We start from the raw sequence: 57,671 nt of genomic DNA, 5'->3' as shown, positions 1-57,671 counted from the left end.
CCGTCGCCCACGCGGAACAGGTAACGCCGGTGACATGGGAGAACTTCGTAGTACCGCTGGACGATGCCACCGAGCGGTTGTATCGCGCGTGGGGCCAGGTGGCGCATTTGGAGGCGGTGGTCAACACGCCGGCGCTGCGTGAGGCGTATAACGTCACTCTGCCGAAAGTCACTCGATTCAGCAGTACGCTCGGACAGAACCTGGCGCTGTATGCGCAGTACAAAGCATTAGCGTGTGCGCCGGAATGGGACCGTGATAATGCGGTACGGTGCAAGGTTGTTGATAACGCTTTGCGTGATTTCCGTCTCGGCGGTGCCGAGCTGGATGCCGCCGGGAAAGCTCGTCTGGCAGAGATCAAGCAGGAGCTGTCGGCATTGTCTGCAACGTTTTCGCAAAATGTGCTTGATGCAACAGAGGCATGGTCCTACACCACCGAAGACGCCGCTTTGTTATCCGGTCTGCCGACAGAGACTGTCGCTACCGCGCGGGCGGCCGCAGAAAAGAAGGGGGTATCAGGCTGGACGTTCACGTTACAGATGCCCTGCTATCTGTCGGTCCAAAGCGATGCTGACAACCGCGCGTTACGAGAGCGCTCATATCATGCTAGTGCGATACGCGCTTCGGAATTTGGCGATGCCGCTTTGGATAATAGTCCGCACATTCATCAGATTCTCACGCTGCGTTCCGAATTGGCAGCGCTGCTTGGTTTCTCCTGTTACGCGGCATACTCGGTCGCAACCAAGATGGCAGAGGATCCAGCTGAGGTACTCAGCTTCCTGCATGACTTGGCAGGACGTGCCAAGCCGCATGCTCAACGTGATCGCCGTGAACTGGAAACGTTCGCACGCGAGGCGCTGGGGCTTGAGACGCTGGAAGCCTGGGACATTGCATATGCCAGTGAGAAGCTGAAACAAGCCCGTTACAATTTCTCCGAGCAGGAAGTAAAGCAGTATTTCACCGAACCCAAGGTCCTGGCTGGGTTGTTCGAGGTGATCCGCTCCCTGTATGGACTGCGAATCGAAGAAGACGCCGCGCCGGTCTGGCATCCAGATGTTCGCTTCTACCGTCTCATTGATACGAATGGGCAACGCGTCGGCCAGTTTTATCTGGATCTGTATGCACGGGAGGGCAAGCGCGGCGGGGCATGGATGGATGATTGCCGTAACCGCCGTGACAAAGGCGATGGGGTGCAAACTCCGGTGGTCTATTTGGTGTGCAATTTCGGTCGTGGTAACGACGGTGTGCTGCCTACGTTCCGTCATCAGGAGGTCATTACTTTATTTCACGAAATGGGCCATGGGCTGCATCAGTTACTGACCCGGATTGGGGAACTGGGCGTGGCTGGTATTAATGGTGTGGAATGGGATGCGGTGGAGTTGCCCAGTCAGTTCATGGAAAACTTTTGCTGGGAGTGGGAACGCGTTCAAGCCATGACGGCACACGTGGAGACCGGTGCACCGCTGCCACGCAGTCTGTTCGATCGGATGGTCTGCGCGCGCAATTTTCAGAGCGGAATGTTCACCGTGCGCCAACTTGAGTTCGCGCTATTCGACATGCTGCTACATAGTGACTTCGATCCAGCACAGGACAGCGTACTGGGACTGTTAGAACGCGTCCGTGATGAAGTGGCCGTCAACCGGTTACCGGACTGGAATCGTTTTCCGCACCAGTTCAGACATATTTTTGCTGGTGGTTATGCAGCGGGATATTACAGTTACAAATGGGCCGAAGTCCTCAGCGCAGACGCTTATGCTGCATTTGAAGAGGCTCCGGATCAATTTGCCGAAATAGGGGCGCGCTTTCTCGACGAAATCCTAAGTCGTGGCGGCAGTCGCAGCGCAGCAGAGAATTTCCAAGCCTTCCGCAAACGCGCGCCTCGCATTGATGCCTTGCTGAAGCGCAACGGGATGACAGAATAGGTGTTGAACAACCACGCACCGTTTTTTCAGAGCCGCAGCCCTATGTGCTGCGGCATAACGCGTTAAAAGCATTAATACTTCGTTTTCATGTATACACCGGCGCCTGCAACAAAATTAGGGACACTGTACGTCCCTTCATGGTCTATTTGAAATCGGCACAGGCAGCACCATCAAGACAATGTGCCACTTGTATTCGGACTACTCCGGCTACCTGTAAGAACGCCACACATCCGCGTGACGCACTTAAAACCCAATGATGACAACATGCATTGTATTTTTAAATGCAAAAGTAGGAAAAGAACAAACAATCACAGGGACTGCCAAGTTATTTTTTGAAGATTTCAAATTAAAGCATAAGGCATTTCAAAAAATTCTTTCTGCTGGCTGTTTGTTAGCAACATAGATTAGATACAAAAAATAAACCGCATCAAAATAACCAACATCTCCAATGCGAATTTAAATATTCAATAAAATACCAACTCACTCGCATATGCTTAATCATAGAGAACACGGAACCAAAGAAGCATCACGCAATACTCACGTATAAACGAGAAATGATGTTGGTTGCTCTATGCTCTATCTGAGTAAACCAATTCAACCACAACACCGCTTTGAGATTCCATCAAGTCAGCCTACGAAACTGTATTTCAAGAGCGCTGATAGAAACAATGCCCAATCAGGAGTCACTTCAGAAAACCTCACTGACCACAGGGTATAGAAGCAACGACACCATCTAAAGAACTGCTTTAGGCCACTATTGAACAGAACTCTAAAATACTAGATAGAAATGAATCGACGGAATCTATGAATATCGCCATAGCAAAGAGGATTTACAAAAGCTTCCACATACAAAGCACTTAAAGAGGCACCCCAAATATAAACATAAGGAATTTGAACACCACCCAATCTAAGGGTATTGAGCACAAAGCACTTGCCAGTAGGTGGCGGAGTGAGAGGGATTCGAACCCTCGATAGAGTTTTTGACCCTATACTCCCTTAGCAGGGGAGCCCCTTCGGCCTCTCGGGCATCACTCCGGGGTACTAACCACCTCTTTAGGCGGATAGGCTTGTGAAGGATACCTGCCAACCCAAAACGACGCAAACACCATTTTAATTATATGGAAGAGCCGCTATCTCCCCGCGTTCCAGAAGAACACGCAAGCTCGTCACCACGCTGAATACGATGATAGATCTCTTCACGATGCACTGCCACATGCTTAGGAGCATTGATACCAACACGCACTTGGTTACCCTTTACACCAAGCACCGTTACGGTGACCTGATCACCTATCATCAACGTTTCACCAGAACGACGAGTCAGGATCAACATTTTAATAATCTCCAAAGGGCCGAAATCTTATCAGCCAGAATGAACGGTCCACAACAGAACCGACCTACACTAATCTTGATCAAGGGAAGATGGTAACGGGTCCCTCCTCCGTCAATCAAGGTGCAACAAAAGCAACATTCAGTTCAGATGCTGCTTGACCCACGTAGCAACACCGTCAAGAGCGGAACGAAGAGAAGGTCCATCCTCACCGCCGCCCTGAGCAAAATCAACACGGCCACCTCCCCTGCCGTTGATTTGAGTAGCAACGTGCGAAAGTAATGTATCGGCCTTCACCTTACCCATTGCGCGAGGACCATTGACAGCAGTCACCAAAGCCACCTTGCCGCCGGTCACCCCCGCAAGGACTATTACGGCATCACTCAGCTGCAATTTAAGTCGATCAAGCGCCTCACGTAGTGCCTTCCCATCCAAACCATCAAGACGCGCGGCGACTACTTTTACATCGGCCACATTGACCGCCATGCTGAGCAAATCGGTAATCGTTCCGGAGATCAGCTTTCCTTTGAGCTTCTCGAGTTCACGCTCCAATGTCTTCTGACGATCAGTGAGTTGGCGAATATGATTGACCACATTGTTCGCGTTACTACCAATAAGGCCAGCCACTTCGTACAAACGATGCTCTTCGGCCAAGACATGATTTAACGCGCTTTCGCCCGTCACAGCCTCAATACGACGCACTCCAGAGGACACGCCACACTCGGAAATGATCTTAAACAAACCAATGTCACCCGTACGGGTGATATGGGTACCACCGCAGAGTTCGACCGAAGTGCCCATCGTTACTACGCGCACATGCTCTCCATATTTCTCTCCAAATAGCGCCATCGCACCAGCATCCAACGCAGCCTGCATCCCCATTTGCTCGATCATCACCAGATGATTAGCACGCACCTCATCGTTGACCATCCGTTCAATTAATGTCATTTGTGCAGCCGAGATAGGCTCAAAATGTGAAAAGTCGAAACGCAGGCGATCCGGCGCAACCAAAGAACCTTTTTGCACCACGTGAGTACCAAACACGCTGCGCAGCGCGCAGTGCAACAGGTGAGTGGCTGAATGGTTAAGAGCAACCATTTTTCGTCTGGCAACAGCAACGCTACCGGACAACACATCGCCGACCTTCACCCCACCTTGCACAATACGAGCAACATGTCCGTGGAACTGACCCATTAACTTTTGCGTATCAGTCACCTCCAGACGAACTCCATCGGATGCCATCAACGTTCCAATATCACCCACTTGACCACCAGACTCAGCGTAAAAAGGTGTACGGTCGGTCAACACAATCACCTCATCACCGACCGACGCCGAATCAGTTAGCCCGCCATCAGACAACAACGCAACCACTCTCAGGTCATCGGCCTGAAGCTGCTCATAGCCCAGGAACACCGTGGGTGACAACGTCGCGGCCCGTTCAGCAGACAATTGCACACCACGCCCAAACTTACCCGCAGCGCGCGCAGTCTTGCGCTGTTGCGTCATTGCAGCTTCGAAACCGGCCATGTCCACCCTCATACCACGCTCACGCGCAATATCAGCGGTCAAATCAACAGGAAAACCATAGGTATCGTATAAACGGAACGCATCGCTACCCGGGATCACACCATTGGCAACCTTGGCAGCCACCTCGTTAAAGATCTTCATCCCAACATCCAAAGTCTCGGCAAAACGCTCTTCCTCAGCCAGGAGAGTACGCATCACCGATTCAGCTGCAGCCTGTAGCTTGGGATAAGCATCGCCCATCACCGCAATCAAGGTTGGCACCATGTTGTTGAAGAACGGTTGACGTACCCCCAACATCCAACCATGACGCAGCGCACGGCGGATGATCCGACGTAAGACATAACCACGGCCTTCATTGGACGGAAGCACCCCATCGACGATCAAAAACGCACACGCACGACTATGGTCAGCAATCACGCACAACGATTTGTTCTGCACGTCCGCAACAGCAGTTAATTCGGCGGCCTTGAGGATCAGGGTCTGAAATAAATCAATCTCATAGTTAGTGTGTACATGCTGCAGGATCGCCGCCAAACGCTCCAAGCCCATTCCTGTATCCACACAGGGCGTCGGCAGAGGCACTAACGTACCGTCAGACTGACGATCAAACTGCATGAACACCAAATTCCATATTTCAATGAAACGATCTCCATCTTCACCCGGGGAACCAGGAGGCCCCCCTGGAATGTGCTCCCCATGATCGTAGAAGATCTCGGTGCATGGACCACACGGGCCGGTATCGGCCATTTGCCAGAAATTATCCGAGGCAAACGGCGCACCTTTGTTATCGCCAATACGGACGATTCGATCTTCCGGCACACCCACCATGTCACGCCACAATGCGTAGGACTCATCGTCAGTGTGGTACACCGTCACCAACAGACGTTCGGGGGGCAACTCCCAAACCTGGGTCAGCAACTCCCAGGCCCACATGATCGCTTCCTTCTTAAAATAATCACCAAACGACCAATTACCGAGCATCTCAAAGAAAGTGTGATGACGTGCTGTGTAACCAACCGAATCCAGGTCATTGTGCTTACCACCGGCACGTAAGCAGCATTGCACATCAGCCACACGGACCTCACTGCGCTTCTCTGCCCCTAGAAACACGTCCTTGAACTGGACCATCCCGGAATTAGTGAACAGCAAGGTCGGATCGTTGCTTGGAACCAACGGCGCGGAAGGCACGATTTTGTGGCCTTTATTCTTGAAAAATTCTAGAAAATCGCTACGAATCTTTGAAGTGGTAAATTTGGTAGGTATGTTCATGGAGTTAACAGTAGGCTGGCGCTGTAAACGCGCCAACCTCACGGAATGAGGATATGGTCTTAGATCAATTAAGGGTAACAGGCATTAGACATTCAATCCTCTGCGTTATGGGCAACAACGCAGCAAATCGCCGAAATCCCGAAACCAGACCTGAGCAACAAAGCGAACGAAAGTGTGCCTTATCACAGAGATATCACTCAGTCATGACGGAAACGGGACCACATCAGATACACAGCATGTTGCAATTCGTCTCCTTATAGCACCACCCCCAGGAGAGAAAAGAGAGGAATCATGCGTCACAGCGTGGCGCGGATAGACAACGGTTTGCAGCAGCGCCTTCAAACACGACACGGAATAACCGAATCGTCATCCTCTCTCATGCACGATACGAATGCGTCCGTCATGCTCCGCGCCGTCGCATCTTGCACTGACATCGGAGCATCACCACGAGAAACAGCAACACAACTCGCTCTGTCATCGGCAATGATTACATTGCATCTTCGAGCGTATCTTCATCGCCCTCTTCTCGAGAAAGCTCGGTCGGCTCAAATTTCTCACGCAAATCAGCCTCAAGCTTGGCCGCAAAATGCGGGTTTTCGCGTAGATAGCCACGCGCATTATCTTTTCCTTGCCCGATCCGCTCACCACCATAGCTATACCAAGCGCCGGCTTTCTCAACCAACTTGGCCTCCACGCCCATTTCAATCAATTCCCCTTCACGACTGATGCCTTCACCATAGAGAATCTCAGTCACGACTTGTTTGAAGGGAGGCGCCAACTTGTTTTTAACAACCTTGATTTTGGTTTGATTCCCGATAATTTCGTCACCTTTCTTGATCGCGCCAATACGGCGAATATCCAAACGCACAGAAGCATAGAACTTCAGCGCATTACCCCCTGTCGTAGTTTCAGGGCTTTGACCCGGCATCATGATCCCAATTTTCATACGCAACTGGTTGATAAAAATCACCAGCGTATTAGAGCGCTTGATATTGCCGGTCAATTTACGCAGCGCCTGGCTCATCAATCGCGCCTGAAGACCGGGCAACTGATCTCCCATCTCACCCTCAATCTCCGCCCTTGGCGTGAGTGCCGCAACCGAATCAATAACCATGATATCGATCGACCCCGAGCGCACCAGCATGTCAGCGATTTCCAGAGCCTGCTCCCCAGTATCTGGCTGAGACAACAACAAATCATCAACATTGACGCCTAACTTGCCCGCATAAATCGGATCCAAGGCATGCTCAGCATCAATGAACGCTGCTGTACCTCCCCTCTTCTGGCATTGAGCGATCGCCTGCAAAGTCAATGTGGTCTTCCCAGAAGATTCCGGCCCATAGATTTCCACGACACGTCCCTTTGGCAAACCACCTATCCCCAGGGCCAGATCCAACATGAGCGAACCTGTCGGGATCGCCTCTACGGCTTCGATCACGCGATCGCCCATCCGCATCACGGACCCCTTGCCGAACTGTTTTTCAATCTGGCTTAAAGCGACAGAAAGGGCGCGTTTCTTGTTCTCATCCATCCAAGCGATCCTCTTATTAGTATTAATAGAAACATGATGTGGAAGGTCCAACGATCACGCATTACGTATGATGAAAAATTGATGGCCTCATCAGCTTAAACTGCCAAGGCAGGCCAGGTATCACGACATCACCCGTGTGACAACCTCAGAAAAAGACACCGCGTGGATTAAGAACATCGCGTCACCGGTTGGGGCGCAGCAAACCGCAATACAATCCCTCAATGGCGAAATCCTGATCTGACCTCACCTCAATCGGTGCAAAGTCAGGATTACGCGGTAGCAAACGAATCCGGTCTTTACTGATCTTCAACAATTTGACGGTAATCTCATCATCAATGCGCGCCACCACAATTTGCCCAGAATGCGCATCCTGCGTACGATGTACGCCGATCAAATCACCATCGAAAATTCCTTCATCGCGCATCGAATCACCTTGCACCCTCAACAGATAATCCGGTGCTGGGGAGAAGAACACACGATCCAACAACACCACGTGATCCTCACCGATATCAGCACCGATCGGCTGACCAGCCGCAACGCGGCCGAGCACTGGCAAGCGCAACACATCCTTACTCTGCAAAGCTAACGCAACCTCATCCACCTCAGTAAGATGCTTCAACCGGATGCCACGCGCCTGTCCAGGGATGCGGCGAATCATCCCCTGTTGCTCCAATACATCAAGGTGATGCTGCACCGCGCGAACCCCTTTGAAGCCAAATGCACGCGCGATCTCCGTCTGCGAAGGAGAAACGCCATCAGCGTTGATGTTGTTGGTAATCAATGACAGGATTGCCTGCTGAATATCGCTCAAACTCATAATTAGTATTATTACTAATAAGTACAAGAGACACAAGCAACCTCCCTAGCAAGCGGAACATTTAAGACCATACAGCCAGATCCAGCACAGCATTCAAGTACTGCTGCACATCGTGCTGACGATACATAAACATCCCCCATCACAACTCTATGCCAGCGATGGGAGCAACCCTCTGATATGACAGCAGCACCAACAACGCAGCCTTTGGCAATAGCAGCCCGTGACGCCTCTTCATCACAAACCTGGAATATCAATGGATGCATCACACTGAGCACCATGATCAATAGCAAGCCTAGTCATACACGCAGTGAGTAAAAGCATCGTTATCAATCTAAGCTTCATCACGCAGGATCAGCAGAAAAACGCCGATAACGTGGCACATCAGCGAATGCCTCCGTCATACGATCAATTGATAAACGCATCGCGATGTTTGCCCTGCTTGTTGGGAACATCATTCATCCATGCTTACTGCTCACAATCCAGCAGCCAAATATTGAATCACGTCAACCGCGGAACCATCCATGGCTTGGCGGTATCCAGTTCCAGCCCAAAGATGCAACACATCGGCATCTCCCGCACTCGCCGCCGCCTGTCGTAGCGGACGGGTCAGATGATGTATCGCCGGATATCCCAACGGAGCCGACGCATGATAGCGATTAACAAACCCATTACGCAGCGTTCGGGCAGGACGACCAGTAAACGCGTGAGTGATTACTGTCTCCGTATACGCAGGGTTCGCCAAAGCGTCCTTATGCACCTGCGTCGCCCCTGACTCCTTGGTACGCAGCAGCAGCGTGCCGATCGCAACCGCAGCAGCACCTGCTTGCAACAACGCGCGGACCATCACGGGGCCATCCACACCACCTGCCGCAATCACCGGCAAGCTGCTCACAGCACACACGCGACGTACTAAGCTGACCGTCTTCAATGGGGTGAATGGACGCCCAGGATCATACGTCGCGCTGTGCCCTCCAGCATCGGGGCCCTGCACAACCAATCCATCAACACCCGCTTCCATCGCTGCCTGCGCCTCCGCAGGTAAGGTGACACTTGCCAGCACCCGGCTTCCAGCACATCGGAGCGCGGCAATGTCCCGCACTGCGGGCAATCCAAAAGTAAACGACACAACCGGCACCGGATCGTTCAGTAACAACGCCAGCTTATCCGGCCAGCCATCATCATCACCCATCACCGGTAGCGGATCGAGACGAAGCCCATACGGCAGAGCTTCAGACTGTAGTTTGGCTGCGTAGATTCTGAATGCCTCCGCATCCACCATGTCCGGCGAGGGAACGAACAGATTGACCCCAAAATTACCGCCACTCGCTCGTAACACAGCGATCTCAGTCGCAAGCGCCTCGACGGATTTATACCCGCCGGCAAGGAATGGGAAGCCTCCGACACCACTCACGGCCTGCGCCAGAGCAACAGTGGTTGGCCCACCGGCCATCGGTGCAGCAACAATCGGCAACAAACAATCAAAAAGGTTGGAATTGATCTTCACGCCTGCATCTCAATCTATTAAAAGCATTGTCCCAATGTCCGAAGACATGACTCTACGATATTAGAAATATGCACTTTAGAATTCACCTGCCCAGCAATAGCCCTATCCCCCATATCATGACTGGATGACTATCAATAGCTGCTGCGGGTGAATCGCAATGCAGCGTATGACACAGGCAACATTGCAATGATGGGTGTCCTGGAGCAGTGCCCAACTCATACCTCATTGTGTTTTTCCACGAGGCATCTTCTGGAAAATAATCGCACACACGTCTTACACGGCGTTTATAACAAGGTGATGTGAAATATTTGCACCATCCGCGCCGAAAGTTTCAACGCACGTTTACATGTCCGCCGATGACAAAAACACATCAGTCAGTGAAGCAAACACGACATAAGCACTGGAAAACGTATTTTTACCTGTGGAGATTGAACACACATGCTTCAAACAGTCTCACACGTCGTGAACTGTATGGCATTTGCGGCACAGCTTATGATTATCTCAACGTGTTGAGCAGCGCTGTGAACTCGGTGTAATGACACCCTTAGTAGCAATGGAGCAATGGAGCAATGGAGCAATGGAGCAATGGTTCCAACACCCTATATGCATGCATCACGCTGCTACACCCATGCTAACAATGATCATGTTGTACCCAGATTAAAAAGGTTCAAGCGCTTACATTGCGCTATGTGCGACGCAGCATCAGGCACTGTCTGAGTAATTAGACACTGTATAAGGATGGTATTCACATTAAAGCACCTGGATAGACGGCCATCCCAAACGATTATGTTTGAGTTATTTGATCCATAGCTCTGATTATCGGAGGAGTAGTCCCGAGGCTTTCAACTACAACACATGACCTATGGATGACATCCGTTATTTTTGGCTATGAAAAAATTTAAATTTCACAAGGACCTTACATCAATGAATCTCCGTCAAACTATGTCTCCCATGATAGGGTTTATCATTTGATCGCTGGGCGACACTAAGGTTTCTAAAACCAGCCGCACTTATGCGCGCCGTTTCTCAACTTAAATTTGCTTAGGAGCCGACATGTCTCAGCGCATCCTCTCCATTTGTACTCTCATCCTGGCGCTATTACTCATTGCCACTCATGCCAAAGCAAACATGCAACCGACCTGTAGTGCATGGGTTGCACCTGGCCAAGATCTACAGCAAGCCATTGATACGTTACGCAGCGATGCGCATCCAGCGGTACTGTGTCTAAATAAGGGCGAGTACCGGGTAGACAAGTTACTGCATATTGGCCGCGATGGAGTACACATACGTGGCAGTGGTCCAAATACGGTGATTCGTCTCAATAAAGATGTACAACAACCATTGATCGTGATTGGTGACTATCAGAATCAGCAACCTGCGAAACAGATTGGCGATGTAGTGATCGAACGTATGCACTTGATCGGCACGACCAATGTCGAACACGAATTCATGCCAGAAAGGCCATATTTGAGTAACAGCGTTGTGGTATTACGTGCTGCACACAATGTCAGTCTTTTAGATCTCAAAGTCAGCCAGTGCCGCAGTGCCTGTCTGCTCAGTGAGTACGACAGCCACAGGCTGAATATCGAACGTAACGATGTGTCCGGCGCAACCTGGGATGGAGTGTCATTCAATCGCAGTACTCATGTCCGTTTGGTCAATAACGTGATTCACGACAACGTTGCTGCTGGGATCACCACGGAGCATCTGGAAGACAGTGAGATCCGCGGAAATCGCTTGGAACGCAACGGCAGTCAAGGGTTATACCTGGCAGACGCACGCCGCAATGTATTCAAACACAACCAGTTCATCAGCAATAAAAAATCCGGTGTGTTGCTCACCTGCTCAATCCGCTACCGCACCCCGGAGGTGTTGTGCTGGGATAACAGTATGAGTCAGGCGAATGTGTTCGAGTACAACATATTTCAGAAAAGCCCTTATATTTACACGATTGGGGTAGACCGCGCCGCCAACTGCAAAGGATCGGATTTTGAGCCGAATATGTGGCGCAATAACAAGGCCGATACATCCGGCTTCAACCCGCCACCCGATGTTTACGGCACCTGTGTACAGACGCAATAGAAGCAGCGTGACCCCAAGGCTGGGTGAGGTACTACAGGCTCCAATCTACCGCGTTCACTACAGCAGTGCTTGTTGATGAACCCCGCTGACTGCACGACCGGATGGGTCAGCCATTGTGGCAAAGCTGGCATCCCAGGCAATCGCCGCCGGTGAAGAACAGGCGATTGATTTACCGCCCGGTACCGTCTCAGCCGCCGCCGGGCTTGGGAAGAAGCGCTCAAATATGCTGCGGTAGTAATAGGCTTCTTTGGTCTGGGGAGGATTCACCTGGAAACGTGTCTCGGCAGTTGCCAGCGCATGGTCAGACACTTGCGTTTCAGCGTGTGCTTTCAGTCCGTCGATCCAACCGTAGCCAACACCATCACTGAACTGCTCCTTCTGTCGCCACAGGATTGATGGCGGCAAATAGCCGTCAAACGCTGCACGCAGGATGCCTTTCTCCATCCGTTGTGGGCCGTTGCTGGTCTTGTCGACCATCTTATGCTGCGCATCCATCCGCATAGCCACATCGAGAAATTCACGGTCCAAAAACGGCACGCGCGGCTCGACACCCCACGCCATCATCGCTTTGTTGGCGCGCAAGCAGTCGTAGTAATACAGGGCGTTGAGCTTACGGACCAATTCTTCGTGGAACTCGCGTGCGTTCGGCGCTTTGTGGAAGTACAGGTAACCGCCAAAAATTTCATCGCTGCCTTCACCTGACAACACCATCTTCACTCCCATCGCCTTAATGCGACGTGCCAGCAGGAACATTGGTGTGGATGCGCGAATCGTCGTGACATCGTAAGTTTCAATGTGACGAATCACTTCAGGTAAAACATCCAGCCCCTCCTGGAAGGTGTACTCGAAACCATGGTGGACGGTATTCAACGCCTCAGCAGCCACGTTCGCCGCACTCAAATCTGGCGAGTCTTTCAGTCCAATCGCAAATGAGTGCAGACGTGGCCACCATGCTTCGCTCTGATCATTGGTTTCGATGCGATGGCGTGCGTAGCGTGCGGCCACCGCAGCCACCAGGGAAGAATCCAATCCACCAGACAGCAGTACACCGTATGGAACATCGGTCATGAGTTGACGATGGACGGCCCGCTCGAAGGCTTCACGCAGTTCCTGTAGTGAGACCTGCACTCCTTCCACTGCAGAATAGTTTTTCCAGGGGCGTTCGTAATACTTCACCAGCGTGCCCGTTGTGGTGTCGTACCAATGGCCGGGTGGGAATTGTGCAACATCGGGGCAATGCTCAACCAATGCTTTCATCTCTGACGCGACGCGTAAGCGACCATCCTGATCGTGCCCCCAGTACAGCGGCACCACGCCCATTGGATCGCGTGCGATGAGGCCACGTCCGGTGGTCTTGTCCCATAATGCGAATGCAAAAATTCCATTTAAGCGATTCAGAAACGAGGTTGGAGTTTCTTCGCGGTAAAGCGCATTAATCACTTCGCAATCAGAATGAGTTTGGAACGCATAGGGCTGCTGCAATGTTCCTTTGAGTACAGCGTGGTTATAGATTTCGCCGTTGACCGCCAACGCCAGGGTGCCATCCTCGGAGAACAGTGGCTGGGCACCGCCGGCTGGATCGACGATAGCAAGACGTTCGTGCACCAGAATCGCACCCACATCAACGTAAACGCCGCTCCAATCGGGTCCGCGATGCCGTTGCCGTTGCGAGCACTCCAATGCTTGGTGACGCAGTATCTGTAGGTTGTCACTGGGTTGCAGGTTGAAGATTCCAAAAATGGAACACATCGAAAGCACTCCTGAATATGCGTTTGTTTGGCGATTTGCAATGATGAATCGCCAAGTGCGAGGTGGTGGAACTGAGAAACTCTAGATCACAAAAACAACATCAAATCATGCGGCTGCGTTGCTCCGGTGGACGTTGCTTGGTTCGCATGGTCGTCATCCCACATAGAGGACGCATGATGATTGGTATACGCAAGCCACAAGAGAAGCATTGCTACCAACGCTGTTGAAAGTGCGGCCATGCAGGGTGCAACGCTCACCTGAGGACACGTAGTCTGCCATCGTTGCAGTGCAATGAAGACGCGAGAAGCTGGGCAAAGATACTCTGCTTGCCTCTGTTTGGCTTACACCATTCTTTTTTCTGAAAGAACGCTCGCCGATAGAATACCTGAGCGATTTGAGGATCAATGTTCAGCAAGCAACCGCTCAATTAGCAACTGGTACAGGTCTGGCAGGGCCTCCAAGTCGGACAGGCACACATGCTCATCAACCTGGTGAATGCTGGCGTTGACCGGTCCAACCTCAATACATTGCGCACCCAGTGGCGCAATAAAACGCGCATCGGACGTGCCGCCACCCGTGCTTTCTTCCGGAGGGGCGCCGGAAAAACGTTCTAATACTTCACGTGCGATGCGACGTAATTTTCCTTCCGGGGTATAGAACGGCTCACCGCTACGATGCCAGTGCAAGGTATAGTCCAGCCCGTGTTGATCGAGTAATGCGACGATCTCACTCTCCAAGCGCGGGGCGCTCCAATGCGGGTTGTAACGCAGATTGAAGGCAACCTCCAGTGCACCAGGAATCACGTTGTTGGCGCCGGTTCCAGCGTGGATATTGCTGATCTGCAAGCTGGTTGACGGGAAGGATTCATAACCGTCATCCCAATGCCGCGCCGTCAATGCAGCGAACGCAGGTAAGGCGAGGTGAATGGGGTTGCGTGCTTGATGGGGATAGGCAACATGTCCCTGGACGCCCTTCACGTGAAGCGTTGCCGACAAACTGCCACGACGGCCGACCCGCAGCAGGTCACCCAGTCGTTTGCTCGAAGACGGTTCACCAGTCAAGCACCAATCAATACCCTGACCACGCTGGCGTAACGTCTCGGCCACCTTACGGACACCATCTATTGCTTGGCCCTCTTCATCAGAGGTCAGTAAGATCGCCAATGTGCCTGGATGCTGGGGATACGCAGCCAGGAAACGCTCGGCGGCAATGACGAATGCGGCTACACTTCCTTTCATGTCAGCAGCACCGCGTCCGTACAGGATGCCGTTGCGCATATCTGGCATGAACGGGTCGGAGGTCCATGCTTCAACTGGACCGGGAGGTACCACATCAGTGTGACCAAGCAACACCAGCACTGGCGCACCTCGACCATGCGTAGCCCACAGGTTGCTGACCGCAGCATAGCGCAGGTGTTCACAGATGAAGCCTGCACGCTCCAAGCGCTTTGCAATCATTTCCTGGCAACCGGCATCATCCGGTGTCATTGAGGGTCTGGAAATCAGATCGCAGGCAAGATCAAGGACATCGCTCATGGGAACAAGAAGTTGGAGTGGCAAACGGATAGCTTACGCTTTAAACATGAAATTTCTTTTGGGATATTTGTGAAACCCCTGACTGAATCAAAAAAATTCCCTCTTAAGTATTACTCAAGAGAAAGCAGCACATAACCACCGAATGGAATCATTCCTCAATCGATCCCAAAACGCTTCTTGAATCCATTGTCGCTAAACCCTTGACTGAAGATGCCATCACTGGTTAGGACCACAGGCCGCCGGATCAAATGTGGATATTCCCGCAGCAACAGTTTCCATTCTGCTTCGCTACAGGGTGTTTTGCGATTGCTCGGTAACTGGCGCCATGTGGTTGAAGATTTGTTAATGAGCGCGTCGAAGCTGCCGGCCTCTTTTGACCATGTAACCAACGTCTCCGGTGACGGTATATTCTCACAGTAGTCAACAAAAACGTAAGCGATGCTGAAGCGATCCAGCCATTTATTCGCCTTCTTGCAGGTATCGCAGTTTTTCAATCCATAAAGTGTGGTCATATGTATTATTCCAATCAATCTGCCAAACCACGCAGAAGCTCGTTGATACTGGTCTTGGCACGTGTTTTTTCGTCCACCTGCTTGACAATCACCGCGCAGTACAGGGAGTGCGTCCCATCCTTTGCTGGAAGCTGGCCAGACACCACAACGCTGTAAGGCGGCACATAACCGTAACTGATTTCGCCAGTGGCACGGTTGTAGATCCGGGTACTTTGGCTAATGAACACACCCATGCCAATCACACTGTGATGACCCACGATCACACCCTCCACCACTTCCGAACGGGCACCAATGAAGCAATGGTCTTCGATGATGGCGGGGCTGGCTTGCAATGGTTCGAGTACGCCACCAATCGCCGCACCGCCAGAAAGATGGCAGTGGGCGCCAAGCTGTGCACAGGAACCAACGGTTGCCCAGGTGTCAATCATGGTGCCTTCACCCACATAAGCACCAATGTTGGTGAAGCTTGGCATCAGCACGACATCTTTACCAAAGTAGCTACCACGTCGTGCAATCGCACCTGGGACGACACGCACTCCGGCAGCGCGGAATTTCACTGCATCGTAACCAGAGAAGCGTGATTCAACTTTGTCCCAGAAGGGAGCGGGTTGAGCATCAACGATCGTGGTGTCATGGACACGGAAGTACAGCAATACGGCTTTCTTCAGCCACTCGTTAACCTTCCAGCCACCGTGATTATCCGGCTCAGCAACACGAAACGCGCCAGTTTCCAGGCCGTCGATCACTCTGTTAACGGTTGGGCGGATTGAATCTTCGATCTCTTCCACGGTCAGTGTGGAGTAACGGGCGAAGGCATCTTCAATCGCACTAACAAGTGTCTTATCCACAACAGGAGGGGATGCCTTGTTATCCACCTGTTGCGGTGGGGTTTCCTTAAGGTGGGGTTGGGTTGTCATAGAGGCTCCTGGCTAAAATGTGAGATGTGGAGGCCACCCAGCAGTGCATCATGCAAGTGCTGCTACGGGGAGGATGCGAATGATGTAGGGACGTGTTCGTCAGTGATGGGCACTGATCCTCAGCACGCTCACCGAAGGTGACGATACACGCATCATGCACACATCACTCATCGCAGGGTGCATCAACGTGTTGCAGCAAGTAATCACTGATCCGAGGTACGGTCGATGTGCTGCGATAGAAGCATTGCATTATCTTTTCCACGTGCAGGGATCGCGATGCCTCACTAATGGATTGCAATTATCGAAACGCAAACGCGCTTGTCTGCATCATACAGCCGCGCTAACTCATTGTTTTGAAAAATTCACGTGCTGGCCCGATGCGTTCAACTGCCATGGGCATCTCAAAAACACGCCTTGGTGCTGGTTTAGCAACCAGTGTAGGTGCCGCAATCGGCGCCAAAGCAGTGTTGCCTGGTGTACAACAGTAACCAAGCTCTGACGAATGAACGGGGCAATGCGACACACACGTGGCAGTGGTAGACGATCAATGCTGCCTTGGTCAAAACGGCACGCTCACTGGAGATCAATCTCAACCGACTCTTGCCAAGCAGATCGCTCAACCACCATCACCGTCTGCCACAAACGCGGGCACGTGGAACAGCAGGTAGGTTTATGTACTGCCGATGTCGTTAGGCGATAGGGTCAACACATCCACGCCGTCTTCAGTGACTGCAATCATATGTTCCCACTGCGCTGACAGTTTGCGATCCTTGGTAACCACGGTCCAGCCATCGGGCAATACCTTATGGTGGCGGGTTCCTTCATTGATCATTGGCTCGATCGTGAAGGTCATTCCTGATTCCAGCACCAGTCCCTCGCCAGGACGGCCGTAATGTAGTACCTGCGGATTGTCGTGGTAGACCTTGCCGATACCGTGACCACAGTATTCGCGGACAACGCTAAAGCGTTCGTTTTCGGCGTAGGTTTGAATGGCGTGGCCAATGTCACCAAGCGTCGCACCAGGTTTAACGGCACGGATGCCACGCCACATTGCCTCGTAAGTGGTTTCCACGAGTCGGCGCGCCATCACCGAGGGGTTACCGACGTAATACATGCGACTTGTATCGCCATGCCAACCGTCCTTGATGACAGTCACGTCGATATTGATGATGTCGCCGTCTTTCAGGACCTTGGCATCGCTAGGAATACCATGGCAAATGACATTATTGACCGAAGTGCATATCGTCTTAGGAAAGCCGCGATAGCCAAGGTTAGCCGGAATCGCGCCCTGTACCGTCACAATATAGTTGTGGCAGATCTGGTCGAGTTCTGCGGTAGTCACACCCGGCTTCACGTATGGCGCGACCACATCAAGCACCGTAGCAGCCAAGCGGCCAGCGATGCGCATTTGTTCAATCTCTTCTTTGGTTTTCAGGTTAACAGCCACCATGGGATTATCGCCGATCCTGAATCTAAAGGTTTTCTCTGACTAGTTATTCGTTACAACGATGGGGTGCCCTGAAACGATCAAAATGCAAAAACTATCCAGCACGACAAAAACAAATCGCTTATATCGACGTGGAGATGTGTCATTGAGTGCGATATAGGAATTCGTTTTTCAATGCTAGGAACACACATTGCATCTTGTCACTTGATAAACGATGGGGGAACTCCGCCAATTTGAATCGGAGTAAACCCACGCCAGCCGAAGCGACACCGGCTGAGACATGTAACTCCGGAGACACCAATCCGCTCCGCAGGGAGCAACGCTCCTCCCATAAGGACACCCTAAATCGCTGAATGAACGATTTACGCGTAAGAAACGGCTGCAGGTGATGTAAAGGGAGCTGCATTTCCGCCCCCCCAACAAGATTTAACCTGCTTTGGCAGTGACTGTTTTGCGGGCCAGCTTCTCATGGGCGGTAGCAGCCAAGTCTTCTTTGATGCGGGCGGCTTTGCCTTCCAAACCACGCAAGTAATAAAGCTTAGCGGCACGCACTTTACCGCGACGCTTGATTTCTATCGATTCAATGATGGGACTATGGGTCTGGAACACACGCTCGACACCATAACCATGAGAGATCTTACGTACCGTGAAAGCGGAATTAAGACCTGCATTCTTGGTGGCAATAACCACGCCTTCGTAAGCTTGCAAGCGCTCTCTGTTACCTTCTTTCACTTTAACGTTGACAACGATAGTGTCACCCTGGCTGAACTGCGGCACTTGGCGGGTGATCTGGGCAGATTCAAACTCTGCAATAATAGACTTATTCAGCTTACTCATGGATGCACGGATATACGTTCGTAGGTGTACGTGTCATTACGTACGACGGGTTCAGGTGGGTTGATGTAGCCACCGGGTTGTACCACATGATTACATCAGCTCGCAGACCAATGAAAACAAAAAACGCGATGTCTGCGTAAGGGAGCCGGATCTTAGCATAATGGCTATGCTCCACGCCAAGAGGCTGACGCTTTTCGATCCGTATCCATAGGATGTGTGCGCTTAATCTCATCAAGCAGTAAGCGATCAGCTTTCGACAGTCTCGCTTCATCTATTAGGTCTGGTCGCCGCAACCAAGTGCGCAACAGCGACTGCTGGCGACGCCAACGCGTGATCGCAACATGGTTACCTGAGCGTAATACTTCGGGAACATTCCCAAAAGCATGATTGGATGGATGAGTGTAGTGGGGATAATCAAACAGGCTATCGGCTGCTTCAAAGCTGTCCTGTTTGGCTGACTCAGCGTCGTTCAATACCCCCTCCTGTAACCGGGTGACTGCGTCGACAACCACAGCCGCTCCCAATTCACCGCCAGACAACACATAGTCGCCAATTGACAACTCCATGTTTACTTCATGGGCGATAAAACGCTCGTCAATCCCTTCGTATCGCCCGCATAGCAATATCATGCGCGGCAGCATCGCCAGCTTCCTCGCGCGGGACTGGTTCAGCAGGACACCTTGCGGACTGAGATAAATCAAGGGCGCTGGTTGAGGATCTGCTGCCCGTACTGCTTCAAGGCAGGCACGCAGTGGCTCGATCAGCATCACCATCCCTGGACCACCACCGAACGGACGATCATCGACACGCCGGTAATTTCCTTGAGCATAGTCGCGTGGATTCCAGTTGTGTAAATCAAGCAAACCACGTTCCTGTGCTCTACCGATCACGCCAAACCCGACAGACTGTTTAATGAACTCGGGGAACAAGCTGATAACGTCAATACGCATGCAAGCGGGATATCTGAAACCGGATTGGATGAGGGATGCTGTGGTGAAACAGTATCCGGCAAGACGGGACAGAACTGGCCTGATCATGGACGCCATCACGCATCCACGATCAGAACTCAGGATCCCAATCGACAACAATACGCTCAGCCTCAAAATCAACCGACTTCACGTAATCAGGCTGTACAAACGGGATCAAGCGCTCGCGCTCGCCATGGATGACTATCACATCATTGGCGCCGTTGGAAAACAGATGGGAAACGCTACCGAGAACCACACCTTCAAGGGTGTGTACTTGCAGCCCTTCCAAATCGACCCAGTAATACTCGTCGGGGTGAGGTGGAGGCAAGGCGCTGCGTGGCACATAGATTTCCGTACCACAGATCGCTTCGACTCCATTACGATCATTGATGCCAGGAAAGGTTGCAATCAAACGCTTGCCAGTCTCGTAGCCACGGGCACCATTCAACATGGACTCGGTACCCGTAGGAGAACGTAATAACCACGGCTGGTAACGGAAGATCGCATCCCGTGGCTCAGTCCAAGACTCTATCTTGATTTCACCACGCAACCCGAAACCACCTACAACCCTTCCTAGCAGGATACGGCGCTCATTATCTTTCATCAGTGCGGTATCCAGGTTGGATCAGGAGACCCAATCCCATTCATTAGGCCGCAGTCGCCTGGGTTTTGCTGACTTCCTTAAGCAAGCTACGCACCTTGTCCGTCAGTTGGGCACCGTTTCTGACCCAATGCTCGACACGAGCCATATTCAATACCACGCGCGATTCAGCGCCCTGTGCCACTGGGTTATAGTGGCCAACGCGCTCAATGTTACGACCGTCGCGTTTGTTACGCGAATCAGTAACGATGATCTGGTAAAAGGGGCGCTTCTTGGCACCACCACGAGTCAGACGAATCTTGACCATAGTATTAATTTCCTGATATTGCCCAGTCGCCAGGATGGCGAGGTAAGTGTGGAATTGTAACGGCCTACCCTCTCTGGATTCCACATCCTTTTCTACAGGACAAAGACGCCGGTCTTACGATAAAACCGCGAAATGGGATGATTTTGCAGACTGAAGGGATAGCACACTCCTTCTCTCACAGCAACCCCATAGGCAATTGTGTTGCTCCCTACAACTTAATGTGCCGCTCTACTATTACCGATATTGAACAACTGAAACTCCCGGATATGCGCCGCATCTGCACTGGAAAGAATATTTAGACGGACGCGGGAAGCAGTCAGTGACCCAAAATGATCAATCTTCATCTTGCCGATTGCTTGCGCTTGAGCAACGCGTACCCACTTGCCTTTCTGCCACACTTCAATCGCATACTTCTGTACCAACTGACCATCATTGAGCCACTCCATGGTGAGCGAAGTGTCAAATGTGATGGGTTGCTTGAAATGCAGTTCAAGCATTGCGCTGTGAGAACCGTGCGGCGCACTCCAAAACGTATCTACATCACCATCCACCGCTGCAACGATGGCTTGGTGATTTTTCAGATGCACAGGGACCAAATTCTTTCCAGCACCGTAACACGCCTGAATCGCTACCCCCATTGCCTGTAATCGTTTGACATCTGCTTCTGGCAGCAGTCCTCGCGTGTCTGGCGCAATCCCCAAGACCAATTGACCACCGCGGCCCACACTCTTCTCCCAGATCGCAAGCAACTCATCTACGCTTTTTAGAGTGCGCTCGTTGTTTGGATGCCAAAACCACTCCAACCTGTGCAATGGGGTATCGACTTCTACTGGGCGCCAACGCAAATCACCGTGGCGATCAATGACATTCCAGTTCTCCCCTTCGATAACACCGGCCTCATTACCAACCCAGCGGATGTCACCATATTTGAATAATGCCGTGTCGGCAAAAACCATCGTATTAGGCTGGTAGGTACGCAACTGTTCCAGATATTTATCAAAATCGTATTCATGGCCTGCGCTGCCGGCACCGTCCAACCACCATTCGGTAAGTGGGCCATAGTGCGATGCCAGTTCAACAAGTTGCGCCGCGTAAAACTGATTGTAGGCATCAACATTGGCATACTTCGGCTCATGACGATCCCACGGCGAAAGGTAGATTCCGAACCCCATCCCTTGCTGACGCACCGCTGCAGCGGTCAACTTCACCACATCGCCTTTGCCTCCCATCCACGGGCTATTTTTCACCGAATACTCGCTCTGCGCCGTTGGCCATAGCGCAAAACCATCGTGGTGCTTAGCGACCAAGATCAGATACTTGGCTCCAGCCGCCTTCGCTGCCCGCGCCCACTGACCAGGATCAACGTGCATCGGATTGAACACCTTGGGACTCGCACTACCATCGCCCCACTCCTGATCAAGCCAAGTATTAGGATTGAAATGGACGATGACACCAAATTCAAGATCCTGCCACGCTATCTGCTGGGGTGATGGCTTCATCACGGCAACGTTTTGGGCAATCGCAACTGGACATATCAAAGCAGCCAAACAAAATCCGATCAGCACGCGTAACGAAGCAAACAGGGAGCTTTGTGTCATAGGAGTGTGAGATGTCCAGGCAGTGATTAATCACAAAAGCTCCTAAAATATAGCGTTTCACATGACTCACTGATGAGCGCAGCAAAGCGTCCTTTCACTTGAGCGTATTGCCTGCACTTGGCGTAGATTATCTGGTGTGATCGTATTGGTTCAGCGCGTGATACGTGCCTAACGGTATCCCTGTATACCTCGCCAAACAGAAGCAAGGCTCCCTAAGCGCGTCTGAAAACTGCATGGATCGCATGGAATCTGACCTACGTTGAATGGATGACTTTGCCATCCTGATCAGTGTTTTTCTCAGAGCCATATGATTCGAGCCAATGGCTCAAATGAGCTCGAATACGCATGAGTTAACATTTTTGAACGCAGCAACCAAGCCGCGCTCACTTCTCGACAGAGATCATTGATGGCAAATGAGGATTGATCTGCACCAATGTGCGCGCAACAGCACCACGGCCGTTAGCAACTAACGCCAACCCAGCCTGGGCCATCTGGCTACGCTTGCTTGGATCTGCCAGTAGATGTTCCAACATCGCGCCGACCGCTTCAGCATCGGCACAGATTTCCAACGCTTGAGCACCCTTCATGCGCCGCGAGATTTCGGAGAAATTGTGCAAATACGGCCCAGTCACTGTAGCGGTACCAACAGCGGCTGGCTCCAGCAAATTATGGCCTCCGATTGGCTGCAAACTGCCACCAACAAAAGCAACCTGAGCACAACCGTAAAATGCACTCAGCTCACCAAGGGTATCAATGACAAACACGTCGGTTGTCACATCTGGCCACGTGTGTTGCTTGCGCGTACTGACACGCCAACCGTGTTCGTATGCCAGCCCTTCAACCTTATGAAAACGCTCCGGGTGCCGTGGTGCCCACAACAGCAACAAATTCGGGATACGACGTAGTAAGCGCGTGTGGATGTCGATGATCGCAGCCTCCTCGCCTTCATGCGTACTGGCCGCAATCCACACCGGACGCGCCATCGGAACACACCTGCGAAACGCAGCCATGAAAACATCAAGATCCTGTGGTGTGGGGATATCGAACTTCAAATTACCTAATGCAACCACTTGATCGGGACGCGCACCCAGACGCAAAAAGCGCAGTGCATCCTCTTGCGATTGCGCCGCCACACACACCACAGAACGTAACGCACGCCTGATGAGCGGCTTGAGCAAACGATAACCACGCAACGAACGTACCGACAGCCGTGCATTGAGGATATACACAGGAATGCCATGACTGCGGCAACCGAACAGCAAATTCGGCCACAGCTCCGTTTCCAAAATCAGCGCTAATTGCGGACGAAAATAGCGCAGAAAACGTTCCACACTGCCGGGCACATCGTATGGCAAATACACATGCTCCAATGAATCCCCCCAGAGGGCACGCACCCGCTCAGATCCTGTGGGGGTAATGGTGGTGATGACCCAACGGATATCCGGCCGTTGTTGGCGCAACGCATTCACCAACGAGGCAGCAGCATTGACCTCACCGACCGAAACAGCATGTAACCACACCTGAGGACGGGCATACGCTGCTGGATATGAAGCATAGCGTTCATTCCATCGGTTGAAATATTGACGGACCCGGAAACCGCGCCAGACCAAGTGGTAAATGGTAAAGGGCAGTAATAAATACAACAGCGCCGAATATAGTGCGCGCAACAGCCATTCAATCGGGTCTTTCCGCATGCATACCAGGATACGGAACCCGATGACCGCATGCATCTATCAGAGAACATACTCAAGCCGATCCCATAGAATTACGCTATGTCAGATTCTACAAACGTGACTCCCCGTCCATCCCTACTGAAACCAGCACACTGGCCAATGTATGTAGCACTGTGCGGAATGGTCCTAGCCGCACGCCTGCCTTGGGGACTACAGCGCCGTCTGGGCCGGGTGATTGGAGCAATGGCGCTGCGCCTTGTCGGGACGCGCCGGTGCGCCGCGGAGATTAATCTACAGCTGTGCTTTCCAACACACAATGAGGCGTGGCGGAAAAAGCTGTTGCACGAGAATTTTGACGCCTTAGGCGTGGGCTTGTTCGAATTTGCACGCGCCTGGTGGGGAAGCATCGACGTGATCCGTGCAGGCATACATGTGGAAGGGCTAGAACACCTACGCCAACTGCAACGCGAAGGCCGCGGCGTACTGCTTGTCTCCGGGCACTTCATGACATTAGAGATATGCGGACGGCTGCTCTGCGACTACGTGCCATTGGCCGGCATGTACCGGCGCCATCGCAACCCAGTATTGGAATGGGCGATCAAACGTGGACGGTTACGCTACGCCACCCAGATGTTTGCCAACGAGGAGTTGCGTGCAACGATCAAGCACCTGAAATGTGGTGGCTTCCTGTGGTATGCACCAGACCAAGACATGCGGGGCAAAGAGACCGTGTTTGCACCCTTCTTTGGGATGCCTGCAGCCACGATCACCGCAACGCATCAACTCGCCCGACTCACGGGCTGCGCGGTGGTACCTTACTTTCATCGCCGCCAAGGAGGGAACTATGTGTTGAAGATCGCACCACCGTTGGCAGATTTCCCATCCAAAGACCTCGCTGCTGACACCGCACGCATTAATCAAGTAATTGAAACGATGATAGACGAGGCTCCGGATCAGTACTTATGGATTCATCGCCGTTTTAAGCGACAACCAGAGGGACACAGCCGCTTCTACAACTAAGTGTATGGTGGTGATGGCCATGCTTGGAGCATGGATCAACATCTATTCCTTGCCGATCCCTTGAGCAGGCTGGCGCATCACCGATATTCACTACGACACGGTGACGCAACAGTGCAAATATGATCGACCTCCACGGTATCGCTTGACTGCCAATGCCATCACCTGATTGAGCATAATCAGCCTGCTACTCAGGTTTTCTTAATGGCACCATTTTGAAGCAACGCCCCGGCATAGAGACCGGCTAGCATCAGCATCAAAGCACCCCAGAAGCTGGAGTAGAACGCCAAATGCGTATTGAAGGGGAACACGGTCGCGAGTAATGAAATCATCGCTGGGCGAGCACGATCACGCGCCGCGGCGGTCGCATAACGCCAAGCACGCCACGCCATTGCTGCGCCAGCGATCCACAGTAGCAACCCAATCACGCCAGTTTCAGAAAGAATTTCCAAGACGATTTGGTGCGCGTGCAATGCAGGACCTGCCCCCCAGGCGGGTATCCGCTCTGGGGTGGGATTACACGCGGGATAAGCATCACGGAAACCCCGTACGCCGACACCACTCAAGGGGTGTGCCTGGATCATACACAACGCCGCCTGCCAAATTTGGCTGCGTCCAGACAATGCCTGGTCCACTCCAGCGCCATGATCGGCAAAAACCGCTGCGGTACGGTCAATGCGCTCGCGTGTTTGAGGTGAAAAGGCAATCACTGCGAGCGCCAGTGGCAAGAAAAGGGCACCCATCCCCAGTAAGCGCCTTATCCCAAGCACCCTCCACCCTGACAGCATCAGGATCAGACCATACGTGATCCAGGAAGCACGCGACCCCGCCAATAACAGAACGATGCCAAGCACCGCCACAACCAGTAACCACAACGCAACACCGCGACGTTGCATTGCAAACAGCACAAATGGCGACAGCGTTGCCAAAGTTTGGCCAAGTTTGAGATTGCATGGGCCAAAAATACCGCTCAGGCGGTCGGCTAACATCATCTGCTGGGTGCTACAGAATCCATAGCCACTGATCGCCTGTTTGAGTTGATTCAACGACCAGAACAACGGACTGGTGCGCAACACTGCCTGAGCTAAGGCATCCAAGGTCCAGATCAACCCAATGACGGCCAACCCTTTGAAGGTGCGCTCTCGACGCTCTGGGGCCCCTACGGCAATCGCACATAACCACATGAAAGGCAGATAGCGCAGGTCCGTCGCCACCTTACGGAAGCTCTCGGAAAGCTCCAACGCTCCGAATAAAGACACCACCTGCGGCAACCAGTAAGCCATGAATAAAATGCTGGTCAGTGCCCAGGCGGGACTATCAAGCAACTGGGTACCACCACGGAAGCGATAGCGGATCAGAGAGTAGCTGGCAAGTAACGCACTCAGGGTGAGTACCGTAGCCGCTAATCCTGGTAATGGCCAAAAGGCCACGAACACCACCACGCATACCGGTGCCCAACGGCCAACATCAAGCAGCAATGCTGGCTTAGAGATGCTCACAATGTCAGGTGCAGAGTTCGTCATACACCTGCAACGTGGCCGATTGCATCGTCTGCAACGTGTAAGGAATGTCCGGAGGTAGCTCAGGGGAATGCATCAACAGCATTGCAGCACGCCGCTGCAGTACGGCTGTATCGAATGGGGAGACGGCACCATCAGGCTGTAACTGGGTGAGTAATTCGCCAACACCTCCATGATTCCAGCCGAGCACGGTGCGACCAACCGCGAGTGCTTCAAGCACGGTACGGCCGAATGCTTCAGGTTTGCGCGACAGTTGCAACACTAGGTCGCTGGCCGCATAGGCTTCAACGATATGCTCAGTCGGCGGAGTAAATACTACGCAATCGGTCACCCCCAGCTCGCGAGCTTGGGCTTCCAGCTCAGCCAGGTAAGATTCACGGCCTGGTTGACACGCACCAGGCAGCCACAAGCAGATGTTGTAGTGGAAAACACGCCGTAAAAAAGCCAGCAAAAGCAGCGCATCACCATGCCCTTTCAACCTGGTGCCGCGACCGGGCATCAGCAACAAACGGGTGTTGTCATCTAAACACGGGACATATTTCCTGGCCCAACGACGCGCGGAGCGATCCGGATACGGTCGGCGTCGGAACCTGGCAAGGTCGACGCCGCGCGGGATGGTACGCAGTCGCTGCGGATCGGTACGGCGGTAATGCCGGAGTACATAATCATGCACAACGTTTGAAACACAAATCACCCGCTCTCCATAGGTCATAACGGCACTGTAGGGGTTCGGCGCATTGAGACCATGAACCGTCGTGACAAATCGCGGCTTTGGGGAAAAGAAAAGACCATGCAATGCATACCAAGTCAGCCACGCAGGTAACCGCGAACGTGCATGCACAATGTCCGGGCGTAACTGGGCAAACAAGCGACGCAGCGCAGCAATGTGACGTAGTGTCAGCAATGATTTACGGCCAATATCCAAGGTGATGTGCTCAGCACCGATGCTGAGCAGGAATGCGACCAAAGGTCCGCCCGCCGAGACAACAATCGCCCGGTGTCCAGCCTGCACCAGCGCTGCGGCAACTTCCAAGGTTGAGCGTTCGACGCCACCGGAACATAGTGCTGGCAGTAGCTGTACGACGGTGAGACGACGCGTCGGCAAGACAAACATTCAGTCAATTAACGTGTAGACGGCCCCACAGTAGGGGCAGGTGACCTCGCCATTCGGTTCATCCTCTATCGGCAGATAGACCCGCGGGTGTGAGTTCCATAGTGCCATCTCCGGCATTGGGCAGCTCAATGGCAGATCACGGCGATGCACGGTGTAACGCTTCTGGGCGTTGGCGGGTGCGGTGGCGGTCTGGCTCATGGGTGAGATCATTGAAAGGGTGTGGCTAAGCATTTTATCAGTGAGGACCGCTGTCATGCGGTTGGTAAAGGCACGCGATGGGGTCATGAATCACACTTGGGTTGCTGCATCATGACAATCCTCATCATTCTCGTATCTACATAACCACGCACGATGTTGGCAAAAGATGTTGCAGTGTCGATGAGGGACGGAGTCATCAACCGATTACGGTCCCCCGCGGCACGAGAAAAACCATGAATCCATTGATTCTAAAAATGCTCCAGAGCAGGCAAGGCCAGCAGTGCCCGTTGGGGGATGAAGATACGCATCAATTCAACGTAGATGCCAACTCTCACGGATTGCATTAAGCATATGCTGCTAACGATTACTTACAGCGCAGGATCACAAGCAACCGTTTATTCCACGCGAAGGGCAGTCACATTTCAGGCAATGCCAAGGCTCATGAGGCGAGGCAGTGCAATACCAACACTTCGTAAACAATCGGGCAGTGGCAGGCCATTGTAGCCAGCACTGGTACACATGCGACGCGCGCTGCTTCATCTAGACGTGGGACGGAACAAGATGCTGCGGTGTGCCGCAGGCAAGTGCCGAGGAACCGTCTGGACACGTGCAATGGGAGAGGCTCAGGGTTGTTCGGCAGGCTACAGGTGCCTTTGTGGGCAAGCGAACGCAGGGACGCTCAACGTATCTCTTCATCTATCACCCGATGAAACGTGGCGTATTTTGTACAGAACATTGCCACATTGAATGATTGAATGATTGAATGATTGAATGATTGACAGTGCGCCGTTTCTCGATCCAGAACCAGAATAGAGAGATAACCGGCGCTGCAATAGGGAGGGGGCCTAATAAATTAAAAGGAGGGACATGGAGACATCGCCCCATGCTAACGTAAGGAGGCATTTTTATCGCAAAGTGATCTTTCAATAGGCATCGCTTGTTGCTGTAGAGATGCTCTGACTGCTACTCGCTATCACCTTCGCACCACCATGCCTGAGTACCGATCCAAAACTTCCACCTACGGCCGCAATATGGCTGGTGCGCGTGCGTTATGGCGCGCTACCGGCATGAAGGATGACGACTTCCAGAAGCCGATCATCGCGATTGCTAATTCTTTCACTCAATTCGTCCCAGGGCACGTTCATCTAAAGGATCTTGGCCAGCTAGTCGCACGTGAAATTGAGCGTCTCGGTGGTGTAGCCAAAGAATTCAACACGATTGCGGTAGATGACGGTATCGCGATGGGGCACGACGGAATGCTGTATTCGCTACCTAGTCGTGAAATCATCGCCGACTCCGTCGAATACATGGCAAACGCGCATTGTGCTGATGCGCTGGTATGCATCTCCAACTGCGACAAAATCACTCCTGGCATGCTGATGGCATCGCTCCGCCTGAACATCCCAACGGTGTTCGTCTCAGGTGGGCCGATGGAAGCCGGAAAAACGACACTGGCTGATCACAAACTCGACCTAGTTGACGCAATGGTGCTGGCTGCCGACCCTCACGCGAGTGACGAGGAAGTTGCTACCGTGGAACGCAGTGCCTGCCCCACTTGCGGTTCATGTTCGGGCATGTTTACTGCCAACTCGATGAACTGTCTCACCGAAGCACTCGGTTTATCCTTGCCAGGTAACGGGACTGTCGTTGCGACGCATTCTGACCGTAAACAACTGTTTTTGAACGCAGGACGCACTGTCATTGAGTTATGTCACCGCTGGTATGGGGCTGAAGATGCCACCGCATTACCTCGAGGCATTGCTACATTTGCTGCGTTCGAAAACGCGATAACCCTAGATATCGCGATGGGCGGCTCGACTAATACGATTTTGCACCTACTTGCAGCCGCACAGGAGGCGGAAGTGTCTTTTACGATGCAAGACATTGATCGCTTGTCACGGAATGTGCCGCAATTATGCAAAGTTGCTCCCAACACGCAGAAATACCATATTGAGGATGTGCACCGCGCTGGAGGCATCTTCGGGATTCTAGCTGAATTGGCACGGGGAAACTTGTTACATACTGACGTCGCAACCGTACATAGCAAAACCCTGGGTGAGGCCATCGCCACATGGGACATTATCGGGACGCAGGATGAAGCGGTCCATACGTTTTATAAAGCAGGTTCAGCAGGCATCCCAACCCAGGTGGCCTTCAGTCAAAGTACGCGTTGGCCGTCACTCGATACTGATCGTACCGAAGGCTGCATCCGTGACATGGAGCATGCGTTCTCGAAGGAAGGAGGCTTGGCAGTGCTCTATGGCAACATTGCCCAGGATGGCTGCGTCGTAAAGACCGCCGGTGTAGACGCATCAATCCATGTGTTCGAAGGTTCGGCCCTGGTGTACGAAAGCCAGGAGGCAGCGGTCAAAGGAATCCTTAGCGACGAGGTACAACCAGGCATGATCGTCGTGATTCGCTACGAAGGCCCCAAGGGCGGCCCTGGCATGCAGGAGATGCTGTATCCAACGTCGTATTTGAAGTCCAAAGGTCTCGGGAAGCAATGTGCTCTATTCACCGATGGCCGGTTTTCTGGCGGGACCTCAGGTTTATCAATTGGCCACGCTTCACCCGAAGCCGCAGCAGGTGGTGCTATTGGCCTCATCCGGGATGGCGACCGTATCCGCATCGACATTCCACAGCGCGCGATCAATGTGCTCATCAGCGAAGAGGAGTTGGCTTCACGGCGCCTCGAACAACATGCCATCGGCTGGAAGCCGGCCCAGTCACGGACGCGTAAGGTCAGCAGTGCTCTGAAGGCGTATGCATTACTTGCAACCAGCGCCGACAAGGGGGCCGTACGCAACAAAACGCTACTTTGAATATCATCGCAATCAGGTGCCCGGATGTGAGTCAAACGCAGGAAGTGAGATATAGAGAACTGAACGGGAAACAACAGATACTGGCCGAAAAAATTCCACAAACAATCATTGGAATGCGGATACACGGTTGCAGAGATTCACTCGCACAGGGGGAAACACGGCAATCCATCGGATTGCTATCGCCAAGCTTAGGAAGTTGATTCAAGGAGATGGGCAAACACAGAGTATGCATTGCACACGTGCAAAAAATCACAACACAGTTCACACGGCTATCTTTTTCATGGATATCGCATCGTTATCGTTTAGGAAAAATAGGCTCCAATTCACCATTTTTCCCTGCTTTGCTCAGGAACACTCTTAGTATCAAAGGCAAGGTGCCAATGCACTGCGCGTATCAGATGCAAACTAAATATATCGCTCACATACACCGAGCAAGAACCATTTTCCTGGCTCGATTAAGTGTGCCAAGTACTTGATCTTTATGTTTCTTTAGTCGTTTGTAGCGCTGCAGTATGACAAAACACTGTAGGCGAGAAACAAGACGCAATGATGATTTTCTTGGTAAGCACTCTGCTTACCTTGGTTACCGCTCGCCAGATAAGATCATCGCCAATGCCACGCGCCGCCCCTCACTAGCCAACACATTGTAAGTACGCGCTGAGGCATCGTTGGTCATGATTTCGATGCCGATTCCACGCGTCAGGCAGGTTGCCAGCACTACGGCTGGAGGAAAGATGTGACGATTTCCAGTGGATAGAATGACTAGCGTCGGTGCCAACGCCAGCACGGGTTCCAAATCGGTTGCTTGCAACTGCTCCGGCTTGGCCACTGACCAATCCTCAACTAATTTGTCCGGCATCAGGATGAAGCTGGAATACAGCACTCGATCATTGATGCGCGCATGGTTGGCATCAGCAAGGCGTAGGACGTAGATGTAATCAGGTTGTTCCTGAGTAAAGAGCACAGGCTGACCTCCGTGTGCTTAAGCGCGAGGCAACACGATTTGACATCTTCCCTTACTGCAGCGGTACAGAATAGCGATGTGACCAATACGCTGGACCAATACGCTACCGCTCTGAGCAGTCAGCGTAGCAATCAGCATATCGCGCATTTCGCGATCATCATTAACAACCTTCACCTTGATAAGTTCATGCCGTTCCAGGACATCGTTTAATTCTGAAAGAAATGCGGAAGTCAACCCCTTATCGCCAGTTTGCAATAAAATTTTGAGATGATGGGCTTGGCCACGCAGGAAACGATTTTGAGCGGAAGTGAGCGCGATGGTCATGGTTGATTTAACGGAATGCCAAATTAGATATTTAGAGTATCATGGTGGTTCTTTTTCCTCGGTTTTCAGATGTCACATAGCAAGAGCAGTCAGCGTTGGCTTAAGGAGCATTTCTCCGATCCCTTCGTGAAAAAAGCTCAAGCCGAGGGTATGCGCTCGCGAGCCGCATACAAGTTAGAAGAAATACTTAAACGTGATCGAATCCTCAGACCGAACATGGTTGTGATCGATCTTGGTGCTGCACCTGGAGGATGGTCGCAGCAAATACGCAAGCAGATGGGTGATAGCGGCAGGGTCATCGCTTTGGATATCGTGAAGATGGCGCCGCTGGTTGGAATAGAGTTCCTTCAAGGTGACTTCAGAGATAAAGCGGTCTTATCTCAGCTCGAGATAATGCTCAAAGGCCAACCCGTTGACCTTGTGCTTTCAGATATGGCCCCCAATAAGAGTGGAATAGACGTAATGGACCAACCGCGGATGATGTACTTAGCTGAGCTGGCGATGGATTTTGCGGACATCCATGTCAAACCGGGCGGTTCGTTCCTAATCAAACTGTTCCATGGAGTCGGATCAGATGGCTACATCCGTCAATTACGACACAGGTATAAAAAAGTTGCGATCCGCAAACCACTTGCTTCCCGCAAGCGCTCCCCAGAGGTTTATATCCTTGGTGACGGCAAGCTCACTCAGAATGAAGTAAGCTGCTCGTGAGTGGTCGCATTCGAATATTGAGAGTAAATGAGAGGCACTGGAACCAATGAGGATGAACGACTTAACCAAAAATGTGTTGCTGTGGGTGGTCGTCGCCGTCGTGCTGATGGTGGTATTTCAAAGTTTCTCGCCACGTATTGGTGGAGTGATAGGCAACGAACCAATCACCTATACACAATTTCTGAATGAAGTGGATAGCGGTCGGATCAAGTCGGTGAACTACACCGACGAGAGTGGCCTGACTGTCAACGCGATTCGCTTCAAACGCACCGACGGTAGCGAGGGTTTGGTCTACGGACCACGCGACGACAAATTGGTCGACGTGTTATACAGCAAGAACATTGAGATGACCCGGCAAAAGCCTTCCACCGGCCCAGGCTTTTGGTCTCTAGTATTGAATTTTCTACCAGTCATCCTAATCATTGGATTCTGGGTTTTCATCATGCGCCAGATGCAAGGTGGTGGGGCTAAAGGTGCGATGTCGTTTGGGAAATCCCGTGCAAAATTGCAAGGCGATGACCAGATCAAAATCACTTTTGCTGACGTCGCCGGTTGCGACGAAGCCAAAGAGGAAGTTGGTGAGCTGGTCGATTTTTTGCGTGACCCCACTAAATTCACCAAGCTTGGCGGCAAGATTCCACGTGGAGTCTTGATGGTGGGTCCTCCAGGCACCGGCAAGACGTTATTAGCCAAAGCAATCGCTGGGGAAGCAAAAGTGCCTTTCTTTTCGATTTCTGGATCTGACTTCGTCGAAATGTTTGTTGGGGTCGGTGCTAGCCGTGTTCGTGACATGTTTGAGCAAGCCAAAAAGCATGCCCCATGCATTATTTTCATCGACGAAATCGACGCGGTAGGCCGTCATCGAGGTGCAGGCTTAGGCGGAGGCCATGACGAACGCGAACAAACTTTAAACCAGCTCCTGGTCGAAATGGACGGCTTTGAAGGCGGTGAAGGCGTGATTGTGATCGCCGCGACGAATCGCCCTGACGTGCTCGACCCTGCGCTGCTGCGCCCAGGTCGCTTCGACCGTCAAGTTGTGGTTGCTCTACCAGACGTTAAAGGCCGTGAGCAGATCCTAGGTGTTCATATGCGTAAGTTACTGTTAGCCAATGACGTCGAGCCGCTCGTGATTGCACGTGGAACCCCTGGTTTTTCTGGAGCTGACTTAGCCAATCTGTGCAATGAAGCAGCGTTATTCGCCGCGCGTAGCAACGAAAAGGAAGTCAGAATGAACCATTTCGACGCTGCCCGCGACAAAATACTCATGGGCACTGAACGTCGCTCAATGGCAATGAGTGAGGAAGAAAAAACCCTTACTGCTTACCACGAAGCTGGTCATGCCATCGTTGGCCGCTTAGTACCTGAGCATGACCCTGTGTACAAAGTCACGATTATCCCCCGTGGCCGTGCTTTGGGCGTCACCATGTATCTTCCTGAAGGTGACAAATACTCAATCAATAAAGTGGCTATTCAGTCCCAACTATGCTCCTTATATGGTGGCCGTGTTGCCGAAGAATTAATCTTCGGTGAGGATAAAGTCACAACTGGCGCTTCTAATGATATTGAACGTGTGACCAAGATGGCACGCAATATGGTCACCAAGTGGGGACTCTCGGATGAACTGGGTCCGGTTGCTTATGGCGAGGAAGAGGATGAAGTTTTTCTTGGCCGTTCTGTGACTCAACATAAAAATGTCTCAGATGAAACGGCCCGCAAAATTGATGAGGTAGTGCGCTCTATCTTGGACAAAGCGTACGCTCGTACCAAGCGGATTTTGGCAGATAACTTAGATAAGCTCCACGCGATGTCCCAGCTGCTGCTGCAGTACGAAACCATCGACGCACCTCAGATTGATGCCATTATGGAGGGTCGTGCCCCCCCCCCGCCGGTTGGCTGGGGTAAACCTTCTGACAATGGTAGCGACGACGACATGAGTAAGCCCCGCCCATTAACTACCATCGTTGTTCCAGCTGAGCAGGTTTGATCTAAACAGTAATCACTGCACCGTCATATACACCGGCCCTAGAGTCATCCTGGGCCGGTTGTGTCTTTGAAACGCAATAAACTGTCACACCACAGATAGCACCAGCAATGACCGTAGTATTACTTTCCAGGCCTGTTGCTTGCTGTGCCATGATCCACTCACCGGTGGCATAACACACCACTAATATATTGAAAACCGTGATCGCCACTGTTGCTAGTGAATCTATCGGCTTTTAACGATCAGCCATACCATGCTGGTTACCTTACAACGCTCATCCACCATCACAGCAACAGGAAAGGAAGTTTCCGATGTTTGACACTATCCCCACCCTGCACTGCGCCGGACGCACCTTGCGTCTAGACAGTCCATTGGTCATGGGTATCCTCAACGTGACTCCTGATTCCTTTTCCGACGGAGGCCTGTATGACTCTGTGGATGCAGCAGTGGCGCATGGATTACGCCTGATTGCTGAGGGTGCAGACATCATTGATATTGGCGGGGAATCCACCCGTCCCGGCGCAGCGCCGGTACCGCTGGAGGAGGAACTACTCCGAGTGGTGCCGGTCATCAAGGCATTAGCTGCCTACGATAAAGCTGTCATCAGCGTAGACACCTTCAAACCTGAGGTAATGCGTGCGGCAGTCGCTGCCGGTGCCGGCTTGATCAATGACATCTATGCACTACGCACTCCCGGAGCGCTGAAAGCAGCAGCAGAACTGGCTGTACCAGTGATATTGATGCATATGAAAGGTGAGCCGCACTCAACGCAAACACCACAGTACGATCATGTGGTTGATGAAGTGTACCGTTTCCTGGCCGAGCGGATTTTTGCCGCCGAGATAGCAGGTATCGAACGACACCGACTGCTGATCGATCCTGGTTTCAGTTTCAGCAAGACCACGGAACATAACATTGCACTGTTAGCGGCACTGGAACGTTTCACCAATCTCGGCATCCCATTGTTGGCCGGATTGTCACGCAAGCGTAGCTTGGGCGAACTGACAGGACGTCAGTTACCAATCGAACGCGTGTACGCCTCCGTCGCTGCACATCTCATTGCGGTACAACGCGGCGCGTTAATCGTACGGGTGCATGATGTGGCAGCTATGGTCGATGCCCTCAAAGTTTGGCAGGCAGTTTCAGCAGCGGCTGCACCTGCAACACATACCAAAACTACAGTGGCTCGTTCGCCCCATGACGACTGATGCCGGCCGACACGAGACCAGCCGCAATTGTACTCATGGGGCCAACCGCAAGCGGCAAAAGCCAACTGGCCATTGATATTGCCAAGCGTTGGGGAGGGGAGGTCATTAGTGTTGACTCGGTTCTGGTCTATCGTGGCTTAGACATCGGTACTGCAAAGCCGAACGCGGCAATGCGTGCATCAGTACCGCATCATTTGATCGACATTTGTGAACCTTGGGAAACCTATTCTGCTGCCGATTTCGCGCATGATGCACGCGCCGCAATCGACATGATCGTTAGACGTGGCGCATTACCAATCCTCACTGGCGGTACTGGACTGTACTTCCGTGCGTTACTGGCAGGTCTTTCGGATATGCCTCCAGCTCATCCTGAAATACGCGCGATGATCGCGGCTGAAGCCAAGAGAGACAGTTGGGCAGCACTACACACACGTTTGGCCGAAGTCGATGCAATCACGGCTGCACGTATCCACGCGACCGACCCACAGCGAATTCAGCGTGCATTGGAAGTCTATCTAGTGAGCGGACAATCAATGAGTGATTGGCAAAATCAGCCACCCAAACAACGATTACCTTTGCGGGTTCTTAAGCTGGTGCTCGCACCGACCCATCGCAAAGTACTGCACTTCAGGATCGCGCAGCGCTTCAAGGCAATGTTGGATAACGGCCTACTTGCCGAGGTGAATGCGTTACGTACACACCCATCCATCCACGCAATGGCTCGACCACTGGATCTTCCAGCAATGCGTGCGGTTGGCTACCGCCAATGTTGGGAACACTTGGACGGCATGTACACTGCCGAAATGCTGTATCAGCGCAGCGTTGCCGCCACACGTCAACTGGCCAAACGTCAGTTAACGTGGCTACGTGGCGAGCTGGATGCCCTTTGGTTCGATCCAGAACATGATCAATCCAGAATAGAGAAAGTCATGGAAGCATTTTTAAACAGATAAAAACATGTCGACTGCGTCTCAGCGGTGTAACATCATGGCTCCGGAGCCGATTAGGAAAACAAACCGGCTGACCGGAGTAATAATAAAAATAAAGGAGTTTTCGATGGCTAAGGGGCAATCTTTACAGGATCCTTTTCTAAACGCATTGCGTCGCGAACGGGTACCTGTATCAGTCTATCTAGTGAACGGCATCAAACTACAAGGCACAATCGAATCATTCGATCAATTTGTGGTTCTACTACGTAATACTGTCAGCCAGATGGTGTACAAGCATGCTATTTCCACAGTGGTACCTGCACGCAACGTACGAGTTGGCCCAGGTGGAGGCTATGTGCATTCAGGTAGTGATACGTTGCAAATTAATGATGACGAAGTGGAATGATCCGGGAGTGAGGTGTGTTTGACCGCTCACGCAAAGGCGAGTATGCGTTGCTGATCCAGCCCCTCACCGATCACTCTGCCGAAGACGGCGCTTTGGAGGAATTTGCGGACCTGACCAGGTCCGCAGGGGCAACTGTTGCTGGATCTCTCGCCGTTCGGATACATCGTCCGAACCCATCAACACTGCTTAGCAGCGGTAAGTTAAAAGAAATAAAGGAAACCGCCGACGCAACCGGGGCGGACCTGATACTGATTAATCATTCACTCTCCCCCGTGCAAGAACGTAATCTGGAAAAGTCTCTTGAACGTCGCGTGATTGATCGTACGGGGCTTATTCTGGACATCTTCGCACAACGCGCATGCAGCCACGAAGGCAAGCTGCAAGTCGAGTTAGCACAGCTACGGCACTTGGCAACACGGTTGGTACGCGGATGGACTCACCTAGAACGCCAACGTGGTGGTGCGATCGGTCTGCGTGGCCCCGGTGAAACTCAGTTGGAAACTGATCGCCGCTTATTGCAAAAACGGGTGGAACAACTACAGAAACGCCTCAGTAAAGTCGAGGTGCAGCGCACCCAGATGCGTCGCGCAAGAGTGCGTAGCGAAGTGCCACGTATCGCACTCGTTGGCTATACCAACTCCGGTAAATCGACTTTGTTTAATGCACTCACCGGTGCTTCTGCTTACACAGCCAACCAACTGTTCGCCACGCTAGACCCCAAAGTACGCCGTATTGTCCTGCCCGGCAGCAGTGCGATGCTTGCCGACACTGTAGGCTTTGTGCGTCATTTACCGCACGAACTGGTAGCCGCATTCCGCTCTACGCTGTCGGAAGCACGCGAAGCTGATCTGCTACTACATGTCATTGACGCAGCCGATCCACTACGTGAGGAACGCATCGACCAAGTCGACGAAGTACTACAAGCAATCGGTGCCGGTGAACTGCCGCAATTACTGGTGTTCAACAAAATCGATTGCATTGAGGGCGCAGAAGTGCGCCAGGACGCGCAGGACGGGATACCTGACCAAGCACGACGCGAGCGTGTGTGGTTGTCCGCACGTCATGGACACGGCGTTGAGTTGCTGCAACAAATACTGAATCATCGCTTGAAGATCCAGAATGTACAGAGCGAACTACGCTTGCCGCCTTCAGAAGGACGTTTACGCGCACGTCTTCACGAACTCAAGGGAGTACGCGAAGAGCAGACTGATGAGCATGGTTGGTTGCTAAAAATCGATCTTTCTTTAGCTGAAATTGAACGCTTAGCCGCAAGCGACTATGGAATACCGCTGCGTGCATTGCTGCAAGATCACCGTGATGCTTGGACTCCAACTCTGCACTCAAAGTATGTATCCGCCGAATACTAGGTGCTACCAAACTTAAAACTTTTGACAGCATTACGGAGCGCCCTTTTGATGTCCGACAGCCTCTCCACTGCACTTTCACACTACACAGCAGAGGAGAAGCGCCATCGCATTTTCGCGATCATCGCCGTTTCCTCCGGCAACTTAGTCGAATGGTTCGACTTTTACGTCTACGCATTCACCGCGCTGTATTTTTCCTCCCAGTTTTTCCCTGAGTCCAATCAAACCGCACAATTACTCAACACTGCCGCAATCTTTGGTGCAGGCTTCTTGATGCGGCCTATCGGCGGCTGGCTGTTCGGCCGGATTGCCGATCGCTACGGACGCAAACGCTCGTTATTGATCTCGGTAATGATGATGTGTGGCGGTTCAATGGTGATCGCCACGCTTCCTACCCATCATATGATCGGTGCCTGGGCGGCGTTTTTATTACTACTCGCACGTCTGATACAGGGTCTGTCGGTAGGTGGTGAGTACGGTTCTACCGCAACTTACATGAGTGAAATTGCGCTGCGTGGACGACGCGGCTTCTATTCCTCGTTCCAGTACGTCACGTTGATCGGCGGCCAGTTGCTAGCAGTGTTGACTCTGGTGGTGCTGGAAGCTTTATTCACTGAAGTTCAAATGCGCGCCTGGGGTTGGCGTATTCCATTCATGATCGGTGCGATTGCCGCAGCAGTTGCGTTATTACTACGCCGCACACTGAACGAAACTCAATCAGAGGATAACCGACATGACACCCATGCTGGTTCACTATCAACCCTGTTCCGCGAGCACCGCACTGCATTCCTAACCGTATTTGGATATACCGCTGGCGGCTCGCTGATTTTTTACACTTTCACCACCTATATGCAGAAGTTCCTAGTCAACAGTTCCGGCTTATCCAAACAGACTGCTAGTCTGGTGATGAGTGGCGCACTGTTTGTCTATATGTGCATTCAACCATTGTTCGGCCTACTGTCGGACTATATCGGGCGGCGCAACAACATGCTGCTATTTGGTGGGTTAGGTGCGGTCTGTACTGTACCGATCCTCGCAACATTACAGCGTATTCATTCACCACTACCCGCATTTATATTGATCGTAGGAGCGTTGTCGATTATCAGCTTCTACACCTCCATCTCCGCCATCGTGAAAGCCGAGATGTTCCCAGCAAAAGTACGGGCGCTAGGTGTGGGCTTCGCCTACGCAGTAGGTAACGCCATATTTGGTGGTTCGGCCGAATATATTGCCCTGGGACTGAAGAGCTTCGATCTAGAAACGGTGTTCTTCTGGTACGTGGCAGCAATGATGGCGGTCGTATTCTTGGTCAGTTTGCGCCTACCACGGCAAGCCACGTACCTGCATCATGACCATTAAAACATGCACCGATTTTATAGAAGACAATCAAGTTCAGTTCAACGAAAACAACTACCCTCCTCTTTAATGCGTACCGAAAATGCCAACCGACCAGCAGATCCGTAACCTATCTGAAACCTTGGGTAAGCAGTTATGCATGACACGCGAGCGGTTGGTCACTGCAGAGAGCTGCACTGGTGGCTGGATCGCTAAAGCGATTACCGATGTTCCTGGATCATCTGCTTGGTTCGAATGTGGCATCGTCGCCTACAGTTACGAAGCCAAGCAGGCGTTGCTTGGAGTGCGTCCGGAGACGCTTGAAATACACGGTGCGGTCAGTCGTGAAACTGTGGTGGAAATGGTCTCCGGCGCATTGGTACAGTCCGGTGCCAGCATCGCAATAGCAGTAACAGGGATTGCTGGACCTGAGGGTGGCAGTACAGGCAAACCAATTGGCAGTGTCTGGATTAGCTGGAAACGACGTGGTGGTTACGCCAACCCACAATTTTTTAAATTCGATGGTGATCGCGATGCCGTGCGTCGAGAAACTGTGCTGACTGCATTACTGGGCCTCAGTACGTTGCTGTAACGGCATAGGTTACAAACCCTCTTTCTCCGTACCCAAGCGCACATTCCATAGCAACGCCGTAACCTTACCGAACAAGATCCATAGAAAAATACCCGGCACCTCGGGTCGTTGATACCTCGTATGGCATAGACACATGGACATGATCATGATCGCACGGCTCACTGAGGAACCATCGTTACTGTTTGCTATCGTTACAGCAAAAGTAAGTCCAACTGAACAACACAATAGCCAAGCGAAACTACATCATCTAATTAAACCAACATAGCAAGCAAACCCAGGATCCTTCGGTTGTTCAATAGTCTATGCAGATGTGCTGGATAGCTCCTGCGACCACAGCACTTTCTAGAATCACAAAATGGCTTTAAATATCCTGCCTGCACGCGTATTTGTCTGGTGTTCGCTCAGTAACTACAAGCCTCTAAATGATTATTCTTAATGTGCCAAACACCAGATTCTGCCTGCACATGCTTAGTTAGCTAACAACACCGTAATGATCCTACTGCTTTGTATTTAACCGCTTAACGCAAGCAACTGCAGCAGTAGCAAGAAGGTATTGACTTACTTCTGGATGAAGCTCTCTGAAAGCAAACATTCTCTGCTTTTGTATCAACCGATGACGAGGTTAACGTCAAACAAAATAACTACCTCACCCCAAGCCGCAACCAGCCACAACTTCTTTCTCCAAGAGCATTACCCGGCGCTATGAGTAATCAGCACACATCACCTTGTGCAGCTCAGAGGCACAGACAAAGGGGTCACAATCAACGCAAGATCAATTCAAAGCGCAGAGACCATCGGCCATCACTTGCATGCCTGCGTAAACCATTAGATTTTCTAAGAACCATTCATCACATTGGATAGCGATGTTTGCACCCATCATCTCAATGCTTTCTTTTAGATTTTCACTGAAAATACGGCGGTAGAACTGGAATGCCACACTGGAGTACAGATTCTAAGGAAACGACCAACAACATATGCCTTAAACAATGAATTGGCAGATTGTATACTGCAAGCTTAGAACACAAACACCGTAGCTTCCGATGTAACTCTAGATTCTCCCAATACAAACCAAACAGTTAGTGCAGCATATAATCAAACACTACTGTTTTTTCTGACTTCCGCTGAGATATCCATCTTCCAACAAGGCAAATTATGAAACATGATCGTTAAGAGGTCATCAAGGTCATATACCAACTTATTTATAGATTTTAGCGCAAAGCTTTGATCTTAAGCACAGCAAATAACTGATTAATTACGAGACTATCGCAATTTCAAAACAAATATCATTATGTGAATTTACACATTGGAATCAACATCAAGTCGACCAAGTGATTATTACCACTCCTTCATCAATCAAATGTTCCATAATTCAATTAAATTTATGAATTGAAATTATTATTAATACATACTAATTTAAATTTAATAAATAAAATATTCTCCATTTAATTGTGCTATAGATCAGCTACGTTCTATCATCATCACGGCTTTATCCGAGTAAAGGGGGAATACAATGAAAACGTTTAAGTAATGCGACATTGATTACAAGCTTTTGGAATTGTAATTCCCTTTCCTAATCCACAATCAAAATTGAAATTTCCAACTTAATTATGAAAATCATGAAAACTTTCGCACTCTCAAGCATCGCATCCGCCGCTATGCTGTTCTGCAGCTCGGCTTTGGCAGCTGATGGCACCATCACTGTCGACGGTAAGGTGACCGACAGAACCTGCACCATCAATGGCGGAACCCCGAATTTCTCGGTCACAATGCCGACAGTATCGTTCAGCTCTCTGAATGGGGAAGGCAAAACTTCAGCTCGTACGCCGTTCACCATTGAACTAACAAATTGCACGGCGGGCAGCACCGTAGCCACCTATTTTGAGCCAGGCCCAGCGGTGGATATCAATACTTCCAGACTAATCAATCAAGCCCCGACAGCCAGTGCGGCTACTAATGTGCAGGTTCAATTGCTGGGCAGTAACGGTTCGGTCATCCCCATCAAGGCCGTTGGTACTACCGGTGCTCAAGACAACTCACAATGGGTAGCGGTCAACGCATCTGGCGCAGCCAGTATGCATTACTACACCGAGTATTACGCCACCGGCGTCAGCACAGCCGGTAGTGTGGTGACCAACATTCAGTACACCATCATCTACCAATAATCGATAACGACGCACTGGGGTGACGTACGTCGCTCCGTGCGTCATCCTGCCCTGCACTTTATTTCATTCATATGGTTCCTCCGATCATGAGAACTCAACAAAGCAAAAGCATCTGGGTGCTTGCCCTAAGCACGTGCTTATGCGCCCAATCCGCTTTCGCCGGCATCATCATCGCTGGGACCAGGGTTGTCTATCCCGCACAATCACGTGATGTCACCGTACAAGTGACCAACACTGGGGAAAACCCTGCACTGTTACAAACCTGGATGGATGACGGCGACTCCAAGCAAACACCTGACGAAAGTAAAGCCCCCTTTCTGGTGACGCCTCCTATCAGTCGAGTCGAACCTGGATCAGGCCAAGCGTTGCGTTTATTTTTTACGGGCACCACAACGCTTCCAGAAGATCGGGAAAGCTTATTCTGGTTAAACGTTCTCGAGATTCCACCTACTCCGTTAGAATATTCCGATAAAAATGCTCCAACTTCCGCTGATAAATCAGACAGCCAGAACTACCTGCAACTCGCATTTCGCTCGCGGATCAAGGTGTTCTATCGTCCATCTAAACTCAAAGGAACAGCAAACGAAGCGCCCGCCTCGCTCAGTTGGAAAGTGAATTCCAACGGGCAATTGCTAGTGAGCAACCCCACACCCTATCACGTCACGCTCACCCGAACCGAAGCGCTGGATGACAAAGGAAGGAAAGAGACAATTGACAAAATTGGAGTGTTGTTAACCCCTGGCCAGGAATACACATTCAAAGCGAACAAATCGGATGGACTCTCATCACGGTGGAAAAGTGTGTCTTTTACCTACATTAATGATTATGGCGGAATAAAAACGCTCAGCAGTAATTTGGGATCAATGCCTTAACAGCGCTATTAATAATAAAAAATACTATGAAAAAGCAGGAAATATCGCAACGGAGGAAGGTTGACTCCCTTCAGCTCAGTCGCGTGGAATTCGTCTCAAAATCCGAGATCGATTCCAACCGTAAGCTGATGGCACCAGAGCTGGATTTAACACAAATCAGAGGGCGCTATTTCAAGCAACGCGTGTTGGTCGCTGCAATCGCTTCGACTTGCACACTAATGATGTCAAGATTGGCTTGCGCGGAAACGGAGACTGATAATCTTGGACAACGCATGCTGGTGGCTAAAGCGGATAACACCGCGCCACAACGTGTAGCGCAAACGGCAAATTTCAACAATAGTTTTCTGGTTGGCCAAGCGCGTTCCGTTGACTTAGGAATGTTTTCCCGAGGCAATCCTGTTATTGCAGGTCTCTACCGTGCTGACCTTTATGTAAACGGCCAATGGAAAGGCCGGCGTGATATGGAATTTCGTAATACTAAAGATGACAAGGAAGCTGTCACTTGCATGACGCTCGCCATGCTGGATGAACTCGGCATTGATACATCGGCGCTAACAGACTCAGCGGCTGACATGCAGGCCTGCAAAACCATAGACCAATGGCTGCCGGATGCCTATGCACGTTTCGATGTAGCCACTCAGCGCTTGGACGTAAGCATCCCACAAGCCGCTATGCGACGCTCAGCACGTGGCTATGTGAGCCCATCACTCTGGGATCATGGTGTCAATGCGGGATTCATCGGCTATGCCTTCAACTGGTATGGTGGCCGCAATGCAAATGCAATAAATAGCAGACGGCGTAGTGATTCAGCCTATCTTGGAATCAACAGCGGCTTGAATCTAGGCGATTGGCAATTTCGCCATAATTCCAGTTACAGCTGGCATTCCAATGAAGGATCGCTGTGGCAGAACATTTCCACTTACGCACAACGCGCATTTCCGAACACAAGTAGCATGCTGACAGTAGGCGACGCCTACACCAGCGGCGAATTATTTGATTCTATCGGTTTCCGTGGTATCAGCTTGGCAACCGATGACCGCATGTTGCCAGACTCGTTACGTGGCTATGCGCCTATCGTCCGTGGTATCGCGCAAAGTAATGCGCGTGTGGAGATACACCAGAACGGCCAGTTGATCTACAGCACCACGGTTGCGCCCGGGGCGTTCGTCATCGACGATCTATATCCCACCGGCTATGGAGGTGACTTACAGGTCACGGTCTATGAGACCGACGGCCGCCAACAGCAGTTCAGTGTCCCCTATGGGTCTGTACCGCAAATGCTCCGAGCGGGGTCGCAGCGGTACAGCCTAACAGCCGGCAAGATTCGCAATAACAATCTCAGTCATACCCCTTACTTGTTAGAGGGGACGTATCAACGCGGCATTAGCAACGCACTCACCGCTTATGCAGGCAGCACGATCAGTCAGCGGTACATCGCAGCGATAGCAGGGGCAGGTCTCTCTACCCCAGTTGGTGCATTTTCCTTGGACGGTACCGTAGCACGCACAAAGCTACGTAACGACACATTTAGCGGTACGAGTCTACGCTTAAGCTACAGCAAGTTACTGAGCCCAACCAATACCAATATCACACTCGCTGCATATCGGTATTCGACATCAGGCTTTTATGGCTTGCAAGAGGCGATCATGGCGATGGACTACGAAAGGCGCGGCCTCAGCACAGCGTCAATTTATAGACAGCGCAGTCAGCTTCAACTCACTGTGAGCCAACAACTAGGACAGTATGGTTCACTGTACCTGACAGGATCAGCGCGGCAATACTGGAACCAACGCGGCAACACGATCCAGTACCAGGGAGGCTACAACGTATCCTATAAGGGCGTGAGTTACGGCCTCTCAGCGTTACGCTCACAGATCCCAAGCATGCCCAGCGATACACAGATGCTATTCACAGTATCGGTTCCGCTAGGGAAAGCTTATCCGGTGATAGTCACTAGCCAAATCGGTTCACGCGATGGACGCTACGACAACAGCCGCGTAAGCCTAGTGGGAGCTAGCGGCAAAGACAGTGCATTAACGTATGGGATAGCCGCATCCGATGCGCGAAACAGCGCCACCATGATCGACGGCAATGTGCAATACCGTAGCCGCTATGCTGCGCTTTCAGGCAGCTATAGCCATAACCGCAACTATAATCAGATGAGTCTTGGAGCCAGTGGTAGCATTGTCCTCCACAGCGGAGTTGCGACACTGGCTCCGCAACGCGGTGACACAATGGTTATTATCGAAGCACCGGCAGCCAAGGGCGCCCGCGTATCCAATATATCCGGCGTGCGCATTGATAGCCGTGGCTATGCCGTCGTACCTTATGTCTCACCGTATCGAATGAACACGATCACCCTTGATCCCGAAGGGACAGATCCTGATGTGGAACTGGAAACATCCAGCCAGCTTATCGCTCCCTATGCAGGTGCAATCTCCAAAGTGACTTTTGGAACACGGAAGGGCCGCGCATTGATCGTTAATGCACGCACGCCGACTGGTAAAGCTTTGCCATTCGGTGCACAGGTTATTGATGCCGAAGGACAATCCGTTGGCCTGGTGGCGCAGGGTAGCCTCATCTATATACGCGCAAAAGATCCCCAAGGCCGCCTGACCATTAAATGGGGGGATCAGGCGGCACAACAATGCCATTTGGAATATCAACTTCCTGCCAACGAAGCTTCGACTCGCCCAAGCAGTTTCACAACTTTGGAAGCCATATGTCGATAAACAACGGGGTCAGCGCTACTCACACCACGAGATACCAAAAACGGATTTGGAAAGTGGCGGCAGTATGTATGGGGATGCTGCTAGTATCCAACGCCCAGGCAGCGTGCTATATGAATGCCGACGCACCCTCAGACAACATCCAAATTAATCTAGGCCGTATTCTGATCAATACCTTCGCTGGCTATCGGTGATCGAATCACTCTGTGGAACTATAATATTCCTGCCGGCCCAGTGTTCGCCATCTGCAATTTTTGGGGTAGCACCTATACTCGTTTTGCTCGTTCAATGACAGCGGTCAGCGGCATGGACCATGTCTATCAAACTGATGTCCCGGGGGGTGGAATTCGGATACACACCCTTAGAGACCAGCAAGTGTTGTACATCCCTTCTCAATTGGATTACAACAACGTCATTACCTACGTATACCAGCCAGCAGAGATTTTTGAAGTCGAGCTGATCAAGACCGCCACAACAACAGGGTCCGGTACTATTTTTAGCAGTGGATTATTCACTACTAACTATACAGATGGGACTGGCCCCGGGCGCGCAAGGTTCACAAGCACGATCAGTGGTTTCGTAATCACTTCAACCTGCGAAGTCGATAACGGATCAAGGAACATTGCCGTCAATTTCGGCACGGTGCCCAGTAACACCTTCAACGGACTCGGCTCCAAGGGGCCTGAACACGATTTTGCCATCAATTTAATATGTCAGTGGCCGAAGCCGATCAGGGACTGATATCCGTGCGTATTGATGCCACCCAGGATAAATCCATGCTACCTGGAGTACTTGGCATCACTCCAGCCACCGATGCAGCGAGCAACGTGGGCATTGAGCTAGTAGATGTGCTAAACGGAAATGAACATAAAATCGTGTTTGGACAAGCTATCGCACTTGGCCGTACTCCTGTCAACGCCAGCAGTACGTTGCAATTACCAATGCGGGGCCGCTATATCCAAACACAAACAGGAAAAGTCGGGCCAGGTACGGCTAACGGAACAGCAACATTCACGGTTGAATACCAGTGAGAAAACATGTTTACAATATTTTTCAACAATTTTGAACCGGTTTGAGATTTGTTACACCTCAATCAAATTATTAATTTGAATTAAAAATAATTTATTTAGGCATTAAATCGGCATAGAGATTTTATATATTGAGATTAACGCAATATCCCACCTTCCTAACGCTGGGTGAAGATACCCCCGCCATATTCAAAATTTATGAATTATCTATCAATTGAGGCGATTCCGAGATTCATAGATAAAGGACGTTGAATTCAGTCAATTTCAATACTCCCTCTACATCAAAAACAATCTCCTATCTGAGTCCAAAAATATGGCAGGCGCGTGCAGCGTGCACTGCTCATTGCTATATAAGCGCTTAACTGGAAGAATAAGGTATTCATCTAATTAATAGATGGATAAACGTAAATGATCAGATGGATCTGTATTACGTACCAATGATGCTCAAAACCACTTCATCGTCATCCAGATGGCATAACCAACCGACAAAACAATGGCATACAGACATCAGCATCCTCCACAAGAGGATGAGATCGCTTTAAGCCTAGAAATTTCACAACTTTGGAAACCATATGTCGATAGTCAACACGATTAGTGTCGCGCACATCTCTACATACCAGCAACGGACTTTAAAAATAATAGCAGCGTGCCTAACGATGCTAATCGCACCTCACGTTCAGGCAACTTGCACCATCAAGGAAGGCATAGTCGCGCAAAACATCGACTTTGGTGCAGGCCGCATTCTGATCCAACCCTCACTGGCTATCGGTGATCGTATTGCTCTGTTAACCCATAATATTAATCGCGTCGACAGATATGGAACATGTGTCAATAACGGGATCATGTACGGCGCTTTCACTCGTTCAATGACCCCCGTCAGCGGCATGAAGAATGTTTATGCGACCGATGTTGCAGGCGTAGGAATCAGACTCTACCGGGAAGCGGGCAAAGTATCCAATTTCTACCCTCACACATTGAATTCTAATAATCCCCCCGGTAGAGTCACTAATCTCAGCCTCAACGAAGGATATTTCCAAGTTGAACTGATCAAGACCGCCACCACCACCGGCTCAGGGCCAATTGCAAGCGCTGGGCCATTCACTACTTACTATGCGGATGGCAGTGGCATCAGTCGCCCGATACTAACATCCTCACTCAGTGGGATCGGTATTACCATTGTTACCTCAACATGTCAGGTCGATGCTGGATCAAAGAACATCGCTGTCAATTTCGGCTCGGTATCCAGTAACACCTTTAAAGGACTCGGCTCCAAAGGGCCCGAGCGTGACTTTACTATCAATTTGATATGCCATGGAGGCAATGTGACCGAAGCCGATCAGGCACAAATATCTGTGCGTATTGATGGCACACAGGATAGCTCCGGGCAATCTGGGGTACTTGCCATCACTTCAGCCAGCGACGCAGCCAGCAATATAGGCATTGAATTAGTAGACCTCCTAACTGGAAGTGAACGTCAGGTGGTGTTTGGGCAAGCTATCACACTAGGCCGGACCGCTATCAACGCTAGCAGTACATTGAGCCTGCCAATGCGGGCCAGATATATCCAAACGCAAACAGGAAAAGTAGGCCCAGGTGCAGCAAAAGGAACGGCAACCTTCACGATTGAATACCAGTAACAAAGCGCATTCAAAGCGTTTTCAAAATTTACAAGATGATCAAAAAACGAATGTCAAAATACACATTAAGCTGTAAAGAAAATCGCCAAGCAAACCAATTCATAAAAACAGCATGAATACTAAAATGCTTAACAGCAAGGTTACATACTCATTGAGGTTCTGCTGAACAAATGAGTAGTGTCGGAATCAAGGGTGTTGTGATTGGGCCATCCAGAAGCAGTCATTACTGGTGAGTTTCCTCATTGTCACGCTTAGTCTTATGCTTTCATCGTGAGAAATCGATTTACGCTATACCGCTGAGTGTGTCTGCCTTAGAGCGATTGCCACGACTGTGTAGCCAAGGCACATTCAAGTAGCGCCATCGGTGCTTCAGAAACCGAATATAAATAGTCATCAATTGCAGACAATGGCTGCTGGCCGCGGGCATTGCACAAAAACGCAGCAACAAATCTCCCCAGATCAGCATGCCGCAGTGGCTGCACGATTTGCGGCACACCCAGTTGTTCCAAACCGACACGTAATAATGCCTGCTGGGTACCAGCCAATGCCGGACCTTCCGGCCAAGTCACACACTTCCCGTCCCAAAAACCAATATTCCAAAAGGTGCCCTCCAGCAAGCGCCCATCATCATGGACAAATAGTGCATCGTCAAACCCAGCTGCCAGTGCATCACGTCGCAATGCGAACTGTGGGAAGGTACCAACATGTTTGAGATCGGGTAGCGAGCGCACGAACGGGACGCTACACACTCGTACAGCAACCGTTGGTAACACCGACGGGGACGAAATCACCAGCAATGTATCGACTGAAACCGGACGCAACGGGGCTCGGAAATCAAACTCCGTCGCATATACAGTGATCCTCAACGAGGCATCCGTTTGACAAAACGCCGCCAAACCATTGTATAGCTGAGCACGCAATGCAGCTATATCCAGCCTGCTACCAAACAAGTGCTGAGTAGCTCGCTCAAGTCGGCACAAATGCAGTTTCAGACCACGAACAGCAGCACCGCGTACTTGCAGTGTCGTGAAGTGACCATAATTCACCGCTGCCAGCGCAGCGAGTTGCGTAACATTAGCTTGCACTCCATTACATAAAATTAATTTCATCGTAACAGCCCCCTTACATCATTGCATCTGCGCTGCCTCGGTTTACTCAGCAACACAGTCGTTTGCTACGACTAAATTCGTACTCATGGCCAAGGATTCAAGCGGTATATGTGCTGGGCTATCTCCGTGATGGAACCACATTGCACCGGGTACAGACTCTAAGGGTAGTACATGTGTGATAGCCATTTTGCATATGTTGCTGGGCAGATCAAAGAGCAATTCTCGATCCAGGTGATCAACAATGCCACTTTGGGAAGACACAGCCATATAATTCCCACCTGCAAGGAACAACAGCACGGTAGCCATAATAGACACAGATAGATAATCGGCCAGTTCCGACAGTAATACGTACAAACTGATCACTTGGTGCTTGATAACATCTGTAGTGAACGTACTGTGAGAACAATCAGTCACTTATAATCCAGCATCGCTGGTGTACTGATGTCGGACATCTCAACTGCGAATGCCTCATGCAGCATTGCAGGAATTGCAGGATAAGAAAAAAATTAATGCTGAACATTCGCAGCTACGAGAGCTGATCGCATTGTAATAAATTCGTGTTCATCGAAAATATTACCCCTAGAGGTATCAGCGCCAGTATGGTGACCAGCCAGATTAGGCTTAAGAAGCATAGCCACCTCTCTCTATCACTGGATCAGGAACACGTGAATTGCAACCCCTGCATCCAATCAAATACGAGAATGGTATAAAAGGAACCTGAATCAGCACCGGCTTCATCAACGAAACGGTAGCCTTCCACGACCACCCATGGCACCCATCATTCCCCGCATCAATCCTTTCATACCACCACCAGAAAGTTTTGACATCATTTTCTCCATCTGTTGGTACTGCTTCATCAATTTATTCACATCGGAAGGCTGTAGACCGGACCCCTTAGCAATGCGGACACGGCGCGAGCCGTTAAGTAGAGTCGGATTACGACGCTCCTTCTGAGTCATAGAGTTAATGATCGCAATCATGCGTGGCACTTCCTTGCCAGTGACTTGCTGCTTGAGATGATCAGGAATCTGCCCCATCCCCGGAAGCTTATCCATCAAACTATTAATCCCTCCCATATTCTGCATCTGTTCTAGCTGTTCCTTCATATCATTCAGATTGAACTTCTTCCCCTTCGCCACCTTCGCAGCAAGCTTGGCAGTTTTCTCCTGATCAACTGCCTGTTCGACCTGCTCGACAAGTGACAACACATCCCCCATGTCAAGGATGCGCTTAGCAGCACGGTCTGGATGGAAAACATCCAGGTCATCGACCTTCTCACCAGTACCAACAAATTTGATCGGACGCCCAGTGATGTAACGCACACTCAGAGCACCACCTCCACGTGCATCACCGTCGGTTTTGGTTAGTATTAAACCTGTCAGTGGCAAGGCTTCACTAAATGCCTTGGCAGTGTTAGCAGCGTCCTGGCCAGTCATACTGTCAACTACAAACAAGGTCTCCACAGGAACAAGCGTGTCATGCAGCGCCTTGATCTCATCCATCATCCCTTGATCAATCGCTAAGCGGCCAGCAGTATCAACCAAGAGCACATCAACAAAAGACTTCTTGGCATCAGCAATTGCAGCACGCACTATATCAACTGGATTCTGCTCCACACTTGATGGGAAGCACAACACATTCACCTGTTCAGAAAGGATCCTAAGTTGCTCGATTGCAGCCGGACGATAGACATCAGCACTGACTACCATGACTTTCTTCTTACGCTTTTCCTTCAAATACTTAGCCAGCTTACCAACCATGCTGGTTTTTCCTGCGCCCTGTAATCCGGCAAGTAATATGACCGCAGGTGCTGGAACATTGAGATTCAATTCGCTGGCAGAGTCACCCATTACAGCTGCCAGCTCATCCCGTACAACTTTAATCAATGCTTGGCCTGGAGTTAATGATTTAAGCACTTCCTGGCCAAGGGCCCGTATTTTGATACGCTCAATCAAGGCTTGTACGACCGATAAAGCGACATCAGCTTCAAGCAAAGCAATGCGAACCTCACGAGTCGCTTCACGGATATTCTCTTCCGTCAAGCGACCGCGTCCACGCAGACGCTCAATGGTTCCAGAAAGACGTTGAGTGAGAGACTCGAACATAAGATATAAACGTAAAGGAAAACAGAGTGAGGATTATAACGACTCCTCTGTCAGTCCTGCCCAAAGGTTTACATTATGTGAGGTGATAATTGTTGTTATTGGTTATTATTGTTTTTTTTACATATTTTTTAGCGGTATGGATGCTGTTTTGTGAGTTGTTATTTAATGATATTTCGCGCAGAGGTGAGTGGCGTATTCCGGGGCTGGTGGGTCTATTAGCTCACGGGGGTTATCATTTTTTGGTGGTATTAGGCAATGCTGGTGCTGTGGACATGCATTTTTTCTCTGTTCTTTCTATGACGTTTTTTGTGATGTCTGGCTTGACAATTTTATTTAGTACGCATGTGGGGACGGTGGGTGTGGTGGTGTTCCCTGTGGCGGGGTTATTGCTTGCTGTTTATCACGGTTACGGTCACTCACCCAGCCCGGAACTGGGTTGGCGTGTAGAGCTGCATGCTTGTCTAGCGTTACTAGGCTATGCGACGTTAGGCATAGCAGCACTATTGGCGATGATGTTGTGGTTTCGGGAACGTGCGTTGCGGCGACGCAATGTTCACCACTGGCATGGTGCTCTGCCGCCGCTGACTGAGTTAGAGAAGCTGCTTTTCCGCACGATCACGTTTGGTTTCATCCTGTTGACCTTCACTGTATTCACTGGTTTTTTGTTTGTGAGAGACTTTCTGGAACAGAAGTTGTTGCATAAGAGTGTGCTAAGTGTTCTGTCCTGGGTGATATTTGGAGGGTTGTTAATTGGACGCTGGCAGTATGGCTGGCGAGGCATCAAGGCGGTGCACTGGACATTAACAGCGATGATGTTTTTAGTACTGGCGTTTTTTGGGAGCAAACTGATGATTGAGCTCATGCTACGTCACCAAAGCAGTTCATTATCACCCGTCAGGCACGCGTCATACGGAGAGCAAGGATTGAGATAAGCACGGTGTACTTGAGAAGCTAGCACCTCTGTCATCGGGCTCGGTAGTGGATAAGGATGATCACCTACGACACCCAACAATGATCATCGCTACCTGGTGGAAGCAGGCATGGATGCACCTATGGAACGCAGATGCTTCAACCTTGGCAGTGGCCGCACCAGACAGTAGTTCGCTGTCTGATAGTGGTTTGACGCAGGAGGCTTCCACACTGCTTACAAGGCTGTTGCTGACGACCGTAGACAAACAATTCCTGCTTGAAGTAGCCGGGGCGTCCATCGGGACTGAGGAAATCCCGCAAGGTAGTTCCTCCACGGTTGATGGCATATAGGAGGATATCCTTGACCACTTCAGCCAAGCGCCGATAGCGTTGGAGGGATATTTTGTCAGCCTCGCATAGAGGGCTGATACCGGCACGGAACAAACTTTCAGCAGCATAGATATTACCGACACCGACCACAATGCGTTGGTCCATGAGAAACGTTTTCACGGACACATTGCGAGCACGGCTGCACTGATAAAGATAATCACCATTAAAACTATCTGAGAGTGGTTCGCAGCCGAGGCGCTGTAGGAGAGGGTGGATTTGTCCATCTTCTTGCCAGAGCAAGCATCCGAAGCGGCGAGGGTCATTGAACCGTAGCACACGACGGTTATTCAACATAATGTCCACATGATCGTGTGGGCGTAGAGGCGTTTCTGGCGCCAGTAAGCGCAGAGTACCGGACATGCCAAGGTGGATGATGAGACTTCCCCCTGCATTAGTATCGATCAGCAAGTATTTGGCCCGACGACACACAGTAGTGATGCGATGGCCTGGGAGACGACTTTCGATATGGGAAGGGATATCCCAGCGCAAGGTACGCCTACGCAGGGTAAGAGAATAGATCAGTTGATTGGTCAAATAGGGCAACAGTCCACGCAATGTGGTTTCGACTTCTGGGAGTTCAGGCATGAGAAAGAGAGCTGAAGATCAGCCAAGTGTGCCTCAAGTGTTGATATAAACAGCACAAAGAAACAAACCCTCATCCAACTAAGGATGAGGGTTTGAGGGGAAAAGACCCTGGCAACGACCTACTCTCGCATGGGAGACCCACACTACCATCGGCGCAGCTGCGTTTCACTTCCGAGTTCGGGATGGGATCGGGTGGTTCCACAGCGCTAATATCACCAGGGAGACGGTTGGAGAGTGCAATCAACCAATTGGAAGATTCACCTTCTCGCATATGAAATGATGACGTAGCGAAGCATTCATGCTTATCAAAATAAAACACTGAAATACCAGAAAAGCAACTTAAGGTTATATGGTCAAGCCACACGGATCATTAGTATCAGTTAGCTCAATGCATTGCTGCACTTACACACCTGACCTATCCACCACGTAGTCTACATGGTTCCTTTAGGGGATTTACATCCCGGGAGATCTCATCTTGAGGCGCGCTTCCCGCTTAGATGCTTTCAGCGGTTATCGCTTCCGAACATAGCTACCCGGCAATGCCACTGGCGTGACAACCGGAACACCAGAGGTTCGTCCACTCCGGTCCTCTCGTACTAGGAGCAGCCCCTCTCAAATCTCCAACGCCCATGGCAGATAGGGACCGAACTGTCTCACGACGTTCTGAACCCAGCTCGCGTACCACTTTAAATGGCGAACAGCCATACCCTTGGGACCGACTACAGCCCCAGGATGTGATGAGCCGACATCGAGGTGCCAAACACCGCCGTCGATATGAACTCTTGGGCGGTATCAGCCTGTTATCCCCGGAGTACCTTTTATCCGTTGAGCGATGGCCCTTCCATACAGAACCACCGGATCACTAAGACCTACTTTCGTACCTGCTTGATCCGTCGATCTCGCAGTCAAGCACGCTTATGCCTTTGCACACAGTGCGCGATGTCCGACCGCGCTGAGCGTACCTTCGTGCTCCTCCGTTACTCTTTGGGAGGAGACCGCCCCAGTCAAACTACCCACCATACACTGTCCCTGATCCGGATAACGGAACTAGGTTAGAACGTCAAGCACGACAGGGTGGTATTTCAAGGATGGCTCCAACACAACTAGCGTCGTGGTTTCATAGCCTCCCACCTATCCTACACAGACGAACTCAACGTTCAGTGTAAAGCTATAGTAAAGGTTCACGGGGTCTTTCCGTCTTGCCACGGGAACGCTGCATCTTCACAGCGATTTCAATTTCACTGAGTCTCGGGTGGAGACAGCGCCGCTGTCGTTACGCCATTCGTGCAGGTCGGAACTTACCCGACAAGGAATTTCGCTACCTTAGGACCGTTATAGTTACGGCCGCCGTTTACTGGGGCTTCGATCAAGAGCTTCGCCTTTTACAGCTAACCCCATCAATTAACCTTCCAGCACCGGGCAGGCGTCACACCCTATACGTCCACTTTCGTGTTTGCAGAGTGCTGTGTTTTTGATAAACAGTCGCAGCGGCCTGGTTTCTGCGACCCTCTTCAGCTATAACGCGCACGCGCCACCAAAAAGGGTGCACCTTCTCCCGAAGTTACGGTGCCATGTTGCCTAGTTCCTTCACCCGAGTTCTCTCAAGCGCCTGAGAATTCTCATCCTACCTACCTGTGTCGGTTTACGGTACGGTCTTCGTGAGCTGAAGCTTAGAAGCTTTTCCTGGAAGCGTGGCATCAGTGACTTCATCTAAAAAAGACTCGTCTCGGTGCTCGGCTTTAAAAGGACCCCCGGATTTTCCTAAGGACCCAGCCTACCTCCTTTCCCCGGGACAACCAACGCCCGGTACACCTAGCCTTCTCCGTCCCTCCATCGCACTCACGCGAGGTGCAGGAATATTAACCTGCTTCCCATCGACTACGGCTTTCGCCCTCGCCTTAGGGGCCGACTAACCCTGCGCCGATTAACGTTGCGCAAGGAAACCTTAGGCTTTCGGCGTATGGGTTTTTCACCCATATTATCGTTACTCATGTCAGCATTCGCACTTCCGATACCTCCAGCAAGCTTCTCAACTCACCTTCACAGGCTTACGGAACGCTCCTCTACCGCGCATATAAAAATATGCACCCCAAGCTTCGGTTCATAGCTTAGCCCCGTTAAATCTTCCGCGCAGACCGACTCGACCAGTGAGCTATTACGCTTTCTTTAAAGGATGGCTGCTTCTAAGCCAACCTCCTGGCTGTCTATGCCTTTCCACATCGTTTTCCACTTAGCTATGAATTTGGGACCTTAGCTGTGGGTCTGGGTTGTTTCCCTTTTCACGACGGACGTTAGCACCCGCCGTGTGTCTCCCATACAGTCCTTCTCGGTATTCGGAGTTTGCAATGGTTTGGCAAGTCGCGATGACCCCCTAGCCATAACAGTGCTCTACCCCGAGAGGATACATATGAGGCGCTACCTAAATAGCTTTCGAGGAGAACCAGCTATCTCCGGGTTCGATTAGCTTTTCACTCCTAATCACGCCTCATCCCCTACCTTTGCAACGGGAGTGGGTTCGGGCCTCCAGTACCTGTTACGGCACCTTCACCCTGGACATGACTAGATCACCCGGTTTCGGGTCTACTGCCCGCGACTATGCGCCCTTATCAGACTCGGTTTCCCTTCGCCCCCCTATACGGTTAAGCTCGCCACGAACAGTAAGTCGCTGACCCATTATACAAAAGGTACGCAGTCACCCATAAGGGCTCCTACTGCTTGTACGCACATGGTTTCAGGTTCTATTTCACTCCCCTCTCCGGGGTTCTTTTCGCCTTTCCCTCACGGTACTAGTTCACTATCGGTCGGTCAGGAGTATTTAGCCTTGGAGGATGGACCCCCCATATTCAGACAAGGTTTCACGTGCCCCGTCCTACTCATCTTCACTAGTACGGCCCTTTCGGATACAGGGCTATCACCTTCTATGGCCAACCTTCCCAGATTGCTTTCCTAAAACCATACTAGCTTAAGGGCTAATCCCCGTTCGCTCGTCACTACTCAGGGAATCTCTGTTGATTTCTTTTCCTCTGGTTACTTAGATATTTCAGTTCACCAGGTTCGCCTCCTTGAGCTATGAATTTACTCAAAGATACTGCCTAAACAGTGGGTTCCCCCATTCGGATATTGCCGGATCAAAGCTTGTTGCCAGCTCCCCGACACTTTTCGCAGGCTACCACGTCCTTCATCGCCTCTGACCGCCAAGGCATCCACCATGTGCGCTTATTCGCTTGACCATATAACCCCAAGTCGCCTCAAAATCTACAAGACAATGGATAAACATTGTCACTTAAGGCTTCAAATGAGAAATTTTTAATAAAAATTTCAAACGCTTGCTACATCATCAAATTATAAAAGAACGCTTCACAGCTCCAAGGCTGATAAGCATAAAAATGCGCAAACTACATTCAGAATAATTGATATAACATTGGTGGGTCTGGGAGGACTCGAACCACCGACCTCACCCTTATCAGGGGTGCGCTCTAACCACCTGAGCTACAGACCCATAAATACTTTCATGGTGGAGCCTGTCGGGATCGAACCGAC

General features: G+C 51.1%; 45 protein-coding genes, 3 tRNA genes and 2 rRNA genes (2 of these 50 only partly in view). 20 read left to right on the top strand and 30 right to left on the bottom strand.

Features of this window, described 5'->3' with window-relative positions:
• A protein-coding gene (locus F7G16_RS00490) for a M3 family metallopeptidase (protein ID WP_004087612.1) crosses the window boundary here: on the top strand, positions 1 to 1,919 show its 3' portion. 106 nt of this gene lie to the left of the window's left edge; 1,919 of the gene's 2,025 nt are visible here — the last part of the coding sequence; the start codon falls outside the window, past its left edge; its stop codon occupies positions 1,917 to 1,919.
• 942 nt (positions 1,920 to 2,861) lie between these two features.
• Here the strand turns inward: F7G16_RS00490 and F7G16_RS00485 are convergent.
• The 6 genes from F7G16_RS00485 to F7G16_RS00460 form a co-directional block, all read right to left on the bottom strand.
• Positions 2,862 to 2,954, bottom strand: a tRNA-Ser gene (locus tag F7G16_RS00485).
• A gap of 79 nt (positions 2,955 to 3,033) precedes the next feature.
• On the bottom strand, positions 3,034 to 3,249 hold the full coding sequence (csrA, locus tag F7G16_RS00480; RefSeq protein ID WP_004085529.1) for a carbon storage regulator CsrA: 216 nt from the start codon (positions 3,247 to 3,249) through the stop codon (positions 3,034 to 3,036).
• A gap of 138 nt (positions 3,250 to 3,387) precedes the next feature.
• Positions 3,388 to 6,042 carry an alanine--tRNA ligase gene (alaS, locus tag F7G16_RS00475; protein ID WP_004087615.1) on the bottom strand — a complete coding sequence of 885 codons (2,655 nt, stop codon included), beginning with the start codon at positions 6,040 to 6,042 and terminating at the stop codon, positions 3,388 to 3,390.
• Positions 6,043 to 6,529: 487 nt separating this feature from the next.
• Positions 6,530 to 7,573, bottom strand: a complete 1,044-nt coding sequence (recA, locus tag F7G16_RS00470; RefSeq protein ID WP_004087616.1) for a recombinase RecA — start codon at positions 7,571 to 7,573, stop codon at positions 6,530 to 6,532.
• Between the two features lie 181 nt (positions 7,574 to 7,754).
• A complete protein-coding gene (gene lexA, locus F7G16_RS00465; RefSeq protein ID WP_004087617.1) occupies positions 7,755 to 8,390 on the bottom strand; it encodes a transcriptional repressor LexA in 636 nt (211 codons plus the stop codon).
• Between the two features lie 472 nt (positions 8,391 to 8,862).
• The gene (locus tag F7G16_RS00460) at positions 8,863 to 9,894 is read right to left on the bottom strand and encodes an NAD(P)H-dependent flavin oxidoreductase (protein WP_011097498.1); all 1,032 of its coding nucleotides are present in this window, start codon (positions 9,892 to 9,894) and stop codon (positions 8,863 to 8,865) included.
• A gap of 1,053 nt (positions 9,895 to 10,947) precedes the next feature.
• Here F7G16_RS00460 and F7G16_RS00455 point away from each other — a divergent pair.
• The gene (locus tag F7G16_RS00455) at positions 10,948 to 11,976 is read left to right on the top strand and encodes a right-handed parallel beta-helix repeat-containing protein (RefSeq protein WP_004087619.1); all 1,029 of its coding nucleotides are present in this window, start codon (positions 10,948 to 10,950) and stop codon (positions 11,974 to 11,976) included.
• 57 nt (positions 11,977 to 12,033) lie between these two features.
• Here the strand turns inward: F7G16_RS00455 and asnB are convergent, their stop codons facing one another.
• The 11 genes from asnB to waaA all read right to left on the bottom strand — a co-directional run bounded on the left by asnB (position 12,034) and on the right by waaA (position 24,141).
• Entirely contained in the window at positions 12,034 to 13,725 is a 1,692-nt protein-coding gene (gene asnB / locus F7G16_RS00450; protein ID WP_004087620.1) for an asparagine synthase B, read from the bottom strand.
• Between the two features lie 401 nt (positions 13,726 to 14,126).
• Complete coding sequence (gene dapE, locus F7G16_RS00445) at positions 14,127 to 15,260, bottom strand: succinyl-diaminopimelate desuccinylase (RefSeq protein ID WP_004087622.1); 1,134 nt, start codon at positions 15,258 to 15,260, stop codon at positions 14,127 to 14,129.
• Between the two features lie 155 nt (positions 15,261 to 15,415).
• Complete coding sequence (locus F7G16_RS00440) at positions 15,416 to 15,772, bottom strand: Spx/MgsR family RNA polymerase-binding regulatory protein (protein ID WP_004087624.1); 357 nt, start codon at positions 15,770 to 15,772, stop codon at positions 15,416 to 15,418.
• A 14-nt stretch (positions 15,773 to 15,786) separates the two neighbouring features.
• On the bottom strand, positions 15,787 to 16,689 hold the full coding sequence (dapD, locus tag F7G16_RS00435; RefSeq protein WP_004087631.1) for a 2,3,4,5-tetrahydropyridine-2,6-dicarboxylate N-succinyltransferase: 903 nt from the start codon (positions 16,687 to 16,689) through the stop codon (positions 15,787 to 15,789).
• 670 nt (positions 16,690 to 17,359) lie between these two features.
• A complete protein-coding gene (gene map, locus F7G16_RS00430; protein ID WP_038232779.1) occupies positions 17,360 to 18,136 on the bottom strand; it encodes a type I methionyl aminopeptidase in 777 nt (258 codons plus the stop codon).
• A 426-nt stretch (positions 18,137 to 18,562) separates the two neighbouring features.
• Positions 18,563 to 18,973, bottom strand: coding sequence for a 50S ribosomal protein L19 (rplS, locus tag F7G16_RS00425; protein ID WP_004085540.1), 411 nt, complete (start codon positions 18,971 to 18,973; stop codon positions 18,563 to 18,565).
• 164 nt (positions 18,974 to 19,137) lie between these two features.
• Positions 19,138 to 19,923 carry a tRNA (guanosine(37)-N1)-methyltransferase TrmD gene (gene trmD / locus F7G16_RS00420; protein ID WP_004087639.1) on the bottom strand — a complete coding sequence of 262 codons (786 nt, stop codon included), beginning with the start codon at positions 19,921 to 19,923 and terminating at the stop codon, positions 19,138 to 19,140.
• 109 nt (positions 19,924 to 20,032) lie between these two features.
• Positions 20,033 to 20,545: a ribosome maturation factor RimM gene (rimM, locus tag F7G16_RS00415; RefSeq protein WP_004087641.1), complete on the bottom strand. Its 513-nt coding sequence runs from the start codon at positions 20,543 to 20,545 to the stop codon at positions 20,033 to 20,035.
• A 43-nt stretch (positions 20,546 to 20,588) separates the two neighbouring features.
• The gene (rpsP, locus tag F7G16_RS00410) at positions 20,589 to 20,849 is read right to left on the bottom strand and encodes a 30S ribosomal protein S16 (RefSeq protein WP_004087643.1); all 261 of its coding nucleotides are present in this window, start codon (positions 20,847 to 20,849) and stop codon (positions 20,589 to 20,591) included.
• 215 nt (positions 20,850 to 21,064) lie between these two features.
• Entirely contained in the window at positions 21,065 to 22,447 is a 1,383-nt protein-coding gene (locus F7G16_RS00405; RefSeq protein WP_004087646.1) for an alpha-L-fucosidase, read from the bottom strand.
• 383 nt (positions 22,448 to 22,830) lie between these two features.
• Positions 22,831 to 24,141, bottom strand: a complete 1,311-nt coding sequence (waaA, locus tag F7G16_RS00400; protein ID WP_011097494.1) for a lipid IV(A) 3-deoxy-D-manno-octulosonic acid transferase — start codon at positions 24,139 to 24,141, stop codon at positions 22,831 to 22,833.
• Positions 24,142 to 24,219: 78 nt separating this feature from the next.
• On the opposite strand from waaA, the gene F7G16_RS00395 reads away from it, so the two are divergent.
• Complete coding sequence (locus tag F7G16_RS00395) at positions 24,220 to 25,140, top strand: LpxL/LpxP family Kdo(2)-lipid IV(A) lauroyl/palmitoleoyl acyltransferase (protein ID WP_004087650.1); 921 nt, start codon at positions 24,220 to 24,222, stop codon at positions 25,138 to 25,140.
• 188 nt (positions 25,141 to 25,328) lie between these two features.
• Here F7G16_RS00395 and F7G16_RS00390 read toward each other — a convergent pair whose 3' ends face one another.
• Genes F7G16_RS00390 through F7G16_RS00380 form a run of 3 tightly spaced genes read right to left on the bottom strand, consistent with a single transcriptional unit; the run spans position 25,329 to position 27,969 of the window.
• Positions 25,329 to 26,660 carry an O-antigen ligase family protein gene (locus F7G16_RS00390; RefSeq protein WP_004087652.1) on the bottom strand — a complete coding sequence of 444 codons (1,332 nt, stop codon included), beginning with the start codon at positions 26,658 to 26,660 and terminating at the stop codon, positions 25,329 to 25,331.
• Positions 26,641 to 27,771 (bottom strand): glycosyltransferase, encoded by a 1,131-nt coding sequence (locus F7G16_RS00385; RefSeq protein ID WP_004087654.1) that lies wholly within the window; start codon positions 27,769 to 27,771, stop codon positions 26,641 to 26,643. The genes F7G16_RS00390 and F7G16_RS00385 overlap by 20 nt, the downstream gene beginning before the upstream one ends.
• The gene (locus tag F7G16_RS00380; protein WP_010892647.1) at positions 27,772 to 27,969 is read right to left on the bottom strand and encodes a zinc-finger domain-containing protein; all 198 of its coding nucleotides are present in this window, start codon (positions 27,967 to 27,969) and stop codon (positions 27,772 to 27,774) included. It abuts the gene before it with no gap.
• Between the two features lie 989 nt (positions 27,970 to 28,958).
• Between F7G16_RS00380 and ilvD the strand changes: the two genes are divergently transcribed.
• On the top strand, positions 28,959 to 30,791 hold the full coding sequence (ilvD, locus tag F7G16_RS00375) for a dihydroxy-acid dehydratase (RefSeq protein ID WP_004087662.1): 1,833 nt from the start codon (positions 28,959 to 28,961) through the stop codon (positions 30,789 to 30,791).
• A 583-nt stretch (positions 30,792 to 31,374) separates the two neighbouring features.
• Here ilvD and F7G16_RS00370 read toward each other — a convergent pair.
• Together F7G16_RS00370 and yhbY are read right to left on the bottom strand one after the other, a co-directional pair.
• A complete protein-coding gene (locus F7G16_RS00370) occupies positions 31,375 to 31,755 on the bottom strand; it encodes an Mth938-like domain-containing protein (protein WP_011097493.1) in 381 nt (126 codons plus the stop codon).
• An 18-nt stretch (positions 31,756 to 31,773) separates the two neighbouring features.
• Entirely contained in the window at positions 31,774 to 32,079 is a 306-nt protein-coding gene (gene yhbY / locus F7G16_RS00365; RefSeq protein ID WP_004087669.1) for a ribosome assembly RNA-binding protein YhbY, read from the bottom strand.
• 69 nt (positions 32,080 to 32,148) lie between these two features.
• On the opposite strand from yhbY, the gene F7G16_RS00360 reads away from it, so the two are divergent.
• From F7G16_RS00360 to F7G16_RS00320, 8 genes are all read left to right on the top strand, one after another.
• A complete protein-coding gene (locus tag F7G16_RS00360; protein WP_004087670.1) occupies positions 32,149 to 32,790 on the top strand; it encodes an RlmE family RNA methyltransferase in 642 nt (213 codons plus the stop codon).
• A gap of 52 nt (positions 32,791 to 32,842) precedes the next feature.
• Positions 32,843 to 34,774 (top strand): ATP-dependent zinc metalloprotease FtsH, encoded by a 1,932-nt coding sequence (gene ftsH / locus F7G16_RS00355; protein WP_004087671.1) that lies wholly within the window; start codon positions 32,843 to 32,845, stop codon positions 34,772 to 34,774.
• A gap of 308 nt (positions 34,775 to 35,082) precedes the next feature.
• Entirely contained in the window at positions 35,083 to 35,979 is an 897-nt protein-coding gene (gene folP, locus F7G16_RS00345) for a dihydropteroate synthase (protein WP_004087672.1), read from the top strand.
• Positions 35,979 to 36,932 (top strand): tRNA (adenosine(37)-N6)-dimethylallyltransferase MiaA, encoded by a 954-nt coding sequence (miaA, locus tag F7G16_RS00340; RefSeq protein WP_004087674.1) that lies wholly within the window; start codon positions 35,979 to 35,981, stop codon positions 36,930 to 36,932. Before folP ends, miaA begins: the two co-directional genes overlap by 1 nt.
• Positions 36,933 to 37,035: 103 nt before the next feature.
• Positions 37,036 to 37,314 carry an RNA chaperone Hfq gene (gene hfq, locus F7G16_RS00335; protein WP_004085558.1) on the top strand — a complete coding sequence of 93 codons (279 nt, stop codon included), beginning with the start codon at positions 37,036 to 37,038 and terminating at the stop codon, positions 37,312 to 37,314.
• 14 nt (positions 37,315 to 37,328) lie between these two features.
• Positions 37,329 to 38,681, top strand: a complete 1,353-nt coding sequence (hflX, locus tag F7G16_RS00330; protein WP_004087676.1) for a ribosome rescue GTPase HflX — start codon at positions 37,329 to 37,331, stop codon at positions 38,679 to 38,681.
• 48 nt (positions 38,682 to 38,729) lie between these two features.
• A complete protein-coding gene (locus F7G16_RS00325) occupies positions 38,730 to 40,037 on the top strand; it encodes an MFS family transporter (protein WP_004087678.1) in 1,308 nt (435 codons plus the stop codon).
• Positions 40,038 to 40,173: 136 nt separating this feature from the next.
• Entirely contained in the window at positions 40,174 to 40,605 is a 432-nt protein-coding gene (locus F7G16_RS00320; protein ID WP_370447382.1) for a CinA family protein, read from the top strand.
• A gap of 772 nt (positions 40,606 to 41,377) precedes the next feature.
• On the opposite strand, the gene F7G16_RS00315 is transcribed toward F7G16_RS00320, so the two are convergent.
• Positions 41,378 to 41,542, bottom strand: a complete 165-nt coding sequence (locus tag F7G16_RS00315; protein WP_014607555.1) for a hypothetical protein — start codon at positions 41,540 to 41,542, stop codon at positions 41,378 to 41,380.
• A gap of 670 nt (positions 41,543 to 42,212) precedes the next feature.
• Between F7G16_RS00315 and F7G16_RS00310 the strand changes: the two genes are divergently transcribed.
• From F7G16_RS00310 to F7G16_RS00290, 7 genes are all read left to right on the top strand, one after another.
• Positions 42,213 to 42,767 (top strand): fimbrial protein, encoded by a 555-nt coding sequence (locus tag F7G16_RS00310; RefSeq protein WP_004087683.1) that lies wholly within the window; start codon positions 42,213 to 42,215, stop codon positions 42,765 to 42,767.
• A 71-nt stretch (positions 42,768 to 42,838) separates the two neighbouring features.
• Positions 42,839 to 43,639 carry a fimbria/pilus periplasmic chaperone gene (locus F7G16_RS00305; RefSeq protein ID WP_004087685.1) on the top strand — a complete coding sequence of 267 codons (801 nt, stop codon included), beginning with the start codon at positions 42,839 to 42,841 and terminating at the stop codon, positions 43,637 to 43,639.
• Positions 43,640 to 43,665: 26 nt separating this feature from the next.
• Entirely contained in the window at positions 43,666 to 46,371 is a 2,706-nt protein-coding gene (locus F7G16_RS00300; RefSeq protein ID WP_004087687.1) for a fimbria/pilus outer membrane usher protein, read from the top strand.
• Between the two features lie 68 nt (positions 46,372 to 46,439).
• Positions 46,440 to 46,562: a hypothetical protein gene (locus tag F7G16_RS12460; protein WP_256626242.1), complete on the top strand. Its 123-nt coding sequence runs from the start codon at positions 46,440 to 46,442 to the stop codon at positions 46,560 to 46,562.
• 40 nt (positions 46,563 to 46,602) lie between these two features.
• A complete protein-coding gene (locus tag F7G16_RS12455) occupies positions 46,603 to 47,109 on the top strand; it encodes a fimbrial protein (protein WP_260473177.1) in 507 nt (168 codons plus the stop codon).
• Positions 47,079 to 47,399, top strand: coding sequence for a fimbrial protein (locus F7G16_RS12450; protein ID WP_256626240.1), 321 nt, complete (start codon positions 47,079 to 47,081; stop codon positions 47,397 to 47,399). Before F7G16_RS12455 ends, F7G16_RS12450 begins: the two co-directional genes overlap by 31 nt.
• Before the next feature lie 653 nt (positions 47,400 to 48,052).
• A complete protein-coding gene (locus tag F7G16_RS00290) occupies positions 48,053 to 49,033 on the top strand; it encodes a fimbrial protein (protein WP_004087689.1) in 981 nt (326 codons plus the stop codon).
• A 311-nt stretch (positions 49,034 to 49,344) separates the two neighbouring features.
• On the opposite strand, the gene F7G16_RS00285 is transcribed toward F7G16_RS00290, so the two are convergent.
• Together F7G16_RS00285 and ffh are read right to left on the bottom strand one after the other, a co-directional pair.
• A complete protein-coding gene (locus F7G16_RS00285; RefSeq protein ID WP_004087691.1) occupies positions 49,345 to 50,142 on the bottom strand; it encodes an aminotransferase class IV family protein in 798 nt (265 codons plus the stop codon).
• A 737-nt stretch (positions 50,143 to 50,879) separates the two neighbouring features.
• Positions 50,880 to 52,247 (bottom strand): signal recognition particle protein, encoded by a 1,368-nt coding sequence (gene ffh, locus F7G16_RS00275; protein ID WP_004087694.1) that lies wholly within the window; start codon positions 52,245 to 52,247, stop codon positions 50,880 to 50,882.
• Between the two features lie 92 nt (positions 52,248 to 52,339).
• On the opposite strand from ffh, the gene F7G16_RS00270 reads away from it, so the two are divergent.
• Positions 52,340 to 53,179, top strand: coding sequence for a cytochrome C assembly family protein (locus tag F7G16_RS00270; RefSeq protein ID WP_042466545.1), 840 nt, complete (start codon positions 52,340 to 52,342; stop codon positions 53,177 to 53,179).
• Positions 53,180 to 53,315: 136 nt separating this feature from the next.
• Here F7G16_RS00270 and mutM read toward each other — a convergent pair whose 3' ends face one another.
• From mutM to F7G16_RS00245, 5 genes are all read right to left on the bottom strand, one after another.
• Complete coding sequence (mutM, locus tag F7G16_RS00265; protein WP_004085054.1) at positions 53,316 to 54,131, bottom strand: bifunctional DNA-formamidopyrimidine glycosylase/DNA-(apurinic or apyrimidinic site) lyase; 816 nt, start codon at positions 54,129 to 54,131, stop codon at positions 53,316 to 53,318.
• 106 nt (positions 54,132 to 54,237) lie between these two features.
• Positions 54,238 to 54,351: ribosomal RNA gene (gene rrf, locus F7G16_RS00260) — 5S ribosomal RNA — on the bottom strand.
• A gap of 129 nt (positions 54,352 to 54,480) precedes the next feature.
• Positions 54,481 to 57,361: ribosomal RNA gene (locus tag F7G16_RS00255) — 23S ribosomal RNA — on the bottom strand.
• 192 nt (positions 57,362 to 57,553) lie between these two features.
• Positions 57,554 to 57,630, bottom strand: a tRNA-Ile gene (locus F7G16_RS00250).
• Positions 57,631 to 57,643: 13 nt separating this feature from the next.
• Positions 57,644 to 57,671, bottom strand: a tRNA-Ala gene (locus F7G16_RS00245); it runs 48 nt beyond the window's last position.

This window comes from Xylella fastidiosa, assembly GCF_011801475.1.
GTDB lineage: Bacteria > Pseudomonadota > Gammaproteobacteria > Xanthomonadales > Xanthomonadaceae > Xylella > Xylella fastidiosa.
This window is presented reverse-complemented; position numbering and strand designations above follow the sequence as displayed.

What these genes read in the sequence shown, in the direction of transcription:
- rplS (WP_004085540.1), bottom strand. Translation starts at nt 18,973, where the DNA reads ATGAGTAAGCTGAATAAGTCTATTATTGCAGAGTTTGAATCTGCCCAG.
- waaA (WP_011097494.1), bottom strand. Translation starts at nt 24,141, where the DNA reads ATGCGGAAAGACCCGATTGAATGGCTGTTGCGCGCACTATATTCGGCG.
- lexA (WP_004087617.1), bottom strand. Translation starts at nt 8,390, where the DNA reads ATGAGTTTGAGCGATATTCAGCAGGCAATCCTGTCATTGATTACCAAC.
- F7G16_RS00285 (WP_004087691.1), bottom strand. Translation starts at nt 50,142, where the DNA reads ATGAAATTAATTTTATGTAATGGAGTGCAAGCTAATGTTACGCAACTC.
- recA (WP_004087616.1), bottom strand. Translation starts at nt 7,573, where the DNA reads ATGGATGAGAACAAGAAACGCGCCCTTTCTGTCGCTTTAAGCCAGATT.
- mutM (WP_004085054.1), bottom strand. Translation starts at nt 54,131, where the DNA reads ATGCCTGAACTCCCAGAAGTCGAAACCACATTGCGTGGACTGTTGCCC.
- F7G16_RS00385 (WP_004087654.1), bottom strand. Translation starts at nt 27,771, where the DNA reads ATGTTTGTCTTGCCGACGCGTCGTCTCACCGTCGTACAGCTACTGCCA.
- folP (WP_004087672.1), top strand. Translation starts at nt 35,083, where the DNA reads ATGTTTGACACTATCCCCACCCTGCACTGCGCCGGACGCACCTTGCGT.
- F7G16_RS12460 (WP_256626242.1), top strand. Translation starts at nt 46,440, where the DNA reads ATGGGGATGCTGCTAGTATCCAACGCCCAGGCAGCGTGCTATATGAAT.
- F7G16_RS00305 (WP_004087685.1), top strand. Translation starts at nt 42,839, where the DNA reads ATGGTTCCTCCGATCATGAGAACTCAACAAAGCAAAAGCATCTGGGTG.
- yhbY (WP_004087669.1), bottom strand. Translation starts at nt 32,079, where the DNA reads ATGACCATCGCGCTCACTTCCGCTCAAAATCGTTTCCTGCGTGGCCAA.
- alaS (WP_004087615.1), bottom strand. Translation starts at nt 6,042, where the DNA reads ATGAACATACCTACCAAATTTACCACTTCAAAGATTCGTAGCGATTTT.
- ilvD (WP_004087662.1), top strand. Translation starts at nt 28,959, where the DNA reads ATGCCTGAGTACCGATCCAAAACTTCCACCTACGGCCGCAATATGGCT.
- csrA (WP_004085529.1), bottom strand. Translation starts at nt 3,249, where the DNA reads ATGTTGATCCTGACTCGTCGTTCTGGTGAAACGTTGATGATAGGTGAT.
- F7G16_RS00320 (WP_370447382.1), top strand. Translation starts at nt 40,174, where the DNA reads ATGACACGCGAGCGGTTGGTCACTGCAGAGAGCTGCACTGGTGGCTGG.
- ftsH (WP_004087671.1), top strand. Translation starts at nt 32,843, where the DNA reads ATGAACGACTTAACCAAAAATGTGTTGCTGTGGGTGGTCGTCGCCGTC.
- F7G16_RS00405 (WP_004087646.1), bottom strand. Translation starts at nt 22,447, where the DNA reads ATGACACAAAGCTCCCTGTTTGCTTCGTTACGCGTGCTGATCGGATTT.
- F7G16_RS00390 (WP_004087652.1), bottom strand. Translation starts at nt 26,660, where the DNA reads ATGACGAACTCTGCACCTGACATTGTGAGCATCTCTAAGCCAGCATTG.
- F7G16_RS00300 (WP_004087687.1), top strand. Translation starts at nt 43,666, where the DNA reads ATGAAAAAGCAGGAAATATCGCAACGGAGGAAGGTTGACTCCCTTCAG.
- dapD (WP_004087631.1), bottom strand. Translation starts at nt 16,689, where the DNA reads ATGACAACCCAACCCCACCTTAAGGAAACCCCACCGCAACAGGTGGAT.
- rimM (WP_004087641.1), bottom strand. Translation starts at nt 20,545, where the DNA reads ATGAAAGATAATGAGCGCCGTATCCTGCTAGGAAGGGTTGTAGGTGGT.
- F7G16_RS00440 (WP_004087624.1), bottom strand. Translation starts at nt 15,772, where the DNA reads ATGACCACACTTTATGGATTGAAAAACTGCGATACCTGCAAGAAGGCG.
- F7G16_RS00310 (WP_004087683.1), top strand. Translation starts at nt 42,213, where the DNA reads ATGAAAATCATGAAAACTTTCGCACTCTCAAGCATCGCATCCGCCGCT.
- F7G16_RS00360 (WP_004087670.1), top strand. Translation starts at nt 32,149, where the DNA reads ATGTCACATAGCAAGAGCAGTCAGCGTTGGCTTAAGGAGCATTTCTCC.
- F7G16_RS12450 (WP_256626240.1), top strand. Translation starts at nt 47,079, where the DNA reads ATGTCAGTGGCCGAAGCCGATCAGGGACTGATATCCGTGCGTATTGAT.
- F7G16_RS00325 (WP_004087678.1), top strand. Translation starts at nt 38,730, where the DNA reads ATGTCCGACAGCCTCTCCACTGCACTTTCACACTACACAGCAGAGGAG.
- F7G16_RS00290 (WP_004087689.1), top strand. Translation starts at nt 48,053, where the DNA reads ATGCTAATCGCACCTCACGTTCAGGCAACTTGCACCATCAAGGAAGGC.
- dapE (WP_004087622.1), bottom strand. Translation starts at nt 15,260, where the DNA reads ATGAGCGATGTCCTTGATCTTGCCTGCGATCTGATTTCCAGACCCTCA.
- ffh (WP_004087694.1), bottom strand. Translation starts at nt 52,247, where the DNA reads ATGTTCGAGTCTCTCACTCAACGTCTTTCTGGAACCATTGAGCGTCTG.
- trmD (WP_004087639.1), bottom strand. Translation starts at nt 19,923, where the DNA reads ATGCGTATTGACGTTATCAGCTTGTTCCCCGAGTTCATTAAACAGTCT.
- F7G16_RS00395 (WP_004087650.1), top strand. Translation starts at nt 24,220, where the DNA reads ATGTCAGATTCTACAAACGTGACTCCCCGTCCATCCCTACTGAAACCA.
- miaA (WP_004087674.1), top strand. Translation starts at nt 35,979, where the DNA reads ATGCCGGCCGACACGAGACCAGCCGCAATTGTACTCATGGGGCCAACC.
- F7G16_RS00455 (WP_004087619.1), top strand. Translation starts at nt 10,948, where the DNA reads ATGTCTCAGCGCATCCTCTCCATTTGTACTCTCATCCTGGCGCTATTA.
- asnB (WP_004087620.1), bottom strand. Translation starts at nt 13,725, where the DNA reads ATGTGTTCCATTTTTGGAATCTTCAACCTGCAACCCAGTGACAACCTA.
- rpsP (WP_004087643.1), bottom strand. Translation starts at nt 20,849, where the DNA reads ATGGTCAAGATTCGTCTGACTCGTGGTGGTGCCAAGAAGCGCCCCTTT.
- F7G16_RS00380 (WP_010892647.1), bottom strand. Translation starts at nt 27,969, where the DNA reads ATGAGCCAGACCGCCACCGCACCCGCCAACGCCCAGAAGCGTTACACC.
- hfq (WP_004085558.1), top strand. Translation starts at nt 37,036, where the DNA reads ATGGCTAAGGGGCAATCTTTACAGGATCCTTTTCTAAACGCATTGCGT.